At 62.7% G+C, this 56,149-nt stretch carries 57 protein-coding genes (1 of these 57 cut by a window edge); 29 read left to right on the top strand and 28 right to left on the bottom strand.

Annotated features, from left to right (window positions below; genetic code table 11):
- Positions 1–626: the 5' portion of an iron-sulfur cluster carrier protein ApbC gene (gene apbC / locus A3728_RS00960; RefSeq protein ID WP_067919428.1), read on the bottom strand. 442 nt of this gene lie to the left of the window's left edge; 626 of the gene's 1,068 nt are visible here — the first part of the coding sequence; the start codon lies at positions 624–626; its stop codon lies off the left edge, out of view.
- On the bottom strand, positions 623–823 hold the full coding sequence (locus A3728_RS00955) for a DUF6494 family protein (protein ID WP_067919426.1): 201 nt from the start codon (positions 821–823) through the stop codon (positions 623–625). Before A3728_RS00955 ends, apbC begins: the two co-directional genes overlap by 4 nt.
- 68 nt (positions 824–891) lie before the next feature.
- Here A3728_RS00955 and A3728_RS00950 point away from each other — a divergent pair, with 68 nt between their 5' ends.
- Positions 892–1,617, top strand: coding sequence for a hypothetical protein (locus tag A3728_RS00950; protein ID WP_067919425.1), 726 nt, complete (start codon positions 892–894; stop codon positions 1,615–1,617).
- Here A3728_RS00950 and A3728_RS00945 read toward each other — a convergent pair.
- A complete protein-coding gene (locus tag A3728_RS00945) occupies positions 1,611–3,569 on the bottom strand; it encodes a 4Fe-4S binding protein (protein WP_067919418.1) in 1,959 nt (652 codons plus the stop codon). The genes A3728_RS00950 and A3728_RS00945 overlap by 7 nt on opposite strands.
- 356 nt (positions 3,570–3,925) lie before the next feature.
- Between A3728_RS00945 and A3728_RS00940 the strand changes: the two genes are divergently transcribed.
- The 13 genes from A3728_RS00940 (at position 3,926) to A3728_RS00885 (ending at position 15,505) form a co-directional block, all read left to right on the top strand.
- On the top strand, positions 3,926–4,462 hold the full coding sequence (locus tag A3728_RS00940; protein ID WP_067919416.1) for a DUF3305 domain-containing protein: 537 nt from the start codon (positions 3,926–3,928) through the stop codon (positions 4,460–4,462).
- The gene (locus A3728_RS00935) at positions 4,459–5,112 is read left to right on the top strand and encodes a DUF3306 domain-containing protein (protein ID WP_067919414.1); all 654 of its coding nucleotides are present in this window, start codon (positions 4,459–4,461) and stop codon (positions 5,110–5,112) included. Before A3728_RS00940 ends, A3728_RS00935 begins: the two co-directional genes overlap by 4 nt.
- Positions 5,109–5,729, top strand: a complete 621-nt coding sequence (locus A3728_RS00930) for a TorD/DmsD family molecular chaperone (protein ID WP_067919412.1) — start codon at positions 5,109–5,111, stop codon at positions 5,727–5,729. Before A3728_RS00935 ends, A3728_RS00930 begins: the two co-directional genes overlap by 4 nt.
- A gap of 55 nt (positions 5,730–5,784) precedes the next feature.
- Positions 5,785–5,973: a twin-arginine translocation signal domain-containing protein gene (locus tag A3728_RS00925; RefSeq protein WP_067919410.1), complete on the top strand. Its 189-nt coding sequence runs from the start codon at positions 5,785–5,787 to the stop codon at positions 5,971–5,973.
- Positions 5,974–6,069: 96 nt separating this feature from the next.
- On the top strand, positions 6,070–9,078 hold the full coding sequence (locus A3728_RS00920; RefSeq protein ID WP_067919408.1) for a formate dehydrogenase subunit alpha: 3,009 nt from the start codon (positions 6,070–6,072) through the stop codon (positions 9,076–9,078).
- A gap of 12 nt (positions 9,079–9,090) precedes the next feature.
- Complete coding sequence (gene fdh3B, locus A3728_RS00915) at positions 9,091–9,684, top strand: formate dehydrogenase FDH3 subunit beta (protein ID WP_067919406.1); 594 nt, start codon at positions 9,091–9,093, stop codon at positions 9,682–9,684.
- A 146-nt stretch (positions 9,685–9,830) separates the two neighbouring features.
- On the top strand, positions 9,831–11,060 hold the full coding sequence (locus A3728_RS00910) for a formate dehydrogenase subunit gamma (RefSeq protein ID WP_067919462.1): 1,230 nt from the start codon (positions 9,831–9,833) through the stop codon (positions 11,058–11,060).
- 1 nt (position 11,061) lies between these two features.
- Positions 11,062–12,360, top strand: a complete 1,299-nt coding sequence (locus A3728_RS00905; protein ID WP_067919460.1) for a c-type cytochrome — start codon at positions 11,062–11,064, stop codon at positions 12,358–12,360.
- Positions 12,357–12,485, top strand: a complete 129-nt coding sequence (locus A3728_RS23830; RefSeq protein WP_269084714.1) for a hypothetical protein — start codon at positions 12,357–12,359, stop codon at positions 12,483–12,485. Before A3728_RS00905 ends, A3728_RS23830 begins: the two co-directional genes overlap by 4 nt.
- 45 nt (positions 12,486–12,530) lie before the next feature.
- Positions 12,531–13,235 carry an ABC transporter permease gene (locus tag A3728_RS00900; RefSeq protein ID WP_067919404.1) on the top strand — a complete coding sequence of 235 codons (705 nt, stop codon included), beginning with the start codon at positions 12,531–12,533 and terminating at the stop codon, positions 13,233–13,235.
- On the top strand, positions 13,229–13,945 hold the full coding sequence (locus A3728_RS00895) for an ATP-binding cassette domain-containing protein (RefSeq protein WP_067919402.1): 717 nt from the start codon (positions 13,229–13,231) through the stop codon (positions 13,943–13,945). Before A3728_RS00900 ends, A3728_RS00895 begins: the two co-directional genes overlap by 7 nt.
- On the top strand, positions 13,942–14,754 hold the full coding sequence (locus A3728_RS00890) for a substrate-binding domain-containing protein (protein WP_067919400.1): 813 nt from the start codon (positions 13,942–13,944) through the stop codon (positions 14,752–14,754). Before A3728_RS00895 ends, A3728_RS00890 begins: the two co-directional genes overlap by 4 nt.
- Positions 14,729–15,505, top strand: coding sequence for a glycosyltransferase family 25 protein (locus tag A3728_RS00885; protein ID WP_330220249.1), 777 nt, complete (start codon positions 14,729–14,731; stop codon positions 15,503–15,505). The genes A3728_RS00890 and A3728_RS00885 overlap by 26 nt, the downstream gene beginning before the upstream one ends.
- 3 nt (positions 15,506–15,508) lie before the next feature.
- On the opposite strand, the gene A3728_RS00880 is transcribed toward A3728_RS00885, so the two are convergent.
- Positions 15,509–16,162: a peroxiredoxin gene (locus A3728_RS00880; RefSeq protein ID WP_067919398.1), complete on the bottom strand. Its 654-nt coding sequence runs from the start codon at positions 16,160–16,162 to the stop codon at positions 15,509–15,511.
- Between the two features lie 159 nt (positions 16,163–16,321).
- On the opposite strand from A3728_RS00880, the gene A3728_RS00875 reads away from it, so the two are divergent.
- Positions 16,322–17,749 (top strand): aldehyde dehydrogenase family protein, encoded by a 1,428-nt coding sequence (locus tag A3728_RS00875; protein ID WP_067919395.1) that lies wholly within the window; start codon positions 16,322–16,324, stop codon positions 17,747–17,749.
- Positions 17,750–17,803: 54 nt separating this feature from the next.
- Here the strand turns inward: A3728_RS00875 and A3728_RS00870 are convergent, their stop codons facing one another.
- Positions 17,804–18,469 carry an FkbM family methyltransferase gene (locus A3728_RS00870; protein ID WP_067919393.1) on the bottom strand — a complete coding sequence of 222 codons (666 nt, stop codon included), beginning with the start codon at positions 18,467–18,469 and terminating at the stop codon, positions 17,804–17,806.
- Between the two features lie 81 nt (positions 18,470–18,550).
- Between A3728_RS00870 and A3728_RS00865 the strand changes: the two genes are divergently transcribed.
- A complete protein-coding gene (locus tag A3728_RS00865) occupies positions 18,551–19,396 on the top strand; it encodes an alpha-1,2-fucosyltransferase (protein WP_067919391.1) in 846 nt (281 codons plus the stop codon).
- On the opposite strand, the gene A3728_RS00860 is transcribed toward A3728_RS00865, so the two are convergent.
- Entirely contained in the window at positions 19,393–20,040 is a 648-nt protein-coding gene (locus tag A3728_RS00860; protein WP_067919389.1) for an RluA family pseudouridine synthase, read from the bottom strand. The genes A3728_RS00865 and A3728_RS00860 overlap by 4 nt on opposite strands.
- 56 nt (positions 20,041–20,096) lie before the next feature.
- Here A3728_RS00860 and A3728_RS00855 point away from each other — a divergent pair, with 56 nt between their 5' ends.
- Positions 20,097–20,507, top strand: coding sequence for a nuclear transport factor 2 family protein (locus A3728_RS00855; protein WP_067919386.1), 411 nt, complete (start codon positions 20,097–20,099; stop codon positions 20,505–20,507).
- Here A3728_RS00855 and rarD read toward each other — a convergent pair.
- From rarD to A3728_RS00815, 8 genes are all read right to left on the bottom strand, one after another.
- Positions 20,500–21,423 carry an EamA family transporter RarD gene (rarD, locus tag A3728_RS00850; RefSeq protein ID WP_067919384.1) on the bottom strand — a complete coding sequence of 308 codons (924 nt, stop codon included), beginning with the start codon at positions 21,421–21,423 and terminating at the stop codon, positions 20,500–20,502. The genes A3728_RS00855 and rarD overlap by 8 nt on opposite strands.
- 107 nt (positions 21,424–21,530) lie before the next feature.
- Positions 21,531–23,972 (bottom strand): GcvT family protein, encoded by a 2,442-nt coding sequence (locus tag A3728_RS00845; RefSeq protein ID WP_067919381.1) that lies wholly within the window; start codon positions 23,970–23,972, stop codon positions 21,531–21,533.
- 12 nt (positions 23,973–23,984) lie between these two features.
- The gene (locus tag A3728_RS00840) at positions 23,985–24,869 is read right to left on the bottom strand and encodes a homocysteine S-methyltransferase family protein (RefSeq protein ID WP_067919380.1); all 885 of its coding nucleotides are present in this window, start codon (positions 24,867–24,869) and stop codon (positions 23,985–23,987) included.
- Positions 24,866–27,310, bottom strand: coding sequence for a GcvT family protein (locus tag A3728_RS00835; RefSeq protein WP_067919378.1), 2,445 nt, complete (start codon positions 27,308–27,310; stop codon positions 24,866–24,868). Before A3728_RS00835 ends, A3728_RS00840 begins: the two co-directional genes overlap by 4 nt.
- Positions 27,311–27,395: 85 nt before the next feature.
- Positions 27,396–28,019, bottom strand: a complete 624-nt coding sequence (locus A3728_RS00830) for a LysE family translocator (protein ID WP_067919376.1) — start codon at positions 28,017–28,019, stop codon at positions 27,396–27,398.
- 3 nt (positions 28,020–28,022) lie between these two features.
- Positions 28,023–28,595: a helix-turn-helix domain-containing protein gene (locus A3728_RS00825; RefSeq protein ID WP_067919457.1), complete on the bottom strand. Its 573-nt coding sequence runs from the start codon at positions 28,593–28,595 to the stop codon at positions 28,023–28,025.
- Positions 28,596–28,659: 64 nt separating this feature from the next.
- Positions 28,660–29,118: a GAF domain-containing protein gene (locus A3728_RS00820; RefSeq protein ID WP_067919455.1), complete on the bottom strand. Its 459-nt coding sequence runs from the start codon at positions 29,116–29,118 to the stop codon at positions 28,660–28,662.
- A 10-nt stretch (positions 29,119–29,128) separates the two neighbouring features.
- Positions 29,129–30,301: a thiolase family protein gene (locus tag A3728_RS00815; protein ID WP_067919374.1), complete on the bottom strand. Its 1,173-nt coding sequence runs from the start codon at positions 30,299–30,301 to the stop codon at positions 29,129–29,131.
- Positions 30,302–30,383: 82 nt separating this feature from the next.
- Between A3728_RS00815 and A3728_RS00810 the strand changes: the two genes are divergently transcribed.
- From A3728_RS00810 to ggt, 3 genes are all read left to right on the top strand, one after another.
- Positions 30,384–30,719 carry an STAS domain-containing protein gene (locus A3728_RS00810; RefSeq protein ID WP_067919372.1) on the top strand — a complete coding sequence of 112 codons (336 nt, stop codon included), beginning with the start codon at positions 30,384–30,386 and terminating at the stop codon, positions 30,717–30,719.
- Between the two features lie 33 nt (positions 30,720–30,752).
- Entirely contained in the window at positions 30,753–31,196 is a 444-nt protein-coding gene (locus A3728_RS00805; RefSeq protein WP_067919371.1) for an ATP-binding protein, read from the top strand.
- 236 nt (positions 31,197–31,432) lie between these two features.
- On the top strand, positions 31,433–33,010 hold the full coding sequence (ggt, locus tag A3728_RS00800; RefSeq protein ID WP_067919369.1) for a gamma-glutamyltransferase: 1,578 nt from the start codon (positions 31,433–31,435) through the stop codon (positions 33,008–33,010).
- Positions 33,011–33,038: 28 nt separating this feature from the next.
- Here ggt and hspQ read toward each other — a convergent pair whose 3' ends face one another.
- Positions 33,039–33,365 (bottom strand): heat shock protein HspQ, encoded by a 327-nt coding sequence (gene hspQ / locus A3728_RS00795; protein ID WP_067919367.1) that lies wholly within the window; start codon positions 33,363–33,365, stop codon positions 33,039–33,041.
- 273 nt (positions 33,366–33,638) lie between these two features.
- Here hspQ and A3728_RS00790 point away from each other — a divergent pair, with 273 nt between their 5' ends.
- Entirely contained in the window at positions 33,639–34,226 is a 588-nt protein-coding gene (locus A3728_RS00790) for a transglycosylase SLT domain-containing protein (RefSeq protein WP_067919365.1), read from the top strand.
- A gap of 61 nt (positions 34,227–34,287) precedes the next feature.
- Here the strand turns inward: A3728_RS00790 and A3728_RS00785 are convergent, their stop codons facing one another.
- The 5 genes from A3728_RS00785 to A3728_RS00765 all read right to left on the bottom strand — a co-directional run bounded on the left by A3728_RS00785 (position 34,288) and on the right by A3728_RS00765 (position 41,209).
- The gene (locus tag A3728_RS00785) at positions 34,288–34,893 is read right to left on the bottom strand and encodes a LolA family protein (protein WP_067919363.1); all 606 of its coding nucleotides are present in this window, start codon (positions 34,891–34,893) and stop codon (positions 34,288–34,290) included.
- Between the two features lie 85 nt (positions 34,894–34,978).
- Positions 34,979–35,563, bottom strand: coding sequence for an exopolysaccharide biosynthesis protein (locus A3728_RS00780; protein WP_067919453.1), 585 nt, complete (start codon positions 35,561–35,563; stop codon positions 34,979–34,981).
- Between the two features lie 62 nt (positions 35,564–35,625).
- Positions 35,626–38,550, bottom strand: a complete 2,925-nt coding sequence (locus A3728_RS00775; RefSeq protein ID WP_067919361.1) for a DNA translocase FtsK — start codon at positions 38,548–38,550, stop codon at positions 35,626–35,628.
- 17 nt (positions 38,551–38,567) lie between these two features.
- A complete protein-coding gene (locus A3728_RS00770; protein ID WP_067919451.1) occupies positions 38,568–39,749 on the bottom strand; it encodes an aminotransferase class I/II-fold pyridoxal phosphate-dependent enzyme in 1,182 nt (393 codons plus the stop codon).
- Between the two features lie 119 nt (positions 39,750–39,868).
- Entirely contained in the window at positions 39,869–41,209 is a 1,341-nt protein-coding gene (locus A3728_RS00765; protein WP_067919358.1) for an amidase, read from the bottom strand.
- Between the two features lie 83 nt (positions 41,210–41,292).
- Between A3728_RS00765 and A3728_RS00760 the strand changes: the two genes are divergently transcribed.
- Positions 41,293–42,519, top strand: coding sequence for an FAD-dependent oxidoreductase (locus A3728_RS00760; protein WP_067919449.1), 1,227 nt, complete (start codon positions 41,293–41,295; stop codon positions 42,517–42,519).
- A 16-nt stretch (positions 42,520–42,535) separates the two neighbouring features.
- Here the strand turns inward: A3728_RS00760 and A3728_RS00755 are convergent, their stop codons facing one another.
- The 5 genes from A3728_RS00755 to A3728_RS00735 form a co-directional block, all read right to left on the bottom strand.
- The gene (locus A3728_RS00755) at positions 42,536–42,721 is read right to left on the bottom strand and encodes a Trm112 family protein (protein WP_067919356.1); all 186 of its coding nucleotides are present in this window, start codon (positions 42,719–42,721) and stop codon (positions 42,536–42,538) included.
- Positions 42,718–43,362: an LON peptidase substrate-binding domain-containing protein gene (locus A3728_RS00750; RefSeq protein WP_067919355.1), complete on the bottom strand. Its 645-nt coding sequence runs from the start codon at positions 43,360–43,362 to the stop codon at positions 42,718–42,720. The genes A3728_RS00755 and A3728_RS00750 overlap by 4 nt, the downstream gene beginning before the upstream one ends.
- 27 nt (positions 43,363–43,389) lie before the next feature.
- Positions 43,390–44,301 (bottom strand): thioredoxin, encoded by a 912-nt coding sequence (gene trxA, locus A3728_RS00745; protein WP_067919353.1) that lies wholly within the window; start codon positions 44,299–44,301, stop codon positions 43,390–43,392.
- Positions 44,302–44,358: 57 nt separating this feature from the next.
- A complete protein-coding gene (locus A3728_RS00740; RefSeq protein WP_067919351.1) occupies positions 44,359–45,147 on the bottom strand; it encodes an exodeoxyribonuclease III in 789 nt (262 codons plus the stop codon).
- 267 nt (positions 45,148–45,414) lie between these two features.
- Complete coding sequence (locus tag A3728_RS00735; protein WP_067919350.1) at positions 45,415–46,101, bottom strand: response regulator transcription factor; 687 nt, start codon at positions 46,099–46,101, stop codon at positions 45,415–45,417.
- A 163-nt stretch (positions 46,102–46,264) separates the two neighbouring features.
- Here A3728_RS00735 and ribA point away from each other — a divergent pair, with 163 nt between their 5' ends.
- Positions 46,265–47,353 (top strand): GTP cyclohydrolase II, encoded by a 1,089-nt coding sequence (gene ribA / locus A3728_RS00730; protein ID WP_067919347.1) that lies wholly within the window; start codon positions 46,265–46,267, stop codon positions 47,351–47,353.
- Positions 47,350–47,853: a L,D-transpeptidase family protein gene (locus A3728_RS00725; RefSeq protein WP_067919345.1), complete on the top strand. Its 504-nt coding sequence runs from the start codon at positions 47,350–47,352 to the stop codon at positions 47,851–47,853. Before ribA ends, A3728_RS00725 begins: the two co-directional genes overlap by 4 nt.
- 4 nt (positions 47,854–47,857) lie before the next feature.
- Here A3728_RS00725 and A3728_RS00720 read toward each other — a convergent pair whose 3' ends face one another.
- Both A3728_RS00720 and A3728_RS00715 read right to left on the bottom strand, forming a co-directional pair.
- Positions 47,858–48,511 carry a YggS family pyridoxal phosphate-dependent enzyme gene (locus A3728_RS00720; RefSeq protein ID WP_067919343.1) on the bottom strand — a complete coding sequence of 218 codons (654 nt, stop codon included), beginning with the start codon at positions 48,509–48,511 and terminating at the stop codon, positions 47,858–47,860.
- Positions 48,512–48,609: 98 nt separating this feature from the next.
- Complete coding sequence (locus tag A3728_RS00715) at positions 48,610–49,566, bottom strand: porin (protein ID WP_067919341.1); 957 nt, start codon at positions 49,564–49,566, stop codon at positions 48,610–48,612.
- A 276-nt stretch (positions 49,567–49,842) separates the two neighbouring features.
- On the opposite strand from A3728_RS00715, the gene A3728_RS00710 reads away from it, so the two are divergent.
- From A3728_RS00710 to A3728_RS00690, 5 genes are all read left to right on the top strand, one after another.
- Positions 49,843–50,343 (top strand): DUF3576 domain-containing protein, encoded by a 501-nt coding sequence (locus A3728_RS00710; protein WP_067919339.1) that lies wholly within the window; start codon positions 49,843–49,845, stop codon positions 50,341–50,343.
- An 81-nt stretch (positions 50,344–50,424) separates the two neighbouring features.
- Positions 50,425–52,971: a leucine--tRNA ligase gene (gene leuS, locus A3728_RS00705; RefSeq protein ID WP_067919337.1), complete on the top strand. Its 2,547-nt coding sequence runs from the start codon at positions 50,425–50,427 to the stop codon at positions 52,969–52,971.
- Complete coding sequence (gene lptE, locus A3728_RS00700; protein ID WP_067919335.1) at positions 52,958–53,440, top strand: LPS assembly lipoprotein LptE; 483 nt, start codon at positions 52,958–52,960, stop codon at positions 53,438–53,440. The genes leuS and lptE overlap by 14 nt, the downstream gene beginning before the upstream one ends.
- A complete protein-coding gene (gene holA / locus A3728_RS00695; protein ID WP_067919333.1) occupies positions 53,437–54,438 on the top strand; it encodes a DNA polymerase III subunit delta in 1,002 nt (333 codons plus the stop codon). The genes lptE and holA overlap by 4 nt, the downstream gene beginning before the upstream one ends.
- Positions 54,439–54,453: 15 nt before the next feature.
- Positions 54,454–55,053, top strand: coding sequence for a glutathione S-transferase family protein (locus A3728_RS00690; RefSeq protein WP_067919331.1), 600 nt, complete (start codon positions 54,454–54,456; stop codon positions 55,051–55,053).
- Here A3728_RS00690 and A3728_RS00685 read toward each other — a convergent pair.
- Positions 55,050–56,149, bottom strand: a 1,100-nt coding sequence (locus tag A3728_RS00685) for a TIGR03862 family flavoprotein (protein WP_067919328.1), incomplete at its 5' end; no start/stop codon positions are given. The genes A3728_RS00690 and A3728_RS00685 overlap by 4 nt on opposite strands.

Genomic DNA, 56,149 nt, shown 5'->3' with positions numbered 1-56,149 from the left:
TTCATCATCTGCTGAAGCGCGCCCATCAGCATCGGCCCGCGCCAGACGACCGCCTGATCGTCATTCGTCATCAGACCGATTGACATCATGGTGACGCCGTAGTTCCGCATGGGCAGGATCGTCTTGCCATCGGGCGATGCCGGGCGGCCGGAAACACCCAGCATGCGCGGCTGGCTGGGGCCGTAGACATCGGCATCCAGCAAGCCGACGCGGCGGCCTTCCGCGGCCAGCGCACAGGCGAGGTTCGCCGCCACGGTGGATTTGCCGACGCCCCCCTTGCCCGACGCGATGGCGAGGATACGGTCCACCCCGGGTATCCGTTCCGGCCCCGCCGGTTCAGAGCGGCGGCCCGGTTTCAGATCCGGCGGCGGCGCCTGCTTGGAATGCGCCGTCAACACGGCAGAGACCGAAGCCACGCCCTCCAGCGCCTGAACGGCGGCATCCGCCTGTTCCCGGACCGCGCCGTAGGCTTCGGAACGCGCCGGGTCGATTTCCAGCACGAAGCGCACGGCGCCATCCTGCACGGTCAGCGCCCGGACCAGTCCGGCCTCTACAATATCGGTTTTGGATACGGGGTCTTCGATGGCCTTCAACGTGGCCAAAACGGTTTCACGGGTGACGGTCACGTGTCGGGCTGCCCCTGAATCTTGCCGGTCACGACATGTTCGAGGTCCAGTTCCTCGATCGTCAGGACGACTTTCGCCTGAAATGTCCGCCCGCCGGTATCACCGGCATCGCGCATCGCTTCCTCGATCGCCTGCTGGGATGTCACCCCAACCTGCTTGAGAAATTTGCGCATCGACATATTGAAATCTTCGCTCATCGGCTTCTCCTTTGAATCATTGACCGCACGGTCAGGCCCCCCCTATCGTGGCACAAGGAGAGACCCCGTTGAAACGTCTGTTGTCCTGTCTGATCGCCCTTTGCATCGCCGGTTCCGCCACCGCACAGGACAAGGCATTCGCGCTTGCCGTGCCTCCGGTTTTGCAGCGGACTGGATTGCTCGATCATATCCTGCCCCGATTTTCCCTGAAGACAGGCATCACCGTTACGCTGGATCATGGCGCCGTGGCCTATCTGGGCGATACGGGCACCCCCGTCTTCAGCCAGCCGGACCGGGTCTGGCATCTGTCCGAAAGCGACGACCCGGAGGTCGAGCGGTTCAGGGAGTGGCTGCTTTCGACCGTTGGCCAAAGCGCCATCGAAAGCTACGAAGCGAGCGGCAAGCCGCGTTTTTCTGCCGTTGCGGCGGCCCCCGAAACGGTGGAAAGGGCGGCGCTGACCGGGGATGCACTGGCCGGAAAGCGCCTGAGCCTCGCACTGTGCGGGCGATGCCACGTCGTCGCGGACGAAAACCGGATGCAAGCCATCGGCTCCTCGCCCTCCTTCGCGCTGATGCGCACCTTTACGGATTGGCGGGAACGCTTCGAAATCTTCTATGTGCTGCGCCCGCATGCACCGTTCACCCGCATCGCCGGCGTGACGGAACCTTTCGACCCCGCCCGCCCGACGCATATCGAACCCGTGGATGTCACGCTCGACGAACTGGACGCGATCATCGCCTACACCGCTACCTTGCCGCCAGCCGATCTGGGCGCCCCCATTCAATTTCAGTGATCCCTGCGCTTGCCGAAGTAATCTTCCGTCGTACGCACCCGCGGGCGCTCCTTGCCCTGGAACGGATTATCCGTGGAATGGTACTGCGCGTTGATCCGGCAGTTGTCGCACATCTGGATCATCTTCGCGGCCTGAGGGTTCGCAAACATCGAATGCTTACCGGCGAGCTTTTCCGTGATCTTGTCGATCGTTGATTTCACGCCGAAGAGGGTGCCGCATTCTATGCAGGCGAACGGTTCCTCTTCGTTCAGCACCACCTGGTTGAAGGCCGTGTCATCAAGGTTGAGCCGGGGCTCCAGCGTGATCGCCGCTTCGGGGCAGATGTTGGCGCAAAGCCCGCATTGCAGGCAGGCGTCTTCCTGAAAGCGCAGCTGTGGCATGTCCGGGTTATCGACCAACGCCCCCGAGGGGCAGAGAGAGACGCAGGACAGGCAGAGCGTACAGGCATCCTTGTCGACCAATACGGCGCCGTAGGGCGCGTTTTCGGGCAGCGGCAACATATGTTCGCCGGGGTTGAGCGATTTACCCGCCAACCGCGCGACCTGCCGCCGTGTACCGATGGGCAGGATCGCCGGAATGAACGGTCCTTCGACCGGTTCATGGCTCAGGGCCTCTTCGAGTTCATCCGGACTATCGAGATCGAGCAGGCGGATCGGGCGCTCGCCCGAGATCGCTTCGGCGAGCGTGACCTGTGCCGACAGGGCGTCGCGTTCACTGCGGGGGGACAGCAGCACATCCACCGCGGCGAACCCGCTCGCCAGCGCCGCGAGCATTTCGGCATGGCCGAAGACGGAAAGAGATTCGACCGAGAAGGGCACGACATCGACGGGCAGGCCACTGCCGTAGCGCGCGTGAAGGGCGATCATCTCGGCCCCGTGGTCCTGATCGTGGACGAGCAATCGGGGGGTCGTTCCCCCCGCCTTGCGATAGGTCTCCGCAAGGGTGTTCAACCGGCGGAACAGTGCGTCCACCGGCGGTGCATCGTAGGTAATGGCGCCGGAGGGGCAGGCCGCGGAACAGGCACCGCATCCGGCGCAGATCAGCGGATCGACGGCGACGTGGTCCCCATCGGGCGTAATCGCCCCGGTGGGGCAAAGATCGAGGCAGTTGGTGCAGGCCACCTGCCCCGCGCGCGAATGCGCACAGAGGCTTTCGGTAAGGCGTACGTAGAGCGGCTTTTCGAAAGTACCGACGAGTTCGGAGGCTTCGCGCACCGCCTCGGCAAGGGCGGGGATGCTGCCCGGATCGGCGCGCAGGTAGCCATCGCGCTTGTGGGGGGCCGGAAACAGCGCGGCTTCGCCCGTCAGGTCCAGAACGATATCGCATTGGGATTCGGCCCGGTCCCGCGGGGCGGTAAACTCCGGCGCGCCTCGGCCGCCCGGTATCCGCTGGCGCAGGCCGTCAAACACGATTTCGAAATTACCCAAGGCGCCCTTGGCGCTGCGCAACCGGCCCAATACGACATCGAACCGCGGGTCCGCATCCGCCGCATCTTCGCCGGACGTGAGCAAAACGGTAACGGCGAGCGTGTCGCACAGACGGCGCGCCGCGTCGAGTGCCGCATCGGCGGGACCGAGGATCAGGCAGGTGCCCTCGCTCACGACATCCAATGCCCGCGGCAGAGGTATCGCCAGATTCGCCTCGGCCACCAGCGCGGCCATCTTGGGGCCGGCATCGCCGTCGTCGTCATGCCAGCCCGCACGGTCACGGATATCGACGAAGCCGGGAATTTCGCTACCGATCTCCTCCGCCAGTTCCTCGAAGCGTCGGCGTTCCTGCTGGCAGGCGATTGTCACCTCACCTTCGGCCAATGCCTTGGCGGCGACGTCGATCTGCTTGGTGCAGAGCGCCGTATGCACACGCGAACAAACCATGTCGCTGGCAGTTGCGATGGTATCGGCGTCCACGGACTGACTGCCGAGGCAGTCACAAAGAAGCAAAGTTTTCGGCATGTTCCCCCCAAGCCGCTAGCAGGGCCGCAGCCCTGGCAGCTTTCGCTGTCGCGCATGCAAACTAAAGGGCTTTGCCACAAGCCGCAAACCCCAATTCAGCACCCCCGATGCAGAATAGTGCGCTTCGCAAGCGCAGCAAAAATTATCAGATAAAAACAGTCGGATAACTTGTTTTTAACGCCTGTTAGCGCTCCCTTTCCTTTGGGGCACTTGCTGCGTTGCAGCATGCGGAAAATTGATCGCGTTAAATTTTATTTACCCTTTGATTCACCCCCCGGATCTTCGATTATACAACCCACTGTTCTCACCAACCGACCGGAGTATTCTTGCAAAAGTTGCCAAGATTCGCGCAATCCATGCCTATCGGAATCGTCCTGCGCAGGTCGCCGGGCGTGACTCGATGGGCTGATGTCGTTTGGCGTGCCACTGGCATCCTGCCGGGCGCGGATGAGGCCGATTGGAAGCTGCTGCGGCAGGAAGGCGAGAGCGCGGAATACCATGCCGCCACCCTTCCGCTGACGCTCTACCGGTCCGATACCGAAGCGTATGTCCACGGTCTTGCGGCCAAGGTTCCGTGCCTTTTCGTTGTCTGCCGCGAAACCGGGGTGAAGGACCGACCGCTCGAAGTCGTGCTGGTGACCGCGTCGCCCTACGAGGCGCAGGATTACTGCGATGGCGGTGAAGAACTGGTGGAAAGAATCGCCATGACACCCGGCATCCTCAACTGGGTCCGCGCCTATGTGGCGGAGCATCACGAGGAGGAGGCTTTCGTCAAACGCCGCCGTGACAAGCAGCGCATGCCGCATCAGGATGGTGTGGGCGATCCCCGCATCTCGCAGGCGACTGACGTTTACCGCGCCCCCCGCCGCTCCGATACGGAGCCGGTTCAATGACGCGCCAGAGCTCATTCTGGGACCGCCGCCGGGCCGCTGTACAGGCCGAAGCCGAGGCGGAGGCCCGCGCCGTTCGCGCTCGTGAAGATGCGGTCGAGCAGGCCGCGCTTGCAGAATGTAGCGATACGGAGCTTCTGGAGCGGTTCGACCTCCCCGATCCCGACGATCTGAAACGGGGCGACGATTTTACGGCCTTCATGGCAAAGGCGATCCCTGCCCACCTGCGGAACCGTGCGCTGCGGAAGCTCTGGGTATCCGATCCGGCGCTCGCCTGTCTCGATGATCTCGTCGATTACGCGGACGACTACACCCAGGCGTCCTCCGTCACCAATTTTACCACCAGCTATGAGGTCGGCAAAGGCCTGCGGCGCCATGTGGAAGAATTGGCCCGCAAGGCGGTGGAACAGTCCGATGAGGTGCCTGCAGGGCAAGCAACCGCTGAGGAAGCCGAGGCGCTTGCGCTCTCAGAGCAATCCACCGGGACTGAAACGGTGGCAGCAGAAGATATCGCAGTGGCAAAAGCCGACAGCGCTGAAACAGAAGAACCGCAGGCCCTGTCCACGGCTGTCGAACCCGCGGACGCGACCGAAGAAGCGCCCCGGCCCGCGCCGCGCCGCATGACATTTCATTACGGGGAAAACGGCGCATGAGTCTTGCCACCGATACAAAGCCGACCGTGAGCGTGGAAAGCGAAGACCGCCTGCGCGCGGATCTTTACAACTTTCTCGGCCTGCTGCTTGCACGGCCGCCTGAAGCCGCGCTGCTTGAGCAGACCGCAGCGCTTTCCGGCGACGAAAACAGCGACCTCGGCACCGCGATCTCCGGGCTTGCCCGTACGGCTGCTGCCGTGTCGCCCAAGCAGGCAGAATCGGAGTTCAACGCCTTGTTCATCGGCCTCGGGCGCGGCGAATTGCTGCCCTATGCCAGCTACTACCTCACCGGCTTTCTGAACGAAAAACCGCTCGCCGTGCTGCGCAACGACATGTCCGCGCTGCGGATATCGCGGGCCCCCAACGTGTTCGAGCCCGAGGATAACATAGCCTCTCTCATGGAAATGATGGGCGGCATGATCGTGGGCCGCTTCGGTGCCCCGGCGAGCGAAGAGCGCCAGCGCGCCTTCTTCAACCGCCACATCGCGCCCTGGGCAAAGCATTTTTACACCGATCTGCAGGGGGCCAAGAATTCGGTCCTCTATGCCGGGGTCGGCGCTGTCGGCGCCGCCTTTATGGATATCGAACGCGAAGCCTTTCGCATGACCGCAGGCTGATGCCTGCCACCAAACCGCGGGGGATGCTCCGCACAACAGGAAGGGAGACATCCCAATGAAAGACAAAACAAAAGGCGCGAACCGCCGCGATTTCCTCAAGTTTGCCGGTACAGCCGCGCCTGCGGCAGCACTCGCTGTTGCAAGCACGCCGTCGGCGGGGGAAGCGAAGCCGGTCGATCTGCAATCGGAACGGATGCAGGATACCGAACACACCCGCGCGTATCTCGACTCCGCGCGGTTCTGAACAAAAGCAACCAACACCCCGGCCCATGAAACCGGGAGATACCATCAGGCCCGCCACGATAAGAATGATGCGGAACGGGCATCCAGGGAGGACAACATGCTTCGGAAAAAGACGAACGGGGTCACACGACGCCCACAAAGGTCCGGCATACTGTCGGATATCGCCGAAAAGTCCGTGGACCGCCGCGCATTCCTGCGTGGATCGGGCCTCGCGATCGGCGGTCTGGCAGCCATTTCCGCGACAGCGGGATCGGTCACACAGGCCAGCGCAGCGGCCGCCGTCAACGGCGCCGTCGAAACCATCAAGTCGGTCTGCACCCATTGCTCTGTCGGTTGTACCGTCGTTGCGGAAGTGTCGAACGGCGTCTGGATCGGGCAGGAGCCCGGCTGGGACAGCCCCTTCAACCTTGGTGCGCATTGCGCCAAAGGTGCTTCGGTGCGCGAACACGCCCATGGCGAACGCCGCCTGAAGTATCCGATGAAAAAAGAAGGCGGTCAGTGGAAGCGGATCAGCTGGGAACAGGCGATCAACGAGATCGGCGACCAGATGATGCAGATCCGCGAAGAAAGCGGCCCTGACTCCGTCTACTGGCTCGGCTCGGCCAAGCATTCCAATGAACAGGCCTACCTGTTCCGCAAGTTCGCCGCCTACTGGGGCACCAACAACGTCGACCACCAGGCGCGGATTTGTCACTCTACTACCGTTGCGGGCGTTGCGAACACATGGGGCTACGGCGCCATGACCAACAGCTACAACGACATCCACAACAGCCAGGCGATCTTCGTGATCGGCGGCAACCCCGCCGAAGCGCACCCGGTGTCGCTGCTGCACATCCTGAAGGCCAAGGAGCAGAACAACGCGCCGCTCATCGTTTGCGATCCGCGTTTCACCCGCACCGCGGCCCATGCCGATGAATACGTGCGGATGCGTCCCGGTTCCGACGTCGCGCTGATCTGGGGTATTCTCTACCACATCTTCGACAACGGCTGGGAAGACAAGGAATTCATCCGCACCCGTGTCTGGGGCATGGATCAGATCCGCGACGAAGTGGCCAACTGGACACCGGAAGAGACCGAGCGCGTTACCGGGGTGCCCGGCAGCCAGCTCAAGCGCGTTGCGCGCACGCTGGTCAACAACCGTCCCGGCACCGTGATCTGGTGCATGGGCGGCACGCAGCATACCAACGGCAACAACAACACCCGCGCCTACTGCATCCTTCAGCTTGCACTGGGCAACATGGGCGTAGCCGGCGGCGGAACCAACATCTTCCGCGGCCACGACAACGTTCAGGGTGCAACCGACCTCGGCGTTCTTGCCGATACCCTGCCGGGCTACTACGGCCTGTCCGCCGGTGCATGGGCCCACTGGGCACGTGTATGGGACGAAGAGCTGGAATGGCTTCAGGGCCGGTTCTCCACTGCCGTCTATGACGAAAAGCCGATGATGAACCTGACCGGTATTCCGGTCAGCCGCTGGATCGACGGCGTGCTGGAAGACAAGGAAAACCTTGATCAGCCGGACAACACGCGCGCCATGGTCCTGTGGGGTCATGCGCCGAACTCCCAGACGCGGATGAAGGAAATGAAGACCGCGATGGAAAAGCTGGACCTGATGGTAGTGGTCGACCCCTACCCGACGGTTTCGGCGGTTCTGCAGGAACGGACAGACGGCGTGTACCTTCTGCCGGCGGCGACACAGTTCGAAACCCGCGGCTCCGTTACCGCATCGAACCGCTCGCTCCAGTGGCGTGATCAGGTCGTCGAGCCGCTGTTCGAATCGAAGCCCGACCATACGATCATCTCGATGTTCGCCAAGAAGTTCGATTTCCACGATCGGATGTTCCGCAACATCGGCATGGACGGCGATGAACCGAACGTCGAGGACATTACACGCGAATTCAACCGCGGCATGTGGACCATCGGCTACACCGGTCAGAGCCCGGAGCGTCTGAAGACGCACATGGCGAACCAGCACACCTTTGACCGCACGACCCTGCGGGCCAACGGTGGGCCGGCAGACGGCGACTACTACGGTTTGCCGTGGCCGAGCTGGGGCAACCCCGAGATGAACCACCCCGGCACGCCAAACCTTTACGACATGTCGATGCCGGTGGCTGACGGTGGCCTGACCTTCCGCGCCCGTTTCGGCGTGGAGCGGGACGGCGAGAACCTGCTTGCCGAAGGCGTCTACTCCGCCGGTTCGGAAATTCAGGACGGTTATCCCGAGTTCACCGTGGCGATGCTCCGGCAGCTTGGGTGGGACAAGGACCTGACCGACGAAGAGGCCAATTCCATCAACCGCGTGGCCGGCTTCGATGAAGGTATCCGTCTCAACCGGGTGACCACGCAGCCTGCCGAGGGTGCCTCTGGCAGCGATAAGGAAGTGGGCGAACAGACCTTCACCGGGGACATTCCTTCGGATTACGAAGAAAAGTCCGGTGGTGTGAACTGGAAGACCGACCTTTCGGGCGGCATCCAGCGCGTGGCGATCGCCCATGGCTGTGCTCCCTTCGGCAACGCCAAGGCGCGCGCCGTGGTCTGGACCTTCCCTGACCCGGTTCCTCTCCATCGCGAGCCGCTCTACACCAACCGTCGCGATCTGGTCGAAGACTACCCGACCTACGAGGACAAGAAGTTCTGGCGCGTACCCACGATGTACGCTTCCATCCAGCAGAACGACTTCTCCGAAGAGTATCCGATCATCCTGACCTCCGGTCGTCTGGTCGAATACGAAGGCGGCGGCGACGAAACACGGTCCAACCCGTGGCTGGCGGAACTGCAGCAGGACATGTTCGTGGAAATCAACCCCCGCGACGCCAACAACCTGGGCATCCGGGAAGGCAACATGGTCTGGGTCGAAGGTCCTGAAGGCGGCAAGGTCCGCGTGATGGCCCTTATCACCGAACGGGTCGAGGCCGGCGTGGCCTTCATGCCCTTCCACTTCGGTGGCCATTTCGAAGGCGAAGACCTGCGGAGCCGCTATCCGGACGGTGCAGACCCCTATGTTCTGGGCGAAAGCACCAACACCGCGCAAACCTATGGCTATGATTCAGTAACCCAGATGCAGGAGACCAAAGCCACTCTCTGCAAAATCTGGGCAGCGTAAGGAGACCAACCAATGGCAAGAGCAAAGTTTCTCGTCGACGCCGAACGCTGCATTGAATGCAACGCCTGCGTGACAGCCTGCAAAAACGAGCACGAGGTGCCGTGGGGCATCAACCGGCGCAAGGTCGTGACGATCAATGACGGTAAACCGGGCGAGCGTTCGATCTCGGTCGCTTGCATGCATTGTTCCGATGCACCCTGCATGGCCGTGTGCCCGGTCGATTGCTTCTATCAGAACGAGGAAGGCATCGTCCTGCACTCCAAGGACCTGTGCATCGGCTGCGGCTACTGCTTCTACGCGTGCCCCTTCGGCGCGCCGCAGTATCCCCAGGCCGGGAACTTCGGTTCGCGCGGCAAGATGGACAAGTGCACCTTCTGCGCCGGTGGTCCGGAGGAAAACAACTCCGCCGCCGAGTTCCAGAAGTACGGTCGCAACCGGATCGCGGAAGGCAAACTGCCGATCTGCGCCGAGATGTGTTCCACCAAGGCCCTGCTGGCCGGTGACGGCGATGTCGTCTCGGGCATCTACCGCGAGCGTGTCGTTGCACGCGGCTTCGGGTCGGGCGCCTGGGGTTGGGGCACGGCTTACGACCAAAAAGGCGGCTGATCGCGGCCTGCAAAGGCCGCCACCAAGACAGGGCCCGTCAGCGTTTCGCTGGCGGGCCGTTTTCCGCCCGGTCCACGTGCAGCTTGCACCCAGGACCGCGCATACTAGACTGAAGCCAAGCCGATCCGGTGCCCATGGAGGTTCAAATGGTCCTATCCCGCATTCTCTTCCCGCTCTTGCTCGCGATGTCCCTCGCAGGGATGGCGACCGCGCAGGAAACGGCGCCGTCGCCTGACGCGCTGAACGACACGAACCTGCAGTTCGAAAACAACGGGCAGCAAACGCTCGAAGATATTCTGGCCCGTCAGCGCGGCGAGGACCGGCCCTTCGGGGCCGACATCCCGCTCAGCACCGGCGATGATCGCGAAGGCGCGCCCGAAGCGGCGCCGCTGGGAACGCTGGGCGGTGCTTCGGACCCCGCGCTCTGGCGCGAATTGCGTGCCAACGCGGCCGACGTGACGGCCTCCAACAACGGACCGGCGGCTACCGTCCTGATGCAGGACAACGGCATGTGGTGGCTCAATTTCCGCCGGGGCCCCCTGGCGACCTACGGCGCCTGGCTGCTGGGTGGTACGCTGATCCTGCTGGCGCTCTTCTATCTGATCCGCGGCCGTATCCGGCTGGATCATGACCGCGCGGGCGTCCGCATCGAACGGTTCAAGGGGATCGAGCGGTTCGCGCACTGGCTGCTTGCCGGTTCCTTCATTCTGCTAGGCCTGACCGGCCTGCTGACCCTTTTCGGTCGCACCACGTTGATCCCCCTCTTCGGGCTCGAAGCCTTCTCCGTTCTGGCGACCGGGTCCAAGTGGATCCACAACAACGTTTCCTGGGCGTTCATGCTGGCGCTGATCATGGTCTTCTTCATGTGGGTCGTTCACAACCTGCCCAGCCGCACGGACATCAAATGGCTGATGCGGGGCGGCGGTATGTTCGGTGGCGGACATGTTCCGGCGAAGAAATTCAACGCCGGTCAGAAACTGATCTTCTGGGCGGTCATCATTCTGGGCGCGTCCATCTCCGTCTCTGGTCTTTCGATGCTGTTCCCGTTCGAATTCTCGCTCTTCGGGCCCACATTCTCCAAGATCAACGATCTGGGGCTGCCACAGCTCTTCGGCTATGCCGCGCTTGATACGAACCTCAGCCCGCAAGCGGAAATGCAGTATGCGCAGCTTTGGCACGCAATGGTCAGCTTCGTGCTGATGGCTGTCATCTTTGCGCATATCTATCTGGGTACGCTGGGGATGGAAGGCGCCTTCGAAGCGATGGGGTCCGGTAAGGTGGACCTTGAGTGGGCGCGTGAACATCACAGCATCTGGGCGGACGAGGTCATGGCCCGCAAGGATGCCCCCCCGGCCACCGCGCATCCCGCCGAATAACATGCGCACGCGGGCGGTCACGGTTGCACTGCTGATGCTGTCACTGCCCGCGCAGGCGCAGGAATTCTTTACACTGAAAGGCCACGGCGGCCCCATCATGGACATCGCCGTGGCGCCGTCGGGCACGATTGCCACGGCAAGCTTCGACTACTCCGTCGGTACATGGAACGGCGCCGAGCCGAGCTGGCACGAAGGGCACCGTGCCGCCGCCAACGCTGTCGCATGGCTCGACGACCAGCACCTGCTGTCAGCAGGCGATGACTTCGCCGCGATCCTGTGGGACCTCGTTACAGGTACCTCGCAGCGGTTCGAAGGGCATCAGGGCAAGATCACAGACATCGCCATCGCCCCCGGGGGCGAAACTTTTGCCACCGCCAGTTGGGACGGAACCATCGGCCTATGGCCAACCGCGGGCGGAGAGGGCACATTCCTTAAAGGGCACCAACAGGGTGTCAATGCCATCGCTTTCGGGGACGGGGGCCGCCTGCTCTATTCCGCGTCGAGTGATGGAACCATTCGCCTCTGGGACGTGGCCACCGGGCAGGAATTGCGCCAGATCGTCCAGCACGGGTTCGGCGTGAACCGGCTGATCCTCGACGAAGACGGCGGCCGGATCGCCTATGGCGCGGTGGACGGTGTGACCCGGATCGTCGACCCGGAAGGAAAAGAGATCGCCGACTACACGCTGGAGCGGCGCCCGATCCTCGCCATGGCATATCACGCGCCGTCCTCGCTTTTGGCCGTAGGCGATGGCGAAGGATACATCATGGTCATAGACCTGAACGCCAAACGGATCGTCCGGGATTTTCGCGCCACGGCCCGGGGGCCCATCTGGGCGCTCGCCTTTTCGCCCGACGGGCAAAACATCCATGCGGGCGGGCTCGATGATGTGATGTATTCATGGCCCGTGGACATTCTGGACTCGGTGGAAAAGATGGCGGCAGGCACACGCAGCTTCCTGCGCGACCCCGAAACCATGGATAACGGTGAGCGGCAGTTCATGCGCAAATGCTCCATCTGCCACACGCTGACAGAGGACAGCGCACGCCGTGCCGGCCCGACGCTGCGCGGGGTTTTCGGCAGGCGGGCGGGAAGCGTTCCGGGTTATTCCTATTCGGCAACACTCAGGAATTCCGATATCGTCTGGTCACCGGAATCGATAAATGCCCTGTTCGACGAAGGGCCGGACCATTACATTCCGGGAAGCAAGATGCCGATGCAACGGATCGCCGAAGCTGTGGACCGCCGCGATTTAATCGACTATCTGCGTAAAGCCACGCAATCGGGGGACACCGAATGAAAGCCTTTATCGTTTCGATGGTCGCACTGATCGTCATCACTGTCGGTGCGAACCTTCTGCTGACCCAATCAGACATCTATCCGCGTCAGGATGTATCGCGCGACAGCGTCCGACTGGGTAACTGAACACGTCCAGCCTTCTTGTGAGCACGTATCTGACGACCCGTCCGCATGGATGATATCTGGGCCGGATTGGCGGCTGCATTCAGGCTGATCGTGACGCTGGATGCCGATCTGGTGGAAATTACACTCAGGTCGCTGCAGGTCAGCCTTTCGGCACTGGCAATCGCCTGTCTCATCGCGCTGCCCCTGGGCACATGGCTGGCCATTCGCCGGTTCCGTTACCGCCGCTGGGCCATCGCGGTGCTGAACGCATTGATGGGCCTGCCCCCGGTGGTGGTCGGGCTGATCGTCTATCTGCTCCTGTCCCGATCCGGCCCGTTCGGCGTTCTGGGCCTGCTGTTCACCCCGACCGCGATGATCATCGCGCAGGTCATCATCATCACCCCGCTGATTGCTTCGGTCACGCATCAGGCGATGCGCGACCTCTGGGCCGAGTACCACGACCTGCTCATTTCGCTCAACGCCACACCGGGGCAACGTATCCTCACCCTCATACTCGACGGTCGGCGTGCGCTCCTGACGGCGGCGCTGGCAGGCTTTGGCCGCGCCATCGGCGAAGTGGGCGCCATCATGATCGTCGGTGGAAATATCGACCATGCCACCCGCGTGCTGACCACCGCGATCGCGCTCGAAACAGGCCGGGGCGACTTCGCGCTCGCACTGGGGCTGGGGTTCGTGCTGATCCTGCTGGCCCTGACGGTGAACCTCGTGACCCACGCGCTGTCACGGACGGAACAGGAGGGCCGGTGGTGACTGCGCTGCTTCCGGTACGGGTAAAACAGGCTGTGGTGCGGCGCCGGGGCAAGACGCTGCTCGGCCCGGTGGATCTGGAACTGGGGCCGCGGGGCTTTACCATCGTGCTCGGCCCCAACGGGGCGGGCAAGACGACCCTCCTGAAGACGATCCACGGGCTTTCCCGGCTCAGCAGCGGCCATGTGAAATGGTCGCTCCCCGCGGCAGAGGCGCGCCAGCGTCAGGGCTACGTGTTCCAGAGCCCCATCATGCTGCGCCGAAGCGTGCGGGCAAACCTCGCCTATCCGCTGCGCCTTGCAGGGGCGCGGCAAAAGGATATCGCGGAAGCTGTCGAACACTGGGCGGGGGCCATCGGCCTTTCGGGCGCGCTGGATCGGCCCGCCCCGCAGCTATCGGGCGGTGAAAAGCAGAAGCTTGCCCTCGCACGCGCGCTCATCCGTTCACCGGATATATTGTTTCTGGACGAGCCCTGCGCCAATCTGGACGGGCGTTCGATGCGGGAGATCGAGACGCTTCTGCAAAAGGCGCATGATGCGGGGACGCGGATCGTCATGTCCACGCATGACCTTGCCCAGGCGCAGCGCCTTGCCACGGATATTCTGTTCCTGTTTAACGGAACCGTTCACGAGTCCGGCCCGGCGGAACAATGTCTGCGCAGCCCGCGCACAGCCGAACTGGCCGCTTTCCTGAGGGGAGACATTCTCGAATGACGCGTATTCTTACCATTACTGCCGCCCTGTTCTTCGCCTTCGCCGCACAGGCCGAAACGATGAAGCTGGCCGTTACCACCTCTTTCGCCAATTCCGGCCTTGCCGACCTGTTATTGCCCGCCATTCAGGAAGATACAGGGCTGGAGGTTCAACTGCTCATCGTGGGGACGGGACAGGCGCTCCGCCTCGGAGAGGCGGGGGATGTGGATGCGATACTCGTCCATTCCCGCAAGGCCGAAGACGCCTTCGTCGAAGCGGGCTATGGCACACATCGCCGCGAAATCATGTATAACGACTTCGTCCTGATCGGGCCGCAGAACGATCCGGCCACCGCAGGCGTGGCGGAGAATGCGCCCATGGCATTTCGTTCCATCGCCACCGCGCTGGCTCCCTTCGTCAGCCGCGGGGATGACAGCGGCACCCACAAGAAGGAACTCGCGCTCTGGGCAGCCGCCGATCTGGATCCGGAAAGCTTTGGTGATTGGTACAAACCCGTCGGTTCCGGCATGGGGGCCGCGCTCAATACCGCCGCCGGGTTGGAGGCCTATATCCTGTCCGACCGCGCAAGCTGGCTCAATTTCGCAAACAAGGCGGGGCTGGACATCGTCTTTGCGGGGGATCCTATCCTTTTTAACCAATACGCCTATATCCCGGTCAACCCGGAGCGGCATGCCCACGTGAAAGCCGACGCGACCCGCGCGCTGGAGGACTGGTTGACCGGCCCGCGGGCCCAGGGCCTGATCGATGGATATACCATTGCGGGCGAAAAGCTGTTCACCTTCAATGCCCAGTCTGCCGGCGCCGAATGATGATCCTGTTGCTGGCCATCCACCGCTTTCGCTGATGCGGTCGTTCATCATCCACATGGCGGGCAGCACCGCGCGGCGCCCGAATGTGGATCGGCTCTTGCTGGACCTGCCGGACGCAGAGGTTGTGGATGCGGTTGACGGGCGCGACCCCGCGCAACGGGCCGGCGTGCAGACCCGCCCGGGAGATCTGCATCGCCCCCCCTACCCCTTCCCGCTCTCCCCGGCCGAGATCGGCGTGTTCCAGAGCCACCGGCGCTGCTGGCGCAAGATCGTGGAGGAGGGACTGGATCACGCGATCATCGTCGAGGACGATCTGGCCGTGGAACAACAGTTGTTCGCGCGCGCCCTCGATCTTCTGAAGGACCAGCCATTGGCGCAGATGTACGTCCGCCTGCCGCCCAAGAACCGGGAAAATCCCGCCGCGGTGCTGGCTTCTGACGCAGAAATGCAGCTGATGTTACCGCGACGGATCGGCTTGCAGACCTGCTGCCAGATCGTGGGACGCAAGGCCGCGGAACATCTGCTTTTGGCGTCGGAGGTGATCGACCGGCCTGTGGACACATGGCTGCAGATGCATTGGGTCACAGGCCAGTCGGTTCACACCATTCTGCCCAACGGTAACCGTGAAATCGCCCATGAACTGGGGGGGTCCACCGCGCAAAGCAAAACCCGCACCGGCGCAAAGCCGATGCGGGAAATACGGCGCGCATGGTACCGCGCGCAGGTGGCCCTGCGTCCGCAGAAGCCCTGAGCTCTACTTCGGCGCGGCGGTCGTCCGCAGGTAGGGCAGCTTCTTGTCGAAAGAGCCGAACTTGGCCTTCGCATCCTCATCGGAAACGGTGGCGGGAATGATGACGTCGTCGCCAACGTTCCAGTTTGCCGGTGTCGCCACGCCCTTGCCGGTGGAGGTTTGCAGACCGTCCAGCGCGCGCAGGATCTCGGCGAAGTTACGGCCCACCGTCATCGGATAGGTCATGCTCAGCTTCAACTGCTTGTCAGGCCCGATGATGAAGACCGCGCGCACGGTCGCGCTATCGTTCGGGGTACGCCCGTCGGGCAGATAGGCATCGGCAGGCAGCATGTCGAAGGCCTTCGCAACCTCCAGCCCGTCATCTGCGATAATGGGGAAATTCGGTTCAGCGCCCGAAACCGACTTGATGTCGTTCTTCCACTTCTTGTGGTCTTCCACCCCGTCGACGGAGATGCCCATGACCTTGGTGCCGCGCTTTTCCCACTCATCGGCGAGCTGGGCCACGGCGCCGAACTCCGTCGTGCAGACGGGGGTGAAATCCTTGGGGTGCGAAAAGAGGATCGCCCAGCTGTCCCCGACCCAGTCGTGCAGCGACATGCTGCCCTGATCGGTTTCGACGGTCAGATCGGGGATGGTGTCATTTATGCGCAAGCTCATGGTGTCCTCCGGTATGCATTATGGTCGGTATCCGGAAGATAGGTACTTTCCCTGCCCGTTTCATCCCCTCTCTTGCAGAGTGAGAAGCGCGGTGACACAGTGGCGCGAATTTGGCCGGGGGCAGCCCCGACATATGCCGAAGCCAAGAGGAGAATCACGATGATCGAGAAACGCGAATTTTACATCAATGGCGAATGGGTCGCCCCGAAGCAGGCCAATGACTATGCCGTCATCGACCCGTCAACCGAAGAGCAATGCGCCGTCATCTCGCTCGGCGATCAGGCTGATACGGACGCCGCCGTTTCAGCGGCACGCGCAGCTTTCCCCGGCTGGTCCCATACATCCAAGGAAGAGCGGACACAGCTGATCCGCAAACTGCTGGAGATCTATCAGGCCCGGTCCGAGGAAATGGCGCAGGCGATGTCCAAGGAAATGGGCGCACCGATCGAAATGAGCCGCGCGCAGCAGGTCGGTGCCGGTAGCTGGCACATCGAAGGTTTCCTGAAGGCCTTCGAAGACTTCTCTTTCGAGCGCGACTTCACGGATTCCGAAAAGACCCTGCTGGAACCCATCGGTGTCTGCGCGCTGATCACCCCTTGGAACTGGCCGATGAACCAGATCGTGCTGAAGGCGATTCCGGCGATGGCGACTGGCTGCACCATGGTGCTGAAGCCTTCGGAGATCGCACCGCTTTCGGGTCTGCTCTTTGCGGAATTCGTGCATGAGGCAGGCTTTCCCAAGGGCGTCTTCAACCTTGTGAACGGGGATGGCGCGGGCGTGGGCAGCCAGCTTTCCGCGCACCCCGGCGTCGATATGGTCAGCTTCACCGGTTCCACACGCGCCGGTATCGCCATTTCCAAGGCGGCGGCGGACACGCTGAAGCGGGTATCGCTGGAACTCGGCGGCAAGGGCGCCAACATCATCTTCGAGGACGCGGACCCCAAGGCCGCCAAGCAGGGTGCGATCCGCTGCTTCCGGAATTCCGGCCAGTCCTGCAACGCGCCGACCCGGATGCTGGTCCACAAGTCGCGTTATGACGAAGCCGTGGAAACCGCAGCCGAGGTTGCGCGCAATACCCACGTGGGCCCCGCCTCCGAAGAGGGCAGGCATATCGGGCCTGTCGTTTCCGAAGCGCAGTTCAACAAGATTCAGGGCCTGATCGAAAAGGGCATGTCCGAAGCACGGCTTGTCGCCGGCGGTCTGGGGCGTCCCGATGGGCTGAACCGGGGCTATTACGTGAAGCCCACCGTTTTTGCGGATGTGTCGAACGACATGACCATCGCGCAGGAAGAGGTCTTTGGCCCGGTGCTGTCGATCATCCCCTTCGAGTCGGAGGACGAGGCCATCAGCATCGCCAATGACACGCCTTATGGCCTGACCAACTATATCCAGACGTCCGACACCGACAAACGCCGCCGCGTGGCACGCCAGCTTCGCTCCGGCATGGTGGAGACGAACGGGAAAGGCTTTGCCCAGGGTTCGCCCTTTGGCGGCTACAAGCAGTCCGGTAACGGGCGCGAAGGCGGCATCTTCGGTCTTGAGGAGTTTCTCGAGGTGAAGGCCGTATCGGGCTGGGCCGCTGAATAGGCTGCCCTGACCATCGGGGGAAATACCGCCCCCATCTGGCCCGCATTCCCGCATCTAGCGCGGTTTGCGGGCCCATTCTTCCCAGATGAACGGATATTGCCACACGCAGTCATGCGTACGGCTCAGCACGTCGCGGATCGCTTCGCGCTGGCCGATCTGGGCGTCCGTGTAGTGGTGAAACTGGACCGTCAGCCGGTCGATGCGGGCGATCAACCCGCTGTCGATCAAGGCGGGCAGAAGATCATATTCGCCACCTTCGATATTCATCTTGACCACGGCCAGCTTGTCCAGACCAAGGTCGTCGAAAATCTCTTCCACCGGGCGAACCGTACCTGTGACCTTGGGTCCCTCCCTGACCAGCGCGGAGGAGGCATTGTCATCATCCGTAAGGTCGAGGCTGCCTTCCCTTGCGCCCACCGCGAAGTCGTGAACCCGGATGTCGGCCCGTCCTGCGAAACGCCCGTTCATTGCGGCTGCAAAGCGGGGATGCGGCTCGAACACATGGACAGTGACGCCATATCGCTCCGTCATGGCAGCCGCCCAATCGCCGAGGTAGCCGCCAAGGTCAAGCACGACATCGCCTGGCTTCAGCCCCTCGTATCGCAGGGGGGTTCCCCGGCCATGTGCCGCCCGAAACTCCCGAATCAGGCGTTTGCGCGCCCGGAATGCGGGGTCGGTTGCCAGCTTCCATAGCTTGTGCAGTTCGCTGGGTACGGTCATGGGCAGCGGCCTTTTGATCTGGGCAATCGGTTCGGCTTTACCCTACAAAGGCCACGACCGACGCGAAAGGCACGCTGACACATGATTTATTCCCGCCTGCACGGGGGCCTCGGCAATCAAATGTTCCAATACGCAGCCGCGGCCCAGCTTGCCGCGCGGCTGGGGGTGGAGGTTGCACTCGACCCCCGGCGTGCCCTCGCCAAGGGGCAGGGCGAGCTTACCACCGTCTTTGACTTGCCGGTTGTCCCGCCCCACAGGCTTCCTCCCGACCGGGACGAGCGGATGCTGGGGTATCTGCTTTGGCGGCTCTTTGGCCGTCGTCCCGTGCTGCGCCGTGAAAGGGGGCTGGGATACGATCCGGCTTTCGAGACCTGGGGGGATGAAAGCTATTTGCACGGCTATTGGCAGAGCCAGAAATATTTCGCCGATATCGAAGACAGGCTGCGGGAAGATTTCGTCATGACCCCGCCCATGTCTGAAGAGAATACGAAAATGGCGCAGCGCATCGCGGCGGGCCCTTCTGTCGCCCTGCATGTAAGGCGGGGCGATTACGTGGCACTGGGGGCCACAGCAGTCTGCGATCAGGCCTATTACGATGCTGCGCTGAAGGCGGTAACGGACGGTTTGGCCGAGGCACCGACCGTTTTTGTCTTTTCCGACGATCCCGGCTGGGCGCGCGATAACCTCGCGGTACCTTTCGAGAAGGTTGTCGTGGATCTCAACGGGCGGGAAACGGCGCATGAGGATATGCGGCTGATGTCGCTTTGCCAGCACAACGTCATCGCCAATTCGACGTTCAGCTGGTGGTCGGCCTGGCTGAACCGTAACCCGGAAAAGCGCGTTGCCGCCCCTTCCCGCTGGTTCGCGAATACCCACCAGCGCAATCCCGACATCCTGCCGGAGAGCTGGATCCGCATCGGTTCCTAGAAGGGTGCCTTGCTGCGCACCTTGGTGGAATGGCCGCCCTGGGGATGATTGAACCGCAATTCCTGGGAATGGAGCATCAGACGGGGATAATCCCGCGCGGGACCTTCGGCATAGAAGGGATCACCCAGTATCGGATGCCCCAACGCCAGCATGTGAACCCGCAACTGGTGACTGCGCCCGGTGCGCGGATGCAGCCGCACGCGGGCGGTATCGCCTTCCGCCTTGATCACCCGCCAATCCGTCTGGGCCGGTTTGCCGGTCTCGTGGCAAACCATCTGCCGGGGCCGGTTGGGCCAATCGACGATCAGCGGCAGATCGACTGTCCCAGTCTTGTCGGCGGGAACGCCCCAGACACGGGCGACATAGGTCTTCTTGGTCATCCGCTTCTCGAACTGGAGGCCAAGGTGCCTTTGCGCATGGGGGGTCAGCGCAAAGATCATCACGCCCGAAGTGTCCCGATCTAGCCGGTGCACCAGCAAGGCATCGGGAAATGCCACCTGCACCCTGCTCAGCAGGCAATCCGCCAGTTCCGGCCCCTTGCCGGGCACGGAAAGCAGGCCGCTGGGCTTGTCCACCAGCAGCACATCTGCGTCTTCGTGCAGAACGGATAACGGAACGTCAGGCGGGTCGTATTGGGTTTCCATTCCCGTGCGTCTCAAATGTAGCATGCGATGACAAGCCATCATGCGAAAGGTTTCCCATGCATCCGACGATCGAGACTATCCAACAGGTCGTGGCGAAGGGCGATGCCGAAGCCATCGCGACAGTTCTGGCCGAAGACGTGCGCTTCATGCCGCCCACCTACTGGGCCACATGGACAGGCCGCGACGCGGTGGCCGCGGTTCTGGGACATGTGGGGCAAGTCTTCAGTGACTTCCGGTATCGGCGCATCATGGGGGAAGGCAACGACTGGGCGCTGGAATTCCAATGCAGGATAGGCGATCTCGATGCCGTGGGCGTGGACCTCATCACCCTCGATCAGGATGGGTTGGTACAGACCTTCGAAGTGGTCATGCGACCGCTGAAATCTGTTGCCGCGCTGCGCGAGGCAATGAACGCCCGCGTCGCGCAGGACCCCGCGTTCCTGAAGCATCGCTCGGCGCTCAGCTGACGCGCGGTACCCGTCGAAGACCTGTCACCATCGACGTCGTATAGATGATCAGCGCCAGCCAGATCATCGGAAAGGCGATCATCCGGGCGCGACCGAATTCTTCCCCGAAGATGAACACCGCCACAAGGAAGATCATCGTGGGTGCGATGTACTGCAACACGCCGATCGTCGACAGGCGCAACAGCTTCGCCCCGTTTGCATAGAACAGCAGCGGAACCGCCGTGACCGCCCCGCAGCCGAACAACAGCCAAGTGTTGAGCGGTACACCCGTCGCGAAATGGCTCTGCCCCGTCATCATCAGCCAAAGGACGTATCCCGTGGCCGGGGCCAGAAGGATCAGCACTTCGAGCAAAAAGCCTTGGTTCGGGCCAATCGGCAGGCTCTTCTTGGCCAGCGCATAGAACCCCCAACTCAACGTCAGGCCGAGCGCCGCCCAGGGTACACGGCCCGCATCCACGATGAGGACCAGAACCGCCCCCGCCGCCAGTGCAATGGCCAGAAGCTGTGCCCGGGACAAGCGTTCACCCAACAAAACGGCCCCCAGAAGCACGCTGAACAAGGGGTTGATATAATACCCCAGCGCGGCGTCGAGCGCGTGGCCGGATGCGATCGACCAGACGTAGATGCCCCAGTTGACCGAGATCAGCGCAGCGGTGACGCAGCCCATGGCCAGCATACGTGGTGAGCGGATCGCTTCGCGCAGGGCCGCGGTCCGGCGCATGGCGATCAGTACCACCGCGGCGATGGGGACAGACCAGATCACACGATGCGCCACGATCTCGGCCGCCGGCACATGCGCAAGCGCCTTCATGTAAAGCGGCAGGAACCCCCAGAGGAAATAGGCCGCCAGCGCAAAGGCAAGGCCGCTCGGGGTATCCTCGTTCGTCTTGGGCGTCAGGGCGTCGGGGCTGCGCATCACGGTATTCCAAATGGTCGTAAATCCCGGGGGAGCCGCCGCGGCGCGGCGGCGGGGGCTGGCCCCCCTCCCTTCCCCTTAGACCCGTTAGTGCCCCGCTTCCAGCCTCAAACCTTCACCCGCTCGGAGGCGGGATCATACATCGGCTTCAAAGAAGCCTCCGCCGCCACGCGGGTTCCGGCCACGTCGATCTCGTAGCGGGAGGAGAGCACCTGCGCCGCCGTCTCGCCGCGGCAGGGGACGTAGCCCAACCCCATCGCCCCGCCAAGGTGGTGGCCATAGGCGCCGGAGGAAAGATAGCCCACGATTTTCCCGTCCCGCAGGATTGGCTCGTTATGATAGAGCAGCGGTTCGGGGTCCTTTAGACGAAACTGTAGCAGCCGGGCCGAAAGCCCTTCGTCCTTCTTGCGCAGCACGGCATCGCGCCCGATGAAGTCCGGCTTGTCCGTCTTCACCGCGAAGCCCAGCCCTGCTTCCAGCACGTGATCTTCGGGCGTGATGTCATGCCCGAAGTGGCGGAATCCCTTCTCGATCCGGGCGCAGTCCATCATGTGCATCCCGCAAAGCTTCAGCCCGAATTCCTGCCCGGCCGCATGCAAGGTCTCGAACGCATGGGCGGCCATGTCGGCGCTCACATAAACCTCCCAGCCCAGTTCTCCGACGTATGTCACCCGGTGGACCCGAGCGAGCCCCAGCCCCAGCTCGATATCCTGCGCCGTGCCAAAGGGGTTGGACGCGTTCGAAAAGTCGTTCGGGCTGACCGCCTGCAGCAGGTCGCGTGCCTTCGGGCCCATCACGGCGAGCACGCCTTCGCCTGCGGTGACATCGGTGATCACCACGTTGAATTCGCCAATGTGCCGTCGCATCCATGTCTCGTCCGCCAGCCGGGTGGCTGCCGGCGTCACCACAAGATAGGCCGTTTCGCTCAGCCGGGTCACGGTCACATCCGCTTCGATGCCGCCAGTTGGGTTGAGGAACTGGGTATAGACGATCTTGCCCACCGGGACATCGTACTGGCCACCCCCCACATGGTTCATGAAGGCGGTCGCATCCCGCCCCTCGACCCTGATCTTACCGAAGGAGGACATGTCGTACATGCCAAGGTTGGTGCGGACCGCCCTCACCTCTTCCGCGACGTTGTCGAAGAAGTTCTGCCGTTTCCACGAATAGGAATATTCGGGCTCCTGACCCGGACGGGCAAACCAGTTGGCACGCTCCCACCCGGCCAACTCGCCCATGACGGCCCCGTTTTCCAGCAGTTGGCGGTGAAACGGTGTGCGCCGTACCCCCCGGGCGGTGGCCTTCTGGCGATAGGGGAAGTGATCGGCATAGAGCAGCCCTAGCGTTTCGGTCGACCGTTCGCGCAGGTAGCGGCGGTTGCCCTGAAAAGGCTGCATCCGCGTGATGTCCACATCGCCGAGGTCAAAGGGCTTCTGACCGTCCTCCATCCATTGCGCCAGCGCCATCCCGGCCCCGCCCGCCGACTGGATACCGATGGAGTTGAAGCCGGCGGCCACCCATACGTTGTCCATCTCGGGTGCGAGGCCAAGGTGATAGGCATCGTCCGGGGTGAAGCTTTCAGGCCCGTTGAAGAAGGTATGTATGCCCGCATCGGCCAGCATCGGCATCCGGGCAACGGCGGCCTCCAGCACCGGTTCGAAATGATCGAAGTCCTCCGGCAGCTGGTCGAATTCAAAGGCGTCGGGAATATCGAGCCGCCATGGCTTGGCGACAGGTTCAAAGGCTCCAAGGAGGATCTTGCCTGCGTCCTCCTTGTAATAGGCGCATTCATCCGGGACGCGCAGCACCGGCATCTGGGTTAGCCCGGCGATGGGTTCGGAGACGATGTAGAAATGCTCGCAGGCGTGCAGCGGTACATTGACACCCGCCATTCGCCCGACTTCGTGACCCCACATACCAGCGCAGTTCACGATCATGTCGCAGGCGATATGCCCCGTCTCAGCGCCCTGTTCCCAGTCGACGCCCGTCACCCGGCGGCCTTCCCGCCGGATTCCGCTCACCCGGGTGCGCTCGATAACGCGGGCGCCGCGCTGGCGCGCCCCCTTTGCCAGCGCCAGTGCGATGTTCGCCGGGTCGCCCTGCCCGTCCTTGTCGAGATAGACGCCGCCGGTGACACCGTCGATGTTCAGATGCTCATACCTTTGCTTGACCTCGCCGGGAGAGATCTCTTCCACGTCCACGCCGAAGGCCCGCGCCATGGCGGCCTGCCGGAACAACTCCTCGCGCCGTTCGTCCGTCAGGGCCACGGTGATCGACCCGCAACGTTTGAAACCTGTCGCGACCCCGGTCTCTTCTTCCAGATTGCCGTAAAGTTCCTGACTGTACTTGGCGAGCTTCGTCATATTCGCCGTAGCGCGCAGTTGCGCGATCAGCCCCGCGGCGTGCCACGTGGTGCCGGAGGTCAACTGTTTGCGTTCCAGCAGCACGACGTCCTGCCAACCGAGCTTGGTAAGGTGGTAAGCGACGGAGCATCCGATGACACCCCCGCCGATGATCACCACGCGCGCCCTTTCGGGTATATCGGTCATCGCGTTGCTCCTTTAGACGATGTCATGCCCTGCCGCGCCCAGGCGGCGGGCGATTTCCGCGATATGCGCAGGGCCGACCTCGCAGCATCCCCCCAGAATCGTGGCGCCCGCGTCGAGCCAGCCGATCGCGTGTTCCGCGTAGACCTCCGGCGTCAGATCGCGCCGCCTCTGCAGGGCATCGACAGTGGGTTTCTCCTTGAGGAAATCCTCGGTGATCCGCTCAAAGGCATTGGCATAGGCACCGAATGGCAGATGGCTCTCTGCCAGCACCGCCAGTGCCGCTGGTATCGCCTCAGGGGCGGAGCAGTTGACCAGCACCGCCGCCGCCGCGTGCTCTTCGAGCAGCGGCAGCACTTCGGCCAATGGTTCGCCCGACCGCAGGCGCGTGCCATCGGTATCGCTGACCGTGCAGGCGAGCCAGACGGGAAGGCCGCTCCCCACGGTCCCCGCCAAAACCGCTTCGGCATGGAGGACGGAGGCCACGGTTTCGCAAAGCAGCAGATCACAGGCCGGGGCGAGCAGCCCCGCCACCTCTGCATAAATCGGCACGGCCTCCGGGGCGGGCGGATGCAGATCGGGGCGATAGGACGCGGCCAGCGGCCCGATCGACCCCGCGATGCGCCCCGCGCCGCTGGCTTTCGCCTCACCCAGCGCGAGGTCGAGCAATTCGGCGAACTGCCCTGCAAGGGGTGTGTCCGTTAGCCGGTCCCGGTGGATCGCATAGGTGTTCGTCGTAGCGATGCTGGCCCCGGCTTCGGTAAAATCGCGGTGAACCTCGGCCACCAGGCCGGGATGATCCAGCATCACCTGCGTCGACCAGAGCGGTGTCGGCTTGTCACCGGCGCGGTGGACCAGTTCCTGGCCCATCCCGCCATCCAGAAGCGTGATCGCGGTCATGCGCGCAGCCTTTCGTTTTGAGGGTCCCACATGGGCTGATCGGGCTGCACCTCCGCCGTGCGTCGATCACCGAAAATGTCTATCTCCACCCGGGTGCCGGGTTCCGCCAGATCGCTGCGGATCATGCCCAGCGCGATGGAGGCCCCCACCCGGTAGCCGTAGTCCCCGCTGGTGGTTTCACCGACAACTTCGCCGTTGTGCCAGATCGTGGACATATAGGGCGCATCCTGTTCGCCCGCATCCACCTTCAGCGTCACAAAGCGCTTCTTCACCCCTTGCTGGCGTTCGTTCTGCAGCGCCTGTTTGCCGGGGAAGTCCTGCGGTTTGTCCAGTTTGACAAAACGGTCCAGCCCGCCTTCGAGCAGGGAGTAATCCGTCGAAAGGTCGCCCTTCCACGCGCGGTATCCCTTTTCGATCCGCAGGGAGTTGAGGGCGAACATGCCGAAAGGCTTTGCCCCCGCCTGCGTCACCGCATCCCAGATCGCGGGGGCGTCGGCCATGTCGCAGTGGATTTCCCACCCCAGTTCGCCCGCGAAGGACACGCGCAGCAGCACGCAGTCGTAGCCCGCGACCTTTGCCTCCTGAAAGGATAGCCACGGCAAGGACAGATCGCCGTCCGTGAGGGGGCCGAGGATATCGCGCGCCTTTGGCCCGGTCACCAGCAGGCATTCGTACTTGTCACTGCGGTCATGTATTTCGACCCCCTCGGGAAGGTCTCGCTTCAGCACGTCCCGGTCATGCCATTGCGCCAGCGCGGCGGTAATCAGCCAGATGGCGTCGTCGCTCCGGGGGATCACCGACATCTCGGTCAGGATACGCCCCCGGTCATCGGGGAAATAGGCCAAGCCGACCCGCCCCGGCTGCGGCAGGCGCGACGCGGTGAGCGCGTTGACATGGTCGCGCGCCCCCGGCCCTTCCACCGCCAATCGGGTGAAGCCCGAAATCGCGAGGATGCCGCAGCCGGTCTGAACCGCTTCGCATTCCTCCTGAATACGCGGGGCCCACGGCCCGTTGCGGTCCCAGGTCTGGGTCGCCTCTTCGGAGGTGTCGTCGCCCGGCTTTGCGAACCAATTGGCCCGCTCCCACCCATTGTAGCTGCCGAACTGCGCACCTGCTTCCTTCAGCCGGTCGTGCAGCGGTGACAGCCGCTTGTTCCGCCCCGCAGGCCATGCGTGATGCGGGAAATGCATCGCGTATTCGTGGCCGTAGACCTCCATCGCCTTCTGGTCGCTGTGATCCTGATCTGCGTAAGCGGTAAGGCGGCGCGGGTCGCAGGCCCACATGTCCCATTCCGTCTGTCCTTCGGTGATCCACTCCGCCAGCACCTTGCCCGCACCACCGCCCTGCGTGATGCCGAAGGTGAATACGCAGGCCTCGTAGGCATTGGGCACCCCCGGCATGGGGCCAATCAGCGGCAGACCGTCGGGGGCATAGGGAATCGGCCCGTTGATGACCCGGCCCACCCCGGCGGTGCCGAGCAGGGGCACGCGCGCCATCGCGTCCTCGATGTACCATTCCAGCCGCTCCAGATCGTCGGGGTAGAGCTGGAAGGAGAAATCCTCGGGCATCGGATCCTCGGGCGTGACCCAATGCGCCTTGCAGTTGCGTTCATAGGGGCCGAGGTTCAGACCGTTCTTGTCCTGCCGCAGGTAGTAGGAGCTGTCGACATCACGCAGCAGCGGCACCTTGCGCCCATTCTCGCGCGTCCATTCCGCCAATTCTGGGATTTCCTCGGTCAGGAAATACTGGTGGCTCATGACCGTCATGGGCACGGTACGCCCGCCGAAGGGCTTGAACCATTCCCCCACCCGCTGGGCGTAGTAACCGGCGGCGTTCACCACCTTTTCACAGCGGATATCGCCCTTGGGCGTATGAACGATCCATTCGCCGCCATCCCGACTCACACCCGTCGCCGGGCAGAACCTTTCGATCCGCGCGCCCATGTCGCGCGCGCCTTTCGCCAACGCCTGCGTCAGCTGGGCCGGATCGATATCGCCGTCATCCGGATCCCACAGGCCGCCTGCAAGGTCGTGGGTTTCGAGGAAGGGGTAGCGATCCTTCAGGTCGGAAAGGTCCATCATCTCGAGGCTGAGACCCTGATAGTTCCCCATGGAACGTGCGCGCTCGAACTCCATCATCCGTTCCTTGCCATGGGCCAGCCTGACGGAGCCCGTGACATGGTAGTTCATCGGATAATCGACTTCCTTCTCCAGCCCGGCATAAAGCCCGAGGGAGTAGCGCTGCATGTTCATCACGGCCCAGGAGGTGGAGAAACTGGGGCAATTGCCCGCCGCATGCCATGTGGAACCGGCCGTCAGTTCGTTCTTTTCCAGCAAGACGCAATCGGTCCAGCCTGCCTTGGCGAGGTGATAGAGCGAGGATACCCCCACCACGCCGCCGCCAATGATGACCACGTGGGCCGTTGTCGGAAAGTCACTCATCGTGCTGCTCCTCTCGATAGGAAAGATCTTGAATCTGGTATCGTCGATGGGGCCGCGCCCCGGTGGTACTGGCTGCGCAACCGGGTCATGACCGCACCCCGACAGGAGTAGCGGACCCCAGCAGCACGCCGTAAACGATGAAGCACAGGGCCATCACGCGGCGGAACCATGCGTTGAAGACCGCGCCCAATGCGGCCCGCCCCAGCCCCGCGCCCAAGGCCGTGAACCCCGTATAGCTGAGCGCGGTGAGGGTCAGCGCCGTTGGGACGATCAGCGCCATCTGGTCCCAGATCGGAACCCCGGGCTGCACGAACTGAGAAAAGGCCGCAAGGTAGCCGGCAACGCTCTTGGGGTTGATCGTGGCAATGGCGAGCGCGCGGAAGTAGACCGACGCCGCCGGACGGTGCGTCATCTGAACGGGGCGCGATGCCAACATCAGGCCGCGCAGCCCCAGAAATATCAGGAAACCCGCGCCGATCAGCTTGGCGATGAAGAACGCCTGCGGCGAGGCGACAATCAGGGCCGTCACACCCAGTGCAGAAAGCAGCAGAAACAGGCTCGCCTGGGTCAGAATCGCAAGGACCCCGATCATCGCCCGCCTGAAGCCGAGGTTCATCCCGTTGCTGATGCAGTTCACCGCGTTGGGTCCGGGCGTGGTGACGAAGACGGCCCAGAACAGCGCGAATATGATCCATGCCTCGAAACTCATGGCTCAATAGACCGGAGGGGCGATCACCCAGATCGCAACGGCAGGGTGGTCGGTTGCATTCGCCCAGCGGAACGCCTCTCCGCGCAGGCGGAAACTGTCGCCGGGGTTCAGAACATGCCAGCGCCCGTCGATCTCGATATCGAGCGTGCCGGAGATCAGGTAGCCCACCTCCTGCGTGGGCCGCGCGACCGGGCTTTCGATCCGGCTGTGGGGCAAGAAGGTGGAATGTACCATTTCGAAGTCATCGGTCAGGTCCGGCGAAAGCAATTCCTCCACCAGCCCTGCGACCGAAGACCCGATCGCCCGCCGCCCGCCACGCCGCACGATATAGCCCGCCTCTTCGGCCTCTGCCGGATCGTGCCGAAACAGCATGGAGACCGATACATCGAGGCACCGGGCGATCTGCCGCAGGTCTGCGACCGAGGGCTCGGATTTGTCCCGCTCCACCTGACTGAGCCAGCCGACGGAGCGGTCGAGCTTTTCGGCGAGCGATGCCAGCGTAAGACCACGCGCCTTGCGCAGGGCGCGCAGGTCGGCGCCCAAGGTCTCTGTCCGCTCAGGAAGGCTATGCTGCATCGTCATGCCGTGAAATCTGGTAAGCTTTTTTCACGCTGCCCCAACATCGTGAAAAAATCCAGAACTATTTCACGGACGCGAAGGCTTCGTTCAGAATTTCAGTCAGATGGCTTGCGTCATCCTCTGTGAAGGCATCCGGCTGGTTGCTGTCGATATCGAAGACCCCGAGCAGCTGGCCGCTCCCCCCGAACACCGGCAGAACAAGCTCTGACCGTGTGGAGCTTGCACAGGCGATATGGCCTGGGAAGGCATCCACATCCGGTACGAGCTGCGCCTGCCCGCTGCGTGCCGCCGCCCCGCAGACCCCCCGGCTGAACGGTATCACCAGACACCCATGCCCGCCTTGATAAGGCCCGATCTTCAGCAGTTCCGGCGCGACCACGCGGTAAAAGCCGGTCCAGTCGAACCGGTCATCCGCGTGATGCACTTCGCAGGCGATGGTCGCCATCAAAGCGACGGGGTCGTCCTCCCCCGCGCAGAGCGACGCGATAGTGGCTTTCAACGTGTCATAATCGACGGTCAGCATAAGGGACTCAGGGGCGCTCGATGGCAATCGCGGTGCCTTCGCCCCCGCCGATGCAGATCGCCGCGACACCGCGCTTCAGCCCCCGCTTTTCCAGCGCGTTGAGAAGCGTCACCATGATCCGCGCCCCCGAGGCCCCGATGGGGTGGCCCAAGGCACAGGCCCCGCCATTCACGTTCACGATGTCATGGGAGAGGCCCATTTCATGCATGAAGGCCAGAGGCACGACAGCAAAGGCTTCGTTCACCTCCCACAGGTCAACGTCCTCCTTCTTCCAGCCAATCCGCTCCAGCAGTTTTTGCGCCGCCGGTACGGGGGCGGTGGTAAAGAGGCCGGGCGCCTGCGCATGGCTCGCATGGCCGACGATACGGGCGCGTACCTGCAGGCCCTGAGCCTCGGCCGCCTCTTCACTCGCGAGCACGAGTGCGGCCGCCCCGTCAGAGATGGAGGATGAATTCGCCGCCGTGACGGTACCCCCCTCGCGGAAGGCTGGTTTCAGCTGCGGTATCTTGTCGGGGCGGGCGGTTCCTGGCTGTTCGTCGGCGTCTATGGTGGCCGCGCCCTTGCGCGACCGCACCTCGACCGGAACGATTTCATCGGCAAAAGCACCCGATTCCTGTGCCTCGATCGCGCGGGAGAGGGAGGCCAGCGCATATTCATCCTGCCGCTCGCGGGTGAACTGATAGCTCTCCGCGCAGTCCTCGGCGAAGGTGCCCATCAGGCGACCCTTGTCGTAGGCGTCTTCCAGCCCGTCCAGAAACATGTGATCGATGACGGCACCATGGCCCAGCCGGGCGCCGCCGCGCATCTTGGGCAGAACGTAGGGGGCGGCGGTCATGCTCTCCATCCCGCCGGCAACCATGACATCGGCTTGGCCGAGCGCGATCTGGTCGAAGGCCATCATCGCCGCCTTCATGCCCGATCCGCACATCTTGTTGAGGGTGGTCGCGGGGACCTCTTCGCCCAGACCGGCCTTGAAACCCGCCTGCCGTGCCGGTGCCTGTCCCTGCCCCGCGGGCAATACGCATCCCATCAGAACTTCTTCGACCTTCGAAGCACCGGCACCCGCCATCGCCGCCTTGATCGCCGCCCCGCCGAGGTCGGAGGCCGTCATCCCGTCAAAAACGCCCTGAAAGCCCCCCATGGGTGTCCGCGCCGCGCCTGCAATCACCACGTTCCGCATGTCGTTCTCCTCCGCTGGATCATCACCAATTGGTAAGCTTTGCCGGATATGCCCAAAGACGCACCGGATCACGGGTATGTCTATGGAACTGAGCGCCGAAAATGAAGAGCGGTTGTGCGTTGTCACCGTGCAGGATAGGCGGATCGATGCCGCGGTCGCACTGGAATTCAAGGAGCGGGTCCGCCAATTGACCGAGGTGGCACAGCGCGCGGTTCTTCTGGATCTTTCCCAAGTCGAGTTCATCGATTCGAGCGGGCTGGGCGCCATCGTATCCACGATGAAGCACCTCTCACCCGACCGGGAACTCGTTCTTTCCGGCCTTACCCCCACGGTTGCGCGGGTTTTCAAATTGACCCGGATGGACAGCGTCTTTGCCGTCTACCCGACCCGCGAAGCTGCGGTCGACGATCTTGGCTGAATCGCACCCCCTACCGGCAGGGGCGTCCGCCGCATGAACCGGCCCGCCGCGCGCCTCGCCCTCTGCGCAAGGATGAAGGCTGAAGCACAGCAAATCAGGCCCACATTGGCCCGTTTGCTGGGCGGCCTTTCCCCCCTATCGCTGAGCGCGGAGGACAGGGACGCTGTTGAAATCGTTCTGGCCGAGGCACTGAACAACATTGTCGAACATGCTTACGGGGCCGCCCGTGTCGCCTGCCCCGTCGACATCATGTGCCGCCACGGCGAGCGGGCGCTCGACATCCGAATTACCGATGGGGGCCGCCCGATGCCCGATGATTGCCCCCCTCCCCGGACCGAACCAACACCTATTCCACAGGAAAACGGATTCGGCTGGATGCTGATCCATACCCTGACCGACGACGTGTCCTATTCCCGGCGCCGGGGGAAAAATCATTTGGCGATGCGGTTGCCGCTGGGCGGTCAGGGCGCGGCCTAAAAACCCCACGCCATGCTTTGGGCACATTCTTTCGCGAAATCGCCCCGGCTGCATCACATTGACGCCACGGTCCACCGGCATAGATGCTCCTGTAGCTGCATATAGCTCACCTCGGCACCGCGTTTCATAGCCCCCACCCAGTGCGCGGTGCCGAGGAACCTTCCCCCCCAAGACCGGCCATTGGCACCCCCTGCAACGCGCGATAGGGTTCGCGCATAGCAGTATGAGGTGCCCCTATGCGTGATTTCCATCTTCCCGGCCGTTCGCCCGTTCTGGCCACGAACGGCATGTGCGCCACGTCCCATCCGCTCGCAGCGAAGGTTGCTGTCGACATATTGGAACAGGGCGGAAACGCGATGGACGCGGCCATTGCGGGCGCCGTTCTTCTGGGCATCTGTGAGCCGCAGATGACCGGCATCGGCGGCGACTGCTTCGTTCTCTATTCCCCCGCCGGCAGCGAGGAGGTGAAGGCGCTGAACGGTTCGGGCCGCGCCCCTGCTGCTGCCGACGCCGCGCGTCTGCGCGAAGCGGGATACGAAGACGTACCGCTGCACCACGCCCATGCAGTGACCATTCCGGGCGCGGTGGATGCCTTCTGCCACCTGTCGGACACCGTCGGTAAACTCGGGCTCGACCGTTTGCTGGCCCCGGCCATCCGCTACGCGGAAGAGGGCGTGCCCGTTGCCCCGCGTGTTGCCTCCGACTGGGCGAACGATGCGGGAACGTTGCAGGGAAAGGCACGGGAATACTTCCTGCCCAATGGCAAGATACCCGCCGTAGGGACGCTCTTTCGCGCACCCGGTCAGGCCGAAGTGTTGCGCAAAGTAGCCGAGAAGGGCCGCGCGGGCTTCTACGAGGGCGAAGTTGCCGAAGACATGATCGCCACCCTCAGGGCCGGGGGCGGCCTGCATACGGCCGAGGATTTCGCCAATGTCGCCTGCGACGCGGTCGAACCGGTCAGCGGCACCTACAAGTCGATGGAGGTACTCGAGCATCCGCCCAACGGTCAGGGCGCGACGGCCCTGCTGATGATGAACATCCTTTCGCATTTCGACATCGCCGATATGGCACCTTTCGGTGCCCAGCGGGCCCATATCGAGGCGGAAGCGGCGAAGCTGGCATACGACGCGCGCAACCGGTTCCTTGCCGATCCGGACCATACAAGCCGGCTGGATCACATCCTATCACCGGAAACCGCCCGCCGCCTTGCAGATCTCATCGATCCCAAGTGCGCCATGGCGTCCCCCGCGGATGTATCCGAAGCCGTGCACAAGGACACGATCTACATCACCGTCGTGGATCGCGATGGCATGGCCGTGTCGATGATCTATTCGATCTTCCACGGTTTCGGCTCGGGCATAGCGTCGGACCGCTTCGGCATCCTGTTGCAGAACCGCGGCGCCGGTTTCACCCTGCAGGAAGGGCACCCCAATGAGCTCAAGGGCGGCAAACGCCCCATGCACACGATCATCCCCGGTATCATCCGCGAAGAAGGACGGGTGACAATTCCCTTTGGCGTCATGGGCGGGCAATATCAATCGCATGGCCATGCCCGGCTGGTGTCGAACCTTCTCGATTTTGGGATGGACCTGCAAAGCGCCATCGATGCGCCCCGTGCCTTCCCAGACGGGGGCAAGCTGAGGGTCGAAAACGGCTATGCCGAAAGCGTGCGGCGCGAACTTTCCGACATGGGACATACCGTCGTAGCACCCCCTACGGCTATCGGCGGCGCGCAGGCCATCCGGATAAGGCAGGACGGCGTGCTCGAAGGTGCGAGCGACCCGCGCAAAGATGGATGCGCCCTGGGCTACTGAGCAGGCTCCAGCCGGGAAACCGGCCGGGTCAGTTCAGTTGAAAATGCAGGGGATAGGCGCCGTTGGTGAAGGGGCCGAAAAGATCGGGAATGTCGGGGTGATCCACCGGTTCGCCTGAATAATCGGCGACGAGGTTCTGCTCCGACACATAGGCCACGTAATAGCTCTGCTCATTCTCGGCCAGCAGATGGTAGAACGGCTGATCCTTAACCGGGCGATTCTCTTCCGGGATCGCTTCGTACCATTCTTCGGTATTGGCGAATTCCGGATCGACGTCGAAAATCACACCACGGAAGGGATGCTTCTTGTGGCGGACGACCTGGCCCAAGTGATATTTCGCACGTGTTCGTAGCATGACATCACAGCCCCTACCTTTCGTTAGTATTCGGTTCAAGGGCGTTTTGTCCAACCCCACGGGACATTTTCGTGGGAAACAGTTTGTGAACATCCGCCTTACAATGGTGCCCCGGCGGGAGCCTCCCAGTCTCAGAAGCGATGTTAACATATCTCAGGCGGAGGTGCGCCCAGTTTGCTACGCCCCCGGGATTTCAGGAAATTTCCATTGGGATAACGCCCCAGAATCGGCTACCTTCGGGGCAAAATAAAAAAACGACATAGCGAGAGGCAAATGAGCAAATCCCTTCGCGCCATGGTAATCGTGCTGCTGGTTGCATCCTGCGGCGGCGGTGCAGATCGGTCCGCACCGGCTGATCTGGATAACGCCTGCACGATCCTGAAAGAGCGCCCCGAATACTACAAGGCCTTCAGAGCCACCGAACGCCGTTGGGGTGTGCCGATGCACGTCCAGATGGCCACGATTCATCAGGAAAGCAAGTTCGTGTCGGATGCGCGGACGCCGTTCAAATACGTGTTGGGGGTCATCCCGATGGGGCGGCAGTCCAGTGCGTTCGGATATTCACAGGCGCTCGATGGCACGTGGGAAGAATATCAGCAGAAAGAACGTCGCCATCGCGCGCAGCGCGACCGGATCAGCGATGCCACAGATTTCATGGGCTGGTACATGAATCAGAGCTTTACCCGAAACGGTATCCAGCTTCATGACGCACGCAACCAGTACCTTGCCTATCACGAAGGCCATACCGGCTATTCCCGGCAAAGCTACAACAGCAAGGCTTGGCTGATTGGCGTTGCGGGCAAGGTCGACGCTCGCGCCCGTATGTATCAGGGCCAGATCGCGGGCTGCCGCCTGCGCTGAACAAAGAAGGCCCCGGCAGTGCCGGGGCCTTTCCTTTGCAGCGCGGTATCACCGAAATGCGTTACTGCCGGGGTGCCGACCCCGGGGAGCCTACGTCGAACAGACTGTTGGGCATGTTCACACCTTTCTGCAAATCCCCCAGAACGACTGTCGTTGTCGTCCCGTTACCGTCACGGATAACCCACTGGCGCAGTTCCACCGGGTTGCCGGTGAACTTCAGGCGAATGTTTCCGTATTCGGGATGCGCCGGATCCTGCGCGGTGACGATGGTTGCCGTGCCGTCGTATGTATGGCCCGTCACCATCTGCGCCCGGCCAAGGTTTACCGACCGGTCCAGAATGATCGAAAGCGGCGTCTTGGACAGCGGATAGGTTTCTGCAGGCTGGTTGGATTTCTTGTCGTAGATCACGACGGTATTGCTGCCCGCCACTACGAGAGCAGATTCGGGCGGGTTGTATTCGAAACGCACGCGGCCGGGCCGTTTGATGTAGATGGTGCCGGTGCTGATGGACCCGTCATCGTTGATCTGGGTAAATTCACCCTTCGCGGTGGAAATGCCGTTCAGATAGCTCGAAATCTCGTTCAAGGAGAGTTTCTGAGCCTGCGCGGCGATGGGCGTCATGAGGCCGATCGTCAGCGCGACGAGAGCGGAAGTGATAAATCGCATAGTTCGATCCTGTTTCCTGTAAGTCTTCATGAGAGCACTTAGGCGCTCGGGCGGTGATATGCGATATCAGGCGGCTGACATCTGCTTAGAAGATCCACGTCCATACCAGTATGATGCCCACGGCGGCGGTACCGAGCCCCAGCAGCATGAGCAGCCCGTCCTCCAGCGTGAGCGCGAAACCCAGCAGGGCGATCGCCCCCATCGGAACCATTGCCGCAAACGGGATCACCTCTGACGGGGGGACGAGCGCCGACAAAAGCAGCACGATGCACGCCGCAATCGCCGGGGCGGGCTGTTCAACGAGGGATTTCAGGCGATTGCCGAAATGCCTGTCGATCCAGCGGGCGGCGGGGCGGATTTTTTCAACCGATTTCCGGACCCGGTCGCTCGATACGCTGCGCCGTTCGAGGGCATCGGGTAGCCACAAATGATTGCGCTGCATAACGATCTGAACGGCGAAAAGCGCGACGATCACTGCCATCAGCGTCGGCACGCTGGGTATTCCGCCCAATGGAGTCAGCACCAGCAGGGCGGGCAGCGTGATCAGCGGCCCGATGCTGCGGGTGCCAAGGCTCTCGACGACGTCACCTACACTCACATCGCCGTTGTCTTCTGACAGGTCCTGAAGGGTATCCAGGATGTCGCTCAAATCTTTCTTTTTATCCGCCATCGTGTCAGCCTCCTCAAAGGCCAACACGCGGTCTGTGCAGTTGTTCCGCGCCTATCTGATCCCTAGGCCTGTTCGGGCACCAGTATCTCGCGCTTGCCCACGTGGTTCGCGGAAGAAACCAGCCCCTCGTCCTCCATCTGCTCGACCAGACGCGCCGCCTTGTTGTAGCCGATCGCCAGCTTGCGCTGGATGTAGGAAGTGGAACATTTGCGGTCCTTGATGACCACCTGCACCGCCTGATCGTAAAGCGCGTCTTCGCCATCGGTATTGCCGCCGAGGCCCAGCACCGCGTCGATTTTGCTTTCCGCATCCTCGGAGGGGCCTTCGACGACGCCGCCCACATAGTCCGGCTCACCGAACTGCTTGAGGTGATTGACGATCTCCTCGACTTCCTCGTCGGAGACGAAGGGCCCATGGCAGCGGGTGATCTTCGCGCCCCCCGCCATATAGAGCATGTCGCCCATGCCCAGCAGCTGTTCGGCGCCCATTTCCCCAAGGATCGTGCGGCTGTCGATCTTCGACGTAACCTGGAACGAGATCCGCGTCGGGAAATTCGCCTTGATCGTACCGGTGATCACATCGACCGACGGGCGCTGCGTGGCCATGATGAGGTGGATGCCGCTTGCACGGGCCATCTGGGCGAGGCGCTGAATGCAGGCTTCGATTTCCTTGCCCGCGACCATCATCAGGTCGGCCATCTCGTCCACGATGACGACGATATAGGGCAGCGCCTCTGGCTGGAATTCGTCCGTCTCAAAGACCGGTTCGCCGGTTTCGTCATCGAACCCGGTCTGCACCGTGCGGTTGAACATTTCACCCTTTGCCAGTGCCTCGCGCACGCGACCGTTGTAGCCTTCGATATTGCGCACGCCCATCTTGGACATCTTGCGATAGCGTTCCTCCATCTCGCCCACGACCCATTTGAGCGCGACGACCGCCTTCTTGGGGTCCGTCACAACGGGCGACAGGAGGTGGGGTATGCCATCGTAAACGCTGAGTTCCAGCATCTTCGGATCAATCATGATCATCCGGCATTCTTCCGGCGTCAGCTTATAGAGCAGCGACAGGATCATGGTGTTGATGGCCACCGACTTGCCCGAACCGGTGGTACCGGCGATCAGCAAATGCGGCATCTTCGCAAGGTTGGCCACCACGGGATCACCGCCGATATCCTTGCCCAGCGCCAGCGAGAGACGGTGGTTGCCGTCACCAAATTCGCGGCTGGCGAGAATTTCGCGCAGAACGACCTTTTCGCGATTCTCATTCGGCAATTCGATACCGATGACGCTGCGCCCTGGCACGGTGGAAACCCGTGCCGACAGCGCCGCCATGGACCGTGCGATATCATCCGCAAGCCCGATCACGCGGCTCGCCTTGAGGCCCGGGGCGGGTTCGAGTTCGTACATCGTCACGACCGGGCCGGGCCGGACGGCGACGATTTCGCCCTTCACGCCGTAGTCGTCCAGCACGGTTTCGAGCATCCGGGCATTTTCTTCCAGCGCTTCGTCGCTGAGGTGCAGCCGCTCCACCGTATCGGGGTTTTCCAGCAGGTTGAGCGGGGGCAGTTCGAAACCGGGATGGGTCTCTTCGAAGGTCAGGGCGGGCTGGGCCTCAGCCTTGGCCTGCTCGCTCGCCGGAACCGGCTTGCGGGAGGGTTGCATCACTAGCTTGCGCGGCTCCGCCGTGGGGATGGCAGGTTGCGCGCGCGGCGCGGGCTCTTCCAGCGGCAGGCCGAAGTCCTCGACCACCTGATCGTCCACCGCAAAGGAATGGCTGATGCCTCCCATGCCGAAAAGCGTCCCATCGGACGCAGGGGCGGCAGGCGCCTGAAGTGTGGGTTCGACTCGTCCACCGGCGCGCGACCCGCCGGTCAGGGGCGGTTCGGGCCGCAGACGCGCGGCACGCGACGTGGTGTCGAGCAGCAGCGGATCCGGCCCCCGCCCCCTGCCCCGCGTCAACGGGGCGGTCTGCGGCGTATGCAGCGCGGTGGTGCTGCGGACACGGCTCTTGATGACGTCGGCAATCTTGCTCTTGATACGGTCCTCGCCGGGGGGTTCGTCGATCACCACATGCTGTTCCGGCTCCACAAGCTCCGGCTCCGGCATGGCTTCGGGGCGTTTTATAAGGCCGGGCATACGCGACAGCAGGCTGCCCTTCGGCTCCTCGTCCAGATTCCAGTCTTCTTCTTGGCGCTGATCGCCCTTCATCGATGGCATCCGCAGCTTGGGCAGGGAAGCGGCATAGGCGGCCTCCTCCTCCGCGGCGAGCCGCGCCTCTTCGCGGCGCTGTGCCTGTCGTTGCTGAATGCCCTGCGCCATCTGTACCGCGCCGGAAGCCCCCCGGCCCGCCATGTTCATCGCCGAAGCATAGGCCATGATCGTGCCGACCATCAGGAAGCGGACGATGCGCATCAGTTCGGCCCGGGTGAACCCCAGCACGAAGGCACCGAGTGCGACGATGGAGACCGCCATCACCAGCGACATCAGCTTGACCGTGAAGGTCGACCCGATGGGCAGCATCGTCAGGATCGCCCCCATCACGGTATCGCCGAACAGCCCCCCCAGCCCGAAGCTGTGGGTATTGAGCCATTCCGCATCAGGAGTGAGCGTTGCTGCATAGATCGACCCCAATGCAACGGCGATCGGCGCAAAGATCAGGCGGCCTACGGCGCGCTCTTCTCCGCGGTGGAGGGCAAAGCGCCCGCCCCAGAACAACAGGACGGCAGCAATCCCCCAGGATCCCCACCCCACGATCATGAACAGCGGCGCGGCGAGCGATGCACCCATGCGCCCCATCCAGTTCTGCACGGCGGCGTCGGTGCTGACCATCCAGTTCGGATCGTCGGGCGTGTAGCTGCCGATCATCATCGCCGCCATGATCCCCAGCGCGATAAGCCCGAGGCCGAGCAGTTCCTTGCCCCGCTTCTCAATGGCCTCGGCCATGTTGCTGTCCACCAGAGGATCCCGCCCGCGTGTCTGATATGCCATTGCTCGCTTCCCTCGTCTCATGTCGAATACAGACAGTCACGGATCGCTTCCAATCCGCGTGTCGTTTCGTCCTTTGGGGCCACCAGTGCGACCCTGATGTATGTCTTGCCGGGGTTCTGCCCGTTCACGTCCGCTGCCAGATAGGCGCCGGGCAATACCCGAACGCCGGTTTCCCGCCAGAGCTTCAGTGCCGCCGCTTCGCCGTCCTCGACCGGGAGCCAAAGGAAAAAGCCCGCTTCGGGGCTGGTGTAGCCCGGAACATTGCCCAGAATGCGGTCCGCGATACGGTACTTTTCGACGTAGAGCGCCCGGTTCTCTTCGACGTGGGCCTCATCCGCCCAGACCGCGGCGGCGGCCTGTTGCAGTGGCAGGGGCAGCGGCGCGCCTGCATAGGCACGCAACTGCCTAATCTCGCACATCGTATCGGCACCGCTGGCCACGAAGCCCGACCGCAGCCCCGGCAGGTTCGACCGTTTGCTCAGCGAATGAAATATCGCCACCCGGTTGAGGTCCAAACCCCGCTCCGCCGCGATCTGCAGTGCCCCCACCGGCGGCTCGTCGCGGTAGATCTCCGAGTAGCATTCATCGGCGAAAACGCGGAAATCGTACCTTTCCGCCAGATCGAACAGCGCGTTCCAATAGGCGCGCGACGCCACCGCGCCCTGCGGATTCGCAGGGGAGCAGACGTAGACCGCAGCGGTACGTCGCAAAACATCCTCCCCCACCGAGGCGTAATCGGGGAGATGTCCGTTTTCCGCCGTGGCGGGGACGAGCACCGGCTCCGCGTCGCCGGAAATGGCGGCGATCATGTATACCGGGTAAAGCGGATTCGGCATCAGAACCGCAGGCCGTGCGCCGCCCTTGGTTTCAGGGCAAAGCGCCATCACCACGTTGTAGAGCCCTTCACGCGTGCCGTTCAGCGCCATGACCTGCGTATCTGCATCAAGCCCCACACCGTAGCGGCGCGCGATCCAGCTCGTGATGGCCTGCCGCAATTCGGGCGAGCCTTCGTTCGGCGGGTAACTGTTGAATCCCGCCGCATTGCGGGTGATTTCATCGACGACCCATTCCGGAAAGGCGTGCTTCGGTTCCCCGATGGTCATGTGTACGGCAGGCCCACCCCCTTCGTGCGCGTCCAACAACGCACGAAGACGCGGCCACACATGGGCCGGAAGGTTCGAAAACCGCTCAGGAAACATCATTAAACTGCCTCAGGACCGGGATCGTTGTCGCCCCGTTTGCCCCAAAGTACCCAAGCGCCTCTCCGGCGTCCAGAAAAAGACACAGGCCTAAGTGCGGTTGTGTCTTTTGGGTCAGGTCAGGAACGACCTTCGGCCAAGGCTTCTTCGATCCCCGCTGCATGGCGCAATGCCTGTTCCTCATGGAAAGGCGAGCACATGATCGTGATCCCGCAGGACGGCGTTCCGGTTGGAAGAGTAATGGCCGCCAAACCCATGAGATTGCCGATCCTCGTATTCCGGAGGGAAGCGAGGTTCTGCGCAACATAGAAGTCATGATCGGCTTTCAATTCATCCAGCTTCGGCGGCAGAATCGGCACGGTCGGGACGAGCACGCCGTCAAAGCGCGCGGTCGCACGGAGATATTCTCCCCGTACCGCATCAACCTTCGCCCATGCGGCGACATAGTCGGGGGCGGAAAACTTCTGACCCAGCCGAAAGCGTTCCAGAATCTCGCTGAACATCGCATCGGGGTTTGCCTCTATCTCGTCCCGCCAAATGCCGTAGGCTTCCGAGGTATAGAGGCAACCGCTCAGCGGCATGACGTCTTCGAGGGCGGGGAACGCGATTCTCTCGATCTGCGCGCCCGCTTCCTCCATTATGGAAACCGCCGTATCGAAGGCGCTGCGGGGCGCTTCGTCGATGTCATCGAAGGCAGAGGTTTCCAATACCGCGAAGCGGCGCCCGTCCACGAAAGCGGCGGCGATGTCCGCAGGCGCGCGCCCCTCCATTGCGGCCAGCAACTCGGCGGCATCGGCAACGCTTCGGCAGAGGGGGCCAATGGTGTCGAACTTCGGCGCCAGCGGCACGACGCCTTCCATCGGCAGGCGACCCGAAGTCGTCTTGAGCCCCACAAGGTCGTTCCATGCAGCGGGTGTGCGGACCGATCCCCCGGTATCAGAGCCGATCGCAGCCGCCGCCAGCCCGAAGGCGACCGAGGCGGCAGCACCGGAAGACGACCCGCCGGACACCGCCTCTTCGTCGTTGACGCAGGGCGGGCTCGCGGTGCTGGGGTTATGGCCAAGACCGGAAAACGCCAGCTCGCTCATATGCGTCTTGCCGAGACAGACAAGGCCCATCGCCGTCGCGTTCGCAAGTACGGTAGCATCCCGGTCGGGCACATTTCCTTCCAGCAGCTTCGATCCCGCCTCCGTTCCTATGCCTGCAGTGTCAAAGAGATCTTTCCAACTGATCGGCACACCGTCGAGCGGTGAGAGGCGATGCCCCTTATCGGCCCGTGCTGCGGCTGCCGTGGCTTCGGCGATGGCCCGCCCCGGCGTGACACGTGCATAAATACGGTCGCGGTGCGGGTGCGCATCGATTGCGTCCAGAAATGTCTCGCACAGAGTCACCGGGTCGATTTCCCGGTTATCGATGCCTTTGCCCAACTCAACCGCGGTCATCGCCAGCCATTTCTGCATGTGCTCTTTCCTCCTGCTTCCGGCGGACGGTAACGGGCACACCGTGCATGGACAATCCCTACCCCGCGCCCATATCAAACCGCATGACCAAGGATACCGATATCGCGATCATCGGCGGCGGGCTCAACGGGCCGGCGCTTGCCCTAGCGCTGGTTCAGGCGGGCCAGGACGTGACGCTGATCGACGCGGCGCCACAGCCAGTTACCGGGGGCGCCAGTTTCGACGGGCGCGCCTATGCGCTGGCGCTCGCCTCCACCCGGCTGTTGCAGGCGCTGGATGTATGGCCCGAGATCGAGGAGCAAGCCCAGCCGATACTGGAAATCCGGGTGACAGACGGCCGCGCGGGCGAAGGCCCCTCGCCCTTCTTCATGCATTTCGATCACGCGGAGATCGAGGAAGGCCCCATGGGCCACATGGTGGAGGACCGCCGTTTGCGCCCGGCGCTGATGCGCGCGGTCGAAGAAGAGCCGCAGATCACCTTGCGCAGGGGCAATACGGTCGTCGCGCAGCAGCCTGACGCGACCGGTATCAACCTGACCCTAGCATCGGGCGAAACCCTGCGCGCAGGGTTGGCCGTGGGGGCCGATGGCCGCGCATCCGGCACGGCACGGCGCGCTGCCATCCGCCGCATCGGCTGGAGCTACAACCAGACGGCGCTGGTCTGTGCGATCGAACATGACCGCCCGCATGAAGGTGTGGCGCATCAGTTCTTCATGCCGCCGGGGCCTCTGGCGATCCTGCCGCTCACCGGCAACCGTTCCTCCATCGTATGGAGCGAAGCCGCCGCGACAGCCGAAAAGATCAACGCCCTTCCCGAAGCTGACTATATGGAGGTCCTGCGTCCGCGCTTCGGCGACCACCTCGGTGAAATTTCGCTGGCGGGGGAGCGGTACACCTATCCGCTCGGCCTGTCGTTGGCGATGGAAATGGTGTCGGACCGGGTGGCGCTGGTGGGCGACGCGGCGCATGGGGTGCATCCGATTGCGGGCCAGGGTCTCAACGCCGGGCTGCGGGACCTGGCGGCGCTGGCACAGGTCATCGCTGAGGCCGCAAGACGTGGCGAAGACATCGGGGCGCGAGTGGTGCTGAACCGCTATCAGGAGTGGCGCCGGTTCGACAACGCGACGCTGGCGCTCGCGACGGATACTTTCAACAGGTTGTTTTCAAACGATAACCCCTTGATCCGCCTCGCACGGGACGCAGGCATGGCCGCGATCAATGCGCTGCCCGGGGTGCGCCGCGGCTTCATCAGGGAAGCAGCGGGGCTGACGGGGGAACTGCCCCATCTCATGCGGGGGCGACCGCTCTGAAATACTGCTGGGGCAGTCAGTCCAGAACGCGGGCTTCGTCCACCAGCATCACGGGGATGCCATTGCGGATGGGATAGGCCAAATTCGCGGCGGCAGAGATCAGTTCCTGCCGTTCGGCATCATAGGAAAGGCTCGTTTGTGTGCGCGGGCAAACCAGCGCTTCAAGCATCCGGCGGTCGATCTTCACCTCTGTATCGCTCATTGGATCAACTCCCCTTCCTGTCCGCCTCTCATGGAATATTCGATCAGCGTCACCAGTGTTTCACGACGGGTCTGCAGCGATGGAGCTTCCAGCAGGGCCTGCTTATCCTCGGCATCGAAATCCAGCATCATGGACAGCGAATTGATAAGCAACTCGTCATCGGCTTCCTTCAGCGTGTCCCAGTCGGCGGACAAGCCGCGCGTATCGAAATAGCGGCTCAGCAGAGTCAGGAATTCCGACCGGTGGAATTGCTGGTCCTCTTCATCGTTGCCCAGATCGCGGTCGAATCCCTCCCAGCTTACTTCGCAGCGGCGATAGGGGCAGAAGCCTTCGATTTCCTTCTGCACCCGAAAACGCGACACCCCGCCCAGCGTGATCATGTAGCGACCGTCCTCGGTTTCCGAGAACTGGGTGATGCGCCCTGCACAGCCGATCGTGTGAAGCCCCGGCCCGTTCCGCCCCGGAACCTCGTTCGGCTGGATCATTCCGATCAGCCGCCCGGGCGTTTTCAGTGCATCCTCAACCATTTGCAGGTACCGCGGCTCGAAAATATGCAGCGGCAGCCGCGAGCGGGGCAAAAGGAGGGCTCCTGCCAGAGGGAAGATCGCGATCGTGTCCGGCAGTTCTGATTGTTTGATCATGAGGCGTAACCTAGTGCGCGCCCCACCTCAGACAAATATCATCGAAGACAGCTTGCGCCGCCCGTTCAGAACCACGGGATCATTGGGTTTCAGGGCATCGAAAATGGTGAAAAGCTGGGTCTTGGCCGCGCCGTCGTTCCAGTCACGGTCCTTGCGGAACAATTCCAGCAGATGATCCACCGCCCCCCCGGCATCGCCGTTGGCATAGAGCGCCTGCGCCAGATCGAAACGCGCCTGATGATTGTCCGGCTCGGCTTCGACCTTCGCGGTCAGCTCGGCCACCGGCCCGGCGTTCGCGGCTTGCCGCGCAAGCTGCAACTGGGCATAGGCTGCTTCGAGTTCAGGCGCTTTCGAAATCTCGATGGGTGCGCCGTTCAGGAAAGCCTCCGCCTGTTCCAGATCGTCCATAGCGATATAGGCCCGCACCAGACCGCCATAGGCGCCTGCGTGCTTGTCGTCTTCGCCCAGAATGGCGGCGAATGTCTGGGCTGCATCCGCCGCCGCACCGTTCGCCAGCATGTCCTCAGCGGCTTCGACCGCATCGGCCAGCGCATCGCCGGGGGCTTCCCCACCCCCGGCCTTGACCACGCGATCCACAAAGGCCTTCAGTTCCGACTGGGGCAGCGCGCCCTGAAATCCGTCCACCGGCTGGCCCTTATAGAAGGCATAGACGGTGGGGATCGACTGAATCTGAAGCTGCCCAGCGATCTGCTGCGCTTCGTCCACGTTGACCTTGACCATCTTGACCGCGCCCTTGGCGGCGCGCACGGCGTCTTCGAGCATCGGGCCAAGCGTCTTGCAGGGGCCGCACCATGGTGCCCAGAAATCGACGATAACAGGCGTGGTCTGGGATGCTTCGACGACATCGGTCATGAAGGTAGCTTCGGAGCCGTCCTTGATCAGATCGGCGTCGGGTGCAGGTGACAGGTTCAGTTCCATGGTCTCAAATTCCTCGCTGGTCGCGTTTGCCCTTATATGAGGACGTAACGCCAATTATCAAAGGTCAAAACTCGCGAAGACGGGGGCATGGTCGCTGGGCTGTTCCCACCCCCGGACAACACGTTGAATGTGGCTCGAATGGCCGGCCGCCGCGATGTCGGACGTGGCCCAGATGTGATCCAGCCGGCGGCCCTTGTCCGCGGCATCCCAATCGGGCGAACGATAGGACCACCAGCTATAGAGATTGCCCGTAGGCATGTCCTGCCGGGTGATGTCCACCCAGCCGCCGGCGTCCTGCATCACGCCCAGTGCCTCGACTTCCACCGGGGTGTGGCTGACCACTTTGAGAAGTTTCTTGTGGTCCCACACGTCATCCTCGCGCGGGGCGATGTTCAGATCCCCCACGAGGATGGATTTTTCGGGCTTTTCCTTGTGGAACCAGTCCCGCATGTCGGTGAGGTAGTCGAGCTTCTGGCCGAACTTCTCGTTGATCTCCCGATCCGGCTTATCGCCGCCTGCGGGGACGTAGAAATTGTGGATCGTGACCCCGTTTTCGAGCTTCGCGACCACATGCCGGGCGTGGCCCAGTGTGGCGAAATCCTGATCACCGGCGTCTTCCAGCGGGATCTTGGACAGGATCGCCACGCCGTTGTATCCCTTCTGCCCGCGGGCGACCATGTAGTTGTAGCCCGCTTCACGGAACGCCTCGAAGGGGATCTTGTCCACCGGGCTCTTACATTCCTGGAGGCAGAGCACGTCCGGCCCATGTTCTTCCAGCAAGCGCAGCACCAGAGGCGCGCGCAGGCGGACTGAATTGATGTTCCACGTGGCAAGGCTGAAGGACATCGGCTGCTCCGGCTGGTTGGCTTCGGTGGGCACCCTAACGCGCGGGCAAAGCGGCTGCCATGCGAAATGCAGGGCGCCTGTACTGTCTGCCGGGGACTATCAGGCAAAAAAAAGGCCGGGCATAAAGCCCGGCCAGTCCAACAGGGAGGTATGCGCCATTGCCCGGACGCATAAACGGGTTCAAACCGAGTGGCGGGTCATGAAAACCCCGCCTCTCAAAAGCCCAAACGCCGCCTGACAGCGCATGGTTCCCGATTAAATCGCGGATCAGCTCATCAGGCGGTATCCGCCCGATTCCGTAACGAGCAGCCGGGCGTTCGAGGGATCGGGTTCAATCTTCTGACGCAAGCGGTAGATATGCGTCTCCAGTGTGTGTGTCGTGACACCGGCGTTGTAGCCCCAGACCTCGTGCAGCAGTACGTCCCGCGGGACGACGGCGTCCTCGCTGCGATAGAGGAACTTCAGGATATTGGTCTCTTTCTCGGTCAGACGGACTTTCCTGTCATCCTCCGTGGTGAGCATCTTCATCGAGGGCTTGAAGGTGTACGGCCCCAACTGGAAAACCGCATCCTCCGATTGTTCATGCTGGCGCAGCTGCGCGCGTATTCGCGCCAGCAGGACAGGAAACTTGAAGGGCTTGGTGACGTAATCATTGGCACCGGCATCCAGCCCGAGGATCGTATCGGCATCACTGTCATGCCCGGTGAGCATCAGAATCGGGCTTTTGACACCCTGCTTACGCATCCGGCGGCAAAGCTCCCGCCCGTCCGTATCGGGGAGCCCGACATCCAGGATCACGAGATCAAAGAGCGCTTCGCGGGTGCGGTCCATCGCCTCTGCCCCGCTGGATGCGTCGAAGACGTCGAAATCTTCGGTCATGATCAACTGCTCGCTCAGCGCCTCGCGCAGATCGTCATCATCGTCCACCAACAGAATCTTCTTGAGCTGCGTCATCGCATACCTCCGTTCGATTACTCGTGAAATGTACGTTAGACACGAACCCAACAAGGTTTCGTGTTCAAACCTCACGGTCTCGTGTGCGTTTGAGGGGGGATTGTTTCATTTCATGTCACCTTGGCCTAGATAGGGCCAATGTCCAGCGGAGATATTACGCGCCATGAGCCTCGCGCCAGATACAACAGAACAGCTTGCACGCGCGCGCGCCGACCTGCGCATGGGCGTGCCGCTCATCATAGATGACGGGACCCCCTATCTTGTGCTGGCTGCGGAAACGCTCGCAGGCAAACGCCTTGCAGCGGTTCTGGCTCTGGGGGGTCAACCTGTCCTCGCCGTGACGGGGCGCCGTGCCGCGACGCTGAAGGCGCGGGCCTACGATGGCGACGTGGCGCGGATCGCCCTGCCGGCTGACGCGACCCCGGCCTGGGTGCAGAGCATTGCCGATCCTTCCGATGACCTGCGCGCGCCCTTGAAAGGGCCGTTCCAGACCTTCCGCGAGGGTGACGCCAGCCTGCATCGCGCGGCGCTGCAACTCATCAAATCCGCGCGCCTGCTGCCCGCGGCGCTCATCCTCAGGCTGGAGCCTGAGCAACGCCTGCCGGATGCGGAAAGCCTCACCCGGTTGAGCCTTGCGGAAATCCTGCCCCATCTGAGCCAGCGCAGCCTGCTGCACCCGGTAGTGAACGCACGTCTGCCGATGGAAGTATCCGAAGCGGGCCGCTTGCATGTGTTCCGGCCCGAAGACGGCGGGGAAGAACATTACGCCGTCGAAATCGGGCGCCCGGACCGCGCCCGCCCCGTGCTGGCGCGGCTTCATTCGGCCTGTTTTACCGGCGACCTGATGGGCAGCCTCAAATGCGACTGCGGCCCCCAGCTTCGGGCCGCGCTGGCGCAAATGGGTGAGGAAGGAAATGGCGTTCTGCTCTACCTCAATCAGGAAGGGCGCGGGATCGGACTGGCGAACAAGATGCGCGCCTATTCGCTGCAGGATCAGGGATTCGATACGGTCGAGGCGAACCACAGGCTCGGCTTCGAGGATGATGAACGGGATTTCCGGCTCGGCGCGGACATTTTGAAGTCCATGGGTTTCAGCGCGGTACGTCTGCTGACGAACAATCCCCGAAAGGTGGACATGATGCGCGCCAGCGGCGTCGAGGTGAGCGAACGCGTACCGCTCGCGGTTGGGGAAAACCGGCACAATCGCGATTACCTCGCCACCAAGGCCGAGAAATCAGGGCACCTGCTGTGACAGTCGAAGATCTGCTGCTCACCCCCACCGGGCTGCGCTTCGGCGGAAGGGTCTACCCTTGCGTCATCGGCAAGGGCGGTATCCGGCGCGACAAGCAGGAAGGCGACGGTGCGACCCCGGTCGGAACCCATCATATCGTCGGCATGTACTACCGCCCCGACCGGCTGTCGCCTCCGGTCAGTTGGGCGGTACCCATCGGGCCGCGGGATCTGTGGTGCGACGATCCGGCAAAGGCGGCTTACAATCACGCGGTAACCGCACCGTTCGACGGCAGCCATGAGCGGATGTATCGCGCCGATCCTCTCTATGATCTTATACTTGTGACCGACTGGAACTGGCCCGTCGCGCGCGCCGGGAAAGGGTCCGCCATTTTCATCCATCAGTGGCGGCGACCCGGATATCCGACAGAAGGCTGTGTCGCGCTCAAACGGTCCGATCTGCACAGTATTGCGGCACGGCTGACGCCGCGGAGCCGACTGATCGTTCGCGAACGAGGCTAACGTATCAGCCTTTCACGCGTTCACCAAATATGGCCGAGCCTACCCGCACATGGGTCGCCCCCAACGCGATGGCCCGTTCGAAATCACTGCTCATGCCCATGGACATCCCGGCAAGCCCGTTGCGTTCAGCGATCTTCGCCAACAGCGCAAAATGGAGGGAGGGTTCTTCTGCCGCAGGCGGGATGCACATCAACCCCGCAATCGTCAAATCCATCGCCTTGCATTCGGCGATGAAATCATCGGCATCGGCAGGCAGGACCCCGGCCTTCTGATCCTCCTCCCCCGTATTGACCTGAACGAAGAGCTGCGGGGATGCTCCCCGCTCCTGCGCGAGGTTCGCCAGTTGGCGGGCCAGCTTGGGACGGTCCACGGAATGGATGGCATCGAACAGTTCCACCGCAGCCCGCGCCTTGTTGGTCTGGAGCGGGCCTATCAGATGAAGTTCGATCCCGCTGTAGGTCTCTTTGAAAGCGGGCCATTTGCCCTGCGCTTCCTGCACGCGGTTCTCACCGAAAGTTCGGTGACCTTCCTCCAGCACCGCCTCGATACGCGGGTTGGGCTGCACCTTGCTTACCGCGATCAACTCGACAGAGCCGGAATCGCGCCCAGCGGATTCCTCGGCCTTTGCGATCCGGTCGCGAATGTCCTGCAAGCTCATGGAAACTCCCCTTTCGGGATCGGAGGTAACATCGCGCCCCGCCAAAAGAAAAGGGGCAGACCCGAAGGCCTGCCCCAATTCGTCAGATGTCGTTCAACTTAGAAGTTGAAGCGAACACCGAGGTCGGCAATCACGTTGTCATTGAAACGCGATGCAACACCACCGCGGAGCGATGTGCCACCGCCCAGGTCGTGGTTGAAGTCGATACCGTAAGATTCGTCATCAACCGCACCGGCGTTGCCGTTTGCGTCGTTGCTTGCAACGTAGACTTCGATGTTTGTCGCTGCGCCAACGTCAAAACGACCGGTCAGAACAGTGCGGTTACCGCCTGTGCCGTTGTCTGCATAGGCCAGTGTCAGGTCGGCGAAGCCGAGCGAACCGCCAGCGGACACAGCGAAGTCAGTGTCGGCTGCCGAGTTGGAGTCCTGACCAGCAACTGCCAGAGTCCAGCCGTTCCATGTGTATGCGAAGTGCGCTGCAACGCGGTCGTTCACGTCGGATGCGGACACGTGCATGGAGAAGTCACCGAAGGAGTACAGGACTTCCAGGCCGTTCTGACCAGCTGCACCAGCACCACCGGAGGAGTACGCGTCGCCACGGAAGTTGTAGGCGGTGTATTCATAGGCCAGACCGGTCAGACCAAGGTCGATCGGGTACATGCCGGGCATGAATTCCAGAGCACCGTAGATGTTGCCAACGCCGACTTCGAAGCCACCGGAACGGGCGAAGAAGCGGACGCCGTTGATGCCGGTGCCAGACGCGTTACCGCCTGCAACGTTCACAGTACCCGGAGCAGTACCGGGGGAAACTGTGAAGTTCTTGTCAGTGTTGTTCTGCTGGATACGTGCACGTGCACCGAAGGTGACGCCCATATCAGACTCGGCTGTCGCGTCGATCTGCAGGCGGAAACGGCTGGTGATGTTTGTTTCATCCTGGCCGGTCGCGTTTTCGTTGTACAGAACACCGAAGCGGCCGTAACCGCTGAAGTCGACTTCTGCTGCTGCAACGCCCGCGGTCGCAACCAGAGCTGTTGAAGCGAAGAGAACTTTTTTCATGAGTTTTCCCTCGGTTTGAATTCACATGCCCAGACCGGGGAATCCGGTAAGGGTATGCAGGGTGTTTGCATCCTTCCGCCTCATGTTGGCAAGAACAGTGAAACCCCCCATTTCATTGCCACGTTCATTGGTGCAGCTTTGCCACACATTTGCCTGATACCCGCCCGAGTTGGCATCGATCCGCCGAAGCCGGCGCCTCCCCGCGCGCGGACATAGACCTTGCCGCGCCCTTCCGCCTTGGGTAGACCTGACCGCGAACAGGCAAAGGGAATTGGCATGTCGCGTCCATCCATAGGCAGGATCGCCATCGTCTTGACAGCGATGGGGGCTTTGAGCGCCTGCGGCGCCCTGCGCAGCTTCGGCTCTCCTGCAACGGAACGGCCGGCGCAATACAACAACCCCAACAATCCCAGTTATGTGGAATCCAACCCGGAAAACACGATCTGGTCGCTCTTCAGTAATAACGCACCCGAAACCCGGGTCTCGGTGAACAGGTATCTCTGGTCCGCTGCTCTCGAGGTTCTCGATTTCATGCCGGTCCAGTCCGTGGATCCTTTCACAGGTGTTATCGTGACGGGATACGGCGTGCCGCCGGGCGGCGGGCGGCCTTATCGCGCCACCGTGCTAATCGACGATCCCGCGCTGGATGCAAGATCGCTCAACCTTGCGCTTCAGACCAATGGCGGGCAGCCGGTCAGCAAGGCCACCCAGCGCGCGGTGGAGGATGCCATTCTCAGCCGTGCCCGCGAATTGCGCATCGCCGACAACCGGCTCTGAAGCCGCCCGCTCCCGCTTTCAGATGCGCCGGGCCACGTGATTTCCGGGCCCCGGCGTTCTACATCGCTCCGAGGTCCGTACATGCCCCGCTATACCCCTTCCAAGATTGAATCCCGCTGGCAGGCTGCCTGGGAAAAGGACGACATCTTCAAGGCCGTCCGCTCCGCCGACAAACCGAAATACTACGTGCTCGAGATGTTCCCCTACCCCTCGGGGCGCATCCATATGGGCCATGTGCGCAACTATACCATGGGGGACGTGGTGGCGCGCCACAAGATCGCCACAGGCCACAACGTGCTGCACCCCATGGGCTGGGACGCCTTCGGAATGCCCGCCGAAAATGCCGCGATGGCGACGGGCGGGCATCCGCGTGACTGGACCTATGGCAACATCGCCGACATGCGCGCCCAGATGAAACCATTGGGCCTCTCGATCGACTGGAGCCGCGAATTCGCCACCTGCGACCCGGAATATTATGGTCAGCAACAGGCCCTTTTCCTCGATTTCCTCGAAGCGGGACTGGTCTATCGCAAGAATGCGGTGGTGAACTGGGACCCGGTGGACATGACGGTGCTTGCAAACGAGCAGGTCGAAAACGGACGCGGCTGGCGTTCTGGCGCGCTGGTGGAACGGCGCGAACTGACGCAATGGTTCTTCAAGATCTCCGACCATTCCGAAGAGCTGTTGGAGGCGCTCGATACGCTCGATAATTGGCCTGCGAAGGTCAAGCTCATGCAGTCGAACTGGATCGGGCGGTCCCGCGGCCTGCAGTTCGCCTTTTCGACCCTCGATGCCCCCGAGGGGTTCGACAGGATCGAAGTCTATACCACCCGCCCGGATACTTTGCTCGGCGCATCCTTCGTCGGCATTTCGCCCGACCATCCGCTCGCCCGCGCGTTGGAGCGTGAAGACCCCGAAGTCGCGGCGTTTGTCGCGGAATGCCGCAAGGGCGGCACAACGGAAGAAGCCATCGAAACAGCCGAGAAGCTGGGCCGCGATACCGGCATCCGGGTTCGCCATCCATTCGACACCGCACAGGAACTGCCTGTCTATATCGCCAACTTCATTCTGATGGATTACGGCACCGGCGCCATTTTCGGCTGCCCCGCGCATGATCAGCGCGATTTCGATTTTGCCACGAAATACGGCTTGCCGATTCCCCCGGTCTTTCTGCCGGACGAGGACCATGCGGACCGGCTGGACGAAGCCTATGTCCCCCCCAAGACAGAGAAGGTATTCTATATCCGCGGTTTCGCGGGCGATACCCATCAAACCGGCGAAAAGGCGATCGATGCGGCCATCGCCTTCTGCGAGGAAAACGGTGTCGGACAGGGCGTGACGAAGTACCGCCTGCGCGACTGGGGCTTGTCGCGGCAACGGTACTGGGGCTGCCCCATTCCGGTCGTCCACTGTGACGCCTGCGGCGTCGTGCCGGAAAAGAAAGAGAACCTGCCGATAGAACTGCCCTATGACGTTACGCTGGACGTGCCGGGCAACCCGCTGGACCGGCACCCCACATGGCGCGATACCGAATGCCCTGCCTGCGGGGCGGCGGCCCGCCGTGAAACCGACACGATGGACACTTTCGTCGATTCCTCGTGGTACTACGCGCGCTTTACCGCGCCCCATGCGGAGACGCCGACGCGGTTGGAAGATGCCGAGTACTGGATGAACGTGGACCAGTATATCGGCGGGATCGAACATGCGATCCTGCACCTGCTCTACGCGCGCTTCTTCGCCCGCGCCATGCATATCACCGGGCATCTGCCCGCCTCTGCGGTCGAACCTTTCGACGCGCTCTTCACGCAGGGCATGGTCACCCATGAAATATACCAGACGACAGACGAACGGGGCCGCCCGGTCTATCACCTGCCGGAGGAGGTGACCGACGGAAAACTGGCCGACGGGACGGAAGTGCAGATCATTCCTTCGGCGAAGATGTCGAAATCGAAGAAGAACGTGGTCGATCCGCTGGGCATCATCGACCGGTTCGGGGCAGATACGGCGCGCTGGTTCGTCCTGTCCGATTCCCCGCCCGAACGGGATGTCGAATGGACGGCGAGCGGGGCGGAAGCGGCCTACAAGCACCTGTCGCGGGTCTGGAACATCTCCGACCGGATTGCCGGGATGGAGGAGAACGCCCAAGGCACCGGCGACGAAGACCTGATGCGCGCGATGCACAAGACAATCCACGATGTCACGGTGGGGGTCGAATCCTTCGGCTTCAATGCGGCCATCGCCAAGCTTTACGCTTTTACCGCGACGCTGCAGAAGTCGCAGGCGGGGCAGGATTCCCAGCGGGAGGCGATCATGACGCTGGCACAGCTCATGGCGCCCATGACGCCGCATCTGGCCGAGGACATCTGGGCGATGCAGGGCGGCGAGGGGCTTATCGCCACCGCGCCCTGGCCCGTGGCGGACGAAGCGATGCTGGTGGACGATACGGTCACCATGCCGATACAGATCAACGGCAAGCGCCGCGCGGAAATCAAGGTTCGCGCCGATATGCCCAAGGATGAGGTCGAAGCGCTCGCACTGGGACATGAGGCGGTCATCCGAACGCTGGATGGCGCGGCCCCGAAAAAAGTCATCGTCGTGCCCGGGCGGATCGTGAATGTCGTTGCTTGATCGTCGCGCCATATTGCTCTTGCCGCTGGCCCTTGCGGCCTGCGGATTTCAGCCGGTCTACGGACCGGGCGGCAATGGCATGGCGCTGCAGAACCGCGTGTTGGTGGACGACCCGGAAAACAGGTTCGACTATATCCTGACCCGCGAGTTGGAAACCCGGCTGGGTCGGGCGCGGTCACCTTCCTATGGCTTGGCGCTCACGACGATTGTCACCGAAGAAGGGCTGAACATCGATACCACCGGCAATATCAAGCGCTATGACCTGATCGGTGCGGTGGATTACGTTCTGCGGGATCTTTCCGACGGGCGTGCGGTGGTCACCGGCCGGGTCGAAAACTTCACTGGCTATTCCACGACCGGCACCACCGTCGCGACACTCGCCGCCGAGCAGGACGCGCAGAAACGCCTGATGGTGATTCTGGCCGACCAGATCGTGACGCGGCTCTACGCGGCCGACCTGTCTTCATGAAGCTGTCGCCGCGCGACGCGAATGCGCTGTTCCGGCGACCGGACCCAGAGAAGACCGGCATCCTGATCTACGGCAGCGATGCAATGCGGGTGGCCCTGAAGCGGCAGGAATATCTTTCTGCGCTTCTTGGAAAGAACGCGGAAGAAGAAATGCGCCTTGCGCGCATCGTGGGGGCCGACCTGCGCAGGGACGCGCCCTTTCTGCTGGACGCGATCAAGGCCACCGGCTTTTTCCCCGGCCCCCGCGCGGTGCTGGTGGAAGACGCCAACGACACTATCGCCCAGATCGTGATCGATGCCTTGGGCGCTTGGCTGCCGGGGGACGCGCAAATCGTGGTGACAGCGGGCGATCTGAAGAAAACATCCAAGATACTCAAGGCCTTCCAGTCCCACGGGACAGCCTATGCCGCCGCCATTTACGACACGCCCCCCGACCGGGCGGAAATCGAGCGCCGACTGGCCGAGGCCGGGCTGAAGCCCGAAGGCGAGGCGATGGCGCAACTGAGCGACTTTGCCCGCATCCTCGATCCCGGCGACTTTCGTCAGTTGCTGGAAAAGATCGCGCTCTACAAATGGCAGGATGAAACGCCACTGACTGCCGCTGATGTGGCCGCCTGCGCGCCCAACTCGACCGAAGCCGAGGTGGACGACATCCTGAATGTCGTGGCGGAACACCGTACGGGAGAGATAGGCCCCCTCATGGCGCGGTTGCAGGCGCAGGGCGTGAACCCGGTGACCCTGATGATCTTTGCGATCCGGCATTTCCGCACGCTCTACCGTGTATCCGCCAGCCCCGGCGCGCCGCTCTTCGGCGTGCGCGACCGGGACCGGGTTCAGCGTCAGGCGCGCGACTGGGGGCCGCAGAAGCTCGAAACTGCGCTCTCCATGCTCACCGACACCGATCTTACCCTGCGATCCGCCGGGCAGCGCGCGCCCGCGCTGGCGCTGGTGGAACGTGTTTTCATTCGAATCGCCATGTATGGCGCCAAGGGCCGCTGAGCCGGAAAGGACCCGATGTATACTGTCATAGGAGCGACCCGCACCCGTTCATTCCGCGTCATGTGGATGCTTGAAGAACTGGGCGAAGATTACACCCATGTGCCCGCCGCCCCCCGGTCGGACGAGGCCAGGCGTTACAATCCATCCGGCAAGATTCCCGCCTTGCAGGAGGGCGATACGATCCTCACGGATTCGGTCGCGATCATGACCTACCTTGCGGATAAGCACGGCCGGCTGACCGCTCCGGCAGGCACAGTGGAACGCGCCAGACAGGATGCGATGACACTTTGGCTGATCGACGAAATGGATGCGATCCTCTGGTCTTTCACTAAACACAGCTTCGTCTTGCCGGAAGAAGAACGCCTGACACCTGCCCTTCAGGGGTTGAAGACCGAGTTTTCCCGTGCGGCGGCCACGCTTTCCAATCGGCTGGACGGGCCGTTCCTGATGGGGTCGCAGCTTACGGTGCCGGATATTCTGGCGGTGCATTGCATCAACTGGTCGATCGGGGCGGGATTCCCGCGGATCGAGGACAAGCTTTTCCGCTGGGCGAAATCGCTCCGCGACCGGCCTGCGTTCAAGGCCGCGCAATCGAAGACACCGCCCGCTTCCTAGCGCGCTGCGGCCCATTCTGCCGCATGCGCACCTGCCCAACGGCCCGTAGCCAGACAGGCCGTCAGAAGGTAGCCCCCCGTGGGGGCTTCCCAATCGAGTATTTCGCCTGCAACGAAAACACCCGGCACAGCGCGCAGCATCAGCCCCTGATCCACAGCGTCAAAGGAAACACCCCCGGCGGTGGAGATCGCCTCATCCAGCGGGCGCAGACCGTCATGCGCGATGGGAAGCCGTTTGAGCAGTGCCGCAAGAACTTGCGGCTCTTGTGGCAGGGGGCGGGCCATTTCCTGCACAAGCGCCACCACAGCGGGGGAGGGGCGCAGCGCCTTTCGCAGCCTGTTGGAAAGGCTCGCCTTTCGCCCGGCGCGGTCAAGCGCCTCGGCCACGCTTTGCACGGAACGGTCGGGCAGCAGATCAACGGAGAGGTCCGCGCCTTCCCGCAGGGCGCGAGAGACGGTATAGATGCCGCCCCCTTCCAGCCCACGACTGGAAAGCGATGCCTCCCCGCGGGATGAGTGATCCCCGGCATGCCACCGGACCCCCTTCAACGGTTGACCGAAATGATCACGCATATGATCGCTCCAGCAAATTCGCACCCCGGCATTCGCGGGCTCAAATGGCACAAGGGGAACGTCGCGTTGGGCGAGCCATGGCATCCAGCGCCCGTCTGAGCCGAGGCGCGACCAACTGGCACCGCCAAGCGCCAGCACGGTCACCGCCGCCGGCAGGATATGTCGCGTACCACCCGCCCGGAACGCGGGGTTCGGCCCTTCCCATCCGATCCATCGCCAGCCGACGCGGCGCTCCACTGCTAGCGCGTCTAGCCGCCTCAGCCATGCCCGCAACAGGGGCGAAGCCTTCATCGCTTCGGGGAAAACGCGGCCTGTCGAACCTGTGAAAAGTCTCTGCCCCAGTCCTTCGGCCCAATGCTGCACCGCCTCCTGATCGAAGGCATCCAACATCGGGGCGAGGTGCGGCGCGGAGGGGCCGAGCGCCCGGTCAAAGGCATCGCGTTCTTCCGCCATCGTCAGGTTCAGACCGGATTTTCCCGCCATCAGGAACTTGCGCGCGACGGAGGGCTTCGCCTCGCAGATCG

The organism is Sulfitobacter sp. HI0040 (assembly GCF_001634885.1).
Classification (GTDB): domain Bacteria; phylum Pseudomonadota; class Alphaproteobacteria; order Rhodobacterales; family Rhodobacteraceae; genus Sulfitobacter.
Note: the sequence above shows the minus strand (reverse complement) of the source record. Positions and strands in the feature narration are given on the sequence as shown.

Coding starts and splice junctions, on each gene's coding strand:
- A3728_RS00955 (WP_067919426.1), bottom strand. CDS start 823: ATGAGCGAAGATTTCAATATGTCGATGCGCAAATTTCTCAAGCAGGTT.
- A3728_RS00945 (WP_067919418.1), bottom strand. CDS start 3,569: ATGCCGAAAACTTTGCTTCTTTGTGACTGCCTCGGCAGTCAGTCCGTG.
- A3728_RS00940 (WP_067919416.1), top strand. CDS start 3,926: ATGCCTATCGGAATCGTCCTGCGCAGGTCGCCGGGCGTGACTCGATGG.
- A3728_RS00935 (WP_067919414.1), top strand. CDS start 4,459: ATGACGCGCCAGAGCTCATTCTGGGACCGCCGCCGGGCCGCTGTACAG.
- A3728_RS00930 (WP_067919412.1), top strand. CDS start 5,109: ATGAGTCTTGCCACCGATACAAAGCCGACCGTGAGCGTGGAAAGCGAA.
- A3728_RS00925 (WP_067919410.1), top strand. CDS start 5,785: ATGAAAGACAAAACAAAAGGCGCGAACCGCCGCGATTTCCTCAAGTTT.
- A3728_RS00920 (WP_067919408.1), top strand. CDS start 6,070: ATGCTTCGGAAAAAGACGAACGGGGTCACACGACGCCCACAAAGGTCC.
- fdh3B (WP_067919406.1), top strand. CDS start 9,091: ATGGCAAGAGCAAAGTTTCTCGTCGACGCCGAACGCTGCATTGAATGC.
- A3728_RS00910 (WP_067919462.1), top strand. CDS start 9,831: ATGGTCCTATCCCGCATTCTCTTCCCGCTCTTGCTCGCGATGTCCCTC.
- A3728_RS00905 (WP_067919460.1), top strand. CDS start 11,062: ATGCGCACGCGGGCGGTCACGGTTGCACTGCTGATGCTGTCACTGCCC.
- A3728_RS23830 (WP_269084714.1), top strand. CDS start 12,357: ATGAAAGCCTTTATCGTTTCGATGGTCGCACTGATCGTCATCACTGTC.
- A3728_RS00900 (WP_067919404.1), top strand. CDS start 12,531: ATGGATGATATCTGGGCCGGATTGGCGGCTGCATTCAGGCTGATCGTG.
- A3728_RS00890 (WP_067919400.1), top strand. CDS start 13,942: ATGACGCGTATTCTTACCATTACTGCCGCCCTGTTCTTCGCCTTCGCC.
- A3728_RS00885 (WP_330220249.1), top strand. CDS start 14,729: ATGCCCAGTCTGCCGGCGCCGAATGATGATCCTGTTGCTGGCCATCCA.
- A3728_RS00880 (WP_067919398.1), bottom strand. CDS start 16,162: ATGAGCTTGCGCATAAATGACACCATCCCCGATCTGACCGTCGAAACC.
- A3728_RS00875 (WP_067919395.1), top strand. CDS start 16,322: ATGATCGAGAAACGCGAATTTTACATCAATGGCGAATGGGTCGCCCCG.
- A3728_RS00870 (WP_067919393.1), bottom strand. CDS start 18,469: ATGACCGTACCCAGCGAACTGCACAAGCTATGGAAGCTGGCAACCGAC.
- A3728_RS00865 (WP_067919391.1), top strand. CDS start 18,551: ATGATTTATTCCCGCCTGCACGGGGGCCTCGGCAATCAAATGTTCCAA.
- A3728_RS00860 (WP_067919389.1), bottom strand. CDS start 20,040: ATGGAAACCCAATACGACCCGCCTGACGTTCCGTTATCCGTTCTGCAC.
- A3728_RS00855 (WP_067919386.1), top strand. CDS start 20,097: ATGCATCCGACGATCGAGACTATCCAACAGGTCGTGGCGAAGGGCGAT.
- rarD (WP_067919384.1), bottom strand. CDS start 21,423: ATGCGCAGCCCCGACGCCCTGACGCCCAAGACGAACGAGGATACCCCG.
- A3728_RS00845 (WP_067919381.1), bottom strand. CDS start 23,972: ATGACCGATATACCCGAAAGGGCGCGCGTGGTGATCATCGGCGGGGGT.
- A3728_RS00840 (WP_067919380.1), bottom strand. CDS start 24,869: ATGACCGCGATCACGCTTCTGGATGGCGGGATGGGCCAGGAACTGGTC.
- A3728_RS00835 (WP_067919378.1), bottom strand. CDS start 27,310: ATGAGTGACTTTCCGACAACGGCCCACGTGGTCATCATTGGCGGCGGC.
- A3728_RS00830 (WP_067919376.1), bottom strand. CDS start 28,019: ATGAGTTTCGAGGCATGGATCATATTCGCGCTGTTCTGGGCCGTCTTC.
- A3728_RS00825 (WP_067919457.1), bottom strand. CDS start 28,595: ATGCAGCATAGCCTTCCTGAGCGGACAGAGACCTTGGGCGCCGACCTG.
- A3728_RS00815 (WP_067919374.1), bottom strand. CDS start 30,301: ATGCGGAACGTGGTGATTGCAGGCGCGGCGCGGACACCCATGGGGGGC.
- A3728_RS00810 (WP_067919372.1), top strand. CDS start 30,384: ATGGAACTGAGCGCCGAAAATGAAGAGCGGTTGTGCGTTGTCACCGTG.
- A3728_RS00805 (WP_067919371.1), top strand. CDS start 30,753: ATGAACCGGCCCGCCGCGCGCCTCGCCCTCTGCGCAAGGATGAAGGCT.
- ggt (WP_067919369.1), top strand. CDS start 31,433: ATGCGTGATTTCCATCTTCCCGGCCGTTCGCCCGTTCTGGCCACGAAC.
- hspQ (WP_067919367.1), bottom strand. CDS start 33,365: ATGCTACGAACACGTGCGAAATATCACTTGGGCCAGGTCGTCCGCCAC.
- A3728_RS00790 (WP_067919365.1), top strand. CDS start 33,639: ATGAGCAAATCCCTTCGCGCCATGGTAATCGTGCTGCTGGTTGCATCC.
- A3728_RS00785 (WP_067919363.1), bottom strand. CDS start 34,893: ATGCGATTTATCACTTCCGCTCTCGTCGCGCTGACGATCGGCCTCATG.
- A3728_RS00780 (WP_067919453.1), bottom strand. CDS start 35,563: ATGGCGGATAAAAAGAAAGATTTGAGCGACATCCTGGATACCCTTCAG.
- A3728_RS00775 (WP_067919361.1), bottom strand. CDS start 38,550: ATGGCATATCAGACACGCGGGCGGGATCCTCTGGTGGACAGCAACATG.
- A3728_RS00770 (WP_067919451.1), bottom strand. CDS start 39,749: ATGTTTCCTGAGCGGTTTTCGAACCTTCCGGCCCATGTGTGGCCGCGT.
- A3728_RS00765 (WP_067919358.1), bottom strand. CDS start 41,209: ATGCAGAAATGGCTGGCGATGACCGCGGTTGAGTTGGGCAAAGGCATC.
- A3728_RS00760 (WP_067919449.1), top strand. CDS start 41,293: ATGACCAAGGATACCGATATCGCGATCATCGGCGGCGGGCTCAACGGG.
- A3728_RS00755 (WP_067919356.1), bottom strand. CDS start 42,721: ATGAGCGATACAGAGGTGAAGATCGACCGCCGGATGCTTGAAGCGCTG.
- A3728_RS00750 (WP_067919355.1), bottom strand. CDS start 43,362: ATGATCAAACAATCAGAACTGCCGGACACGATCGCGATCTTCCCTCTG.
- trxA (WP_067919353.1), bottom strand. CDS start 44,301: ATGGAACTGAACCTGTCACCTGCACCCGACGCCGATCTGATCAAGGAC.
- A3728_RS00740 (WP_067919351.1), bottom strand. CDS start 45,147: ATGTCCTTCAGCCTTGCCACGTGGAACATCAATTCAGTCCGCCTGCGC.
- A3728_RS00735 (WP_067919350.1), bottom strand. CDS start 46,101: ATGACGCAGCTCAAGAAGATTCTGTTGGTGGACGATGATGACGATCTG.
- ribA (WP_067919347.1), top strand. CDS start 46,265: ATGAGCCTCGCGCCAGATACAACAGAACAGCTTGCACGCGCGCGCGCC.
- A3728_RS00720 (WP_067919343.1), bottom strand. CDS start 48,511: ATGAGCTTGCAGGACATTCGCGACCGGATCGCAAAGGCCGAGGAATCC.
- A3728_RS00715 (WP_067919341.1), bottom strand. CDS start 49,566: ATGAAAAAAGTTCTCTTCGCTTCAACAGCTCTGGTTGCGACCGCGGGC.
- A3728_RS00710 (WP_067919339.1), top strand. CDS start 49,843: ATGTCGCGTCCATCCATAGGCAGGATCGCCATCGTCTTGACAGCGATG.
- leuS (WP_067919337.1), top strand. CDS start 50,425: ATGCCCCGCTATACCCCTTCCAAGATTGAATCCCGCTGGCAGGCTGCC.
- lptE (WP_067919335.1), top strand. CDS start 52,958: ATGTCGTTGCTTGATCGTCGCGCCATATTGCTCTTGCCGCTGGCCCTT.
- holA (WP_067919333.1), top strand. CDS start 53,437: ATGAAGCTGTCGCCGCGCGACGCGAATGCGCTGTTCCGGCGACCGGAC.
- A3728_RS00690 (WP_067919331.1), top strand. CDS start 54,454: ATGTATACTGTCATAGGAGCGACCCGCACCCGTTCATTCCGCGTCATG.